Annotated in this window: 47 protein-coding genes (2 of these 47 only partly in view); 30 read left to right on the top strand and 17 right to left on the bottom strand. The window is 36.3% G+C overall.

Going from position 1 to position 57,671, the window contains the following annotated elements:
* The 11 genes from ilvC to argH all read left to right on the top strand — a co-directional run.
* On the top strand, nucleotides 1-441 hold the final stretch of the coding sequence (gene ilvC, locus B5X51_RS03345) for a ketol-acid reductoisomerase (protein WP_079719453.1). The gene continues 1,035 nt to the left of window position 1, outside the view; 441 of the gene's 1,476 nt are visible here — the last part of the coding sequence; its start codon lies beyond the left edge, outside the window; its stop codon occupies nucleotides 439-441.
* A 2-nt stretch (nucleotides 442-443) separates the two neighbouring features.
* The gene (gene ilvA / locus B5X51_RS03340; protein WP_079719452.1) at nucleotides 444-1,718 is read left to right on the top strand and encodes a threonine ammonia-lyase IlvA; all 1,275 of its coding nucleotides are present in this window, start codon (nucleotides 444-446) and stop codon (nucleotides 1,716-1,718) included.
* A gap of 337 nt (nucleotides 1,719-2,055) precedes the next feature.
* Nucleotides 2,056-2,691: a GNAT family N-acetyltransferase gene (locus B5X51_RS03335; protein WP_079719451.1), complete on the top strand. Its 636-nt coding sequence runs from the start codon at nucleotides 2,056-2,058 to the stop codon at nucleotides 2,689-2,691.
* Nucleotides 2,692-2,808: 117 nt separating this feature from the next.
* The gene (locus tag B5X51_RS03330; RefSeq protein ID WP_079719450.1) at nucleotides 2,809-3,996 is read left to right on the top strand and encodes an argininosuccinate synthase; all 1,188 of its coding nucleotides are present in this window, start codon (nucleotides 2,809-2,811) and stop codon (nucleotides 3,994-3,996) included.
* On the top strand, nucleotides 3,993-4,955 hold the full coding sequence (gene argC / locus B5X51_RS03325; RefSeq protein WP_079719449.1) for an N-acetyl-gamma-glutamyl-phosphate reductase: 963 nt from the start codon (nucleotides 3,993-3,995) through the stop codon (nucleotides 4,953-4,955). Before B5X51_RS03330 ends, argC begins: the two co-directional genes overlap by 4 nt.
* 72 nt (nucleotides 4,956-5,027) lie before the next feature.
* The gene (proC, locus tag B5X51_RS03320; protein WP_079719671.1) at nucleotides 5,028-5,822 is read left to right on the top strand and encodes a pyrroline-5-carboxylate reductase; all 795 of its coding nucleotides are present in this window, start codon (nucleotides 5,028-5,030) and stop codon (nucleotides 5,820-5,822) included.
* Nucleotides 5,823-5,824: 2 nt separating this feature from the next.
* On the top strand, nucleotides 5,825-6,952 hold the full coding sequence (locus tag B5X51_RS03315; RefSeq protein ID WP_079719448.1) for an aspartate aminotransferase family protein: 1,128 nt from the start codon (nucleotides 5,825-5,827) through the stop codon (nucleotides 6,950-6,952).
* A gap of 281 nt (nucleotides 6,953-7,233) precedes the next feature.
* On the top strand, nucleotides 7,234-8,208 hold the full coding sequence (locus tag B5X51_RS03310; protein ID WP_079719447.1) for an N-acetylornithine carbamoyltransferase: 975 nt from the start codon (nucleotides 7,234-7,236) through the stop codon (nucleotides 8,206-8,208).
* Nucleotides 8,209-8,245: 37 nt separating this feature from the next.
* A complete protein-coding gene (argB, locus tag B5X51_RS03305; protein ID WP_079719446.1) occupies nucleotides 8,246-9,025 on the top strand; it encodes an acetylglutamate kinase in 780 nt (259 codons plus the stop codon).
* Nucleotides 9,025-10,095 carry a M20 family metallo-hydrolase gene (locus B5X51_RS03300; RefSeq protein ID WP_079719445.1) on the top strand — a complete coding sequence of 357 codons (1,071 nt, stop codon included), beginning with the start codon at nucleotides 9,025-9,027 and terminating at the stop codon, nucleotides 10,093-10,095. Before argB ends, B5X51_RS03300 begins: the two co-directional genes overlap by 1 nt.
* Before the next feature lie 143 nt (nucleotides 10,096-10,238).
* Nucleotides 10,239-11,516 carry an argininosuccinate lyase gene (gene argH / locus B5X51_RS03295; RefSeq protein WP_079719444.1) on the top strand — a complete coding sequence of 426 codons (1,278 nt, stop codon included), beginning with the start codon at nucleotides 10,239-10,241 and terminating at the stop codon, nucleotides 11,514-11,516.
* A gap of 180 nt (nucleotides 11,517-11,696) precedes the next feature.
* Here argH and leuB read toward each other — a convergent pair whose 3' ends face one another.
* The 4 genes from leuB to B5X51_RS03275 all read right to left on the bottom strand — a co-directional run bounded on the left by leuB (nucleotide 11,697) and on the right by B5X51_RS03275 (nucleotide 16,222).
* A complete protein-coding gene (leuB, locus tag B5X51_RS03290; protein WP_079719443.1) occupies nucleotides 11,697-12,812 on the bottom strand; it encodes a 3-isopropylmalate dehydrogenase in 1,116 nt (371 codons plus the stop codon).
* A gap of 151 nt (nucleotides 12,813-12,963) precedes the next feature.
* Nucleotides 12,964-13,578 (bottom strand): 3-isopropylmalate dehydratase small subunit, encoded by a 615-nt coding sequence (leuD, locus tag B5X51_RS03285; RefSeq protein WP_079719442.1) that lies wholly within the window; start codon nucleotides 13,576-13,578, stop codon nucleotides 12,964-12,966.
* Entirely contained in the window at nucleotides 13,579-14,961 is a 1,383-nt protein-coding gene (leuC, locus tag B5X51_RS03280; RefSeq protein ID WP_079719441.1) for a 3-isopropylmalate dehydratase large subunit, read from the bottom strand.
* 88 nt (nucleotides 14,962-15,049) lie between these two features.
* A complete protein-coding gene (locus B5X51_RS03275) occupies nucleotides 15,050-16,222 on the bottom strand; it encodes a 2-isopropylmalate synthase (protein WP_079719440.1) in 1,173 nt (390 codons plus the stop codon).
* A 147-nt stretch (nucleotides 16,223-16,369) separates the two neighbouring features.
* On the opposite strand from B5X51_RS03275, the gene B5X51_RS03270 reads away from it, so the two are divergent.
* A complete protein-coding gene (locus B5X51_RS03270) occupies nucleotides 16,370-17,914 on the top strand; it encodes a hypothetical protein (RefSeq protein WP_079719439.1) in 1,545 nt (514 codons plus the stop codon).
* An 85-nt stretch (nucleotides 17,915-17,999) separates the two neighbouring features.
* Here the strand turns inward: B5X51_RS03270 and B5X51_RS03265 are convergent, their stop codons facing one another.
* From B5X51_RS03265 to B5X51_RS03255, 3 genes are all read right to left on the bottom strand, one after another.
* Complete coding sequence (locus tag B5X51_RS03265; RefSeq protein WP_079719438.1) at nucleotides 18,000-18,698, bottom strand: RluA family pseudouridine synthase; 699 nt, start codon at nucleotides 18,696-18,698, stop codon at nucleotides 18,000-18,002.
* Between the two features lie 61 nt (nucleotides 18,699-18,759).
* Entirely contained in the window at nucleotides 18,760-19,578 is an 819-nt protein-coding gene (gene panB, locus B5X51_RS03260; RefSeq protein ID WP_079719437.1) for a 3-methyl-2-oxobutanoate hydroxymethyltransferase, read from the bottom strand.
* 60 nt (nucleotides 19,579-19,638) lie between these two features.
* Nucleotides 19,639-20,757: a glycoside hydrolase family 18 protein gene (locus B5X51_RS03255; protein ID WP_079719436.1), complete on the bottom strand. Its 1,119-nt coding sequence runs from the start codon at nucleotides 20,755-20,757 to the stop codon at nucleotides 19,639-19,641.
* Nucleotides 20,758-20,820: 63 nt separating this feature from the next.
* On the opposite strand from B5X51_RS03255, the gene B5X51_RS03250 reads away from it, so the two are divergent.
* Nucleotides 20,821-21,276, top strand: a complete 456-nt coding sequence (locus tag B5X51_RS03250) for a 3-methyl-2-oxobutanoate hydroxymethyltransferase (RefSeq protein WP_079719435.1) — start codon at nucleotides 20,821-20,823, stop codon at nucleotides 21,274-21,276.
* A gap of 39 nt (nucleotides 21,277-21,315) precedes the next feature.
* On the opposite strand, the gene B5X51_RS03245 is transcribed toward B5X51_RS03250, so the two are convergent.
* The 3 genes from B5X51_RS03245 to B5X51_RS03235 form a co-directional block, all read right to left on the bottom strand.
* A complete protein-coding gene (locus tag B5X51_RS03245) occupies nucleotides 21,316-22,344 on the bottom strand; it encodes a formylglycine-generating enzyme family protein (protein ID WP_079719670.1) in 1,029 nt (342 codons plus the stop codon).
* A gap of 186 nt (nucleotides 22,345-22,530) precedes the next feature.
* Nucleotides 22,531-23,151, bottom strand: coding sequence for a CPBP family glutamic-type intramembrane protease (locus B5X51_RS03240; protein WP_079719434.1), 621 nt, complete (start codon nucleotides 23,149-23,151; stop codon nucleotides 22,531-22,533).
* A gap of 1,017 nt (nucleotides 23,152-24,168) precedes the next feature.
* Complete coding sequence (locus B5X51_RS03235) at nucleotides 24,169-25,602, bottom strand: L-serine ammonia-lyase (RefSeq protein ID WP_079719433.1); 1,434 nt, start codon at nucleotides 25,600-25,602, stop codon at nucleotides 24,169-24,171.
* Between the two features lie 318 nt (nucleotides 25,603-25,920).
* Here B5X51_RS03235 and dnaK point away from each other — a divergent pair, with 318 nt between their 5' ends.
* A complete protein-coding gene (gene dnaK / locus B5X51_RS03230) occupies nucleotides 25,921-27,852 on the top strand; it encodes a molecular chaperone DnaK (protein WP_079719432.1) in 1,932 nt (643 codons plus the stop codon).
* A gap of 196 nt (nucleotides 27,853-28,048) precedes the next feature.
* Nucleotides 28,049-28,681 carry a hypothetical protein gene (locus B5X51_RS03225; RefSeq protein ID WP_079719431.1) on the top strand — a complete coding sequence of 211 codons (633 nt, stop codon included), beginning with the start codon at nucleotides 28,049-28,051 and terminating at the stop codon, nucleotides 28,679-28,681.
* Nucleotides 28,682-28,723: 42 nt separating this feature from the next.
* Here the strand turns inward: B5X51_RS03225 and B5X51_RS03220 are convergent, their stop codons facing one another.
* Together B5X51_RS03220 and B5X51_RS03215 are read right to left on the bottom strand one after the other, a co-directional pair.
* Nucleotides 28,724-29,992 (bottom strand): NRAMP family divalent metal transporter, encoded by a 1,269-nt coding sequence (locus B5X51_RS03220; RefSeq protein ID WP_079719430.1) that lies wholly within the window; start codon nucleotides 29,990-29,992, stop codon nucleotides 28,724-28,726.
* An 87-nt stretch (nucleotides 29,993-30,079) separates the two neighbouring features.
* Nucleotides 30,080-30,715: an alpha/beta hydrolase gene (locus B5X51_RS03215; RefSeq protein ID WP_079719429.1), complete on the bottom strand. Its 636-nt coding sequence runs from the start codon at nucleotides 30,713-30,715 to the stop codon at nucleotides 30,080-30,082.
* 136 nt (nucleotides 30,716-30,851) lie between these two features.
* On the opposite strand from B5X51_RS03215, the gene B5X51_RS03210 reads away from it, so the two are divergent.
* The 5 genes from B5X51_RS03210 to B5X51_RS03190 all read left to right on the top strand — a co-directional run bounded on the left by B5X51_RS03210 (nucleotide 30,852) and on the right by B5X51_RS03190 (nucleotide 35,897).
* Nucleotides 30,852-31,271 (top strand): PaaI family thioesterase, encoded by a 420-nt coding sequence (locus tag B5X51_RS03210; protein WP_079719669.1) that lies wholly within the window; start codon nucleotides 30,852-30,854, stop codon nucleotides 31,269-31,271.
* 3 nt (nucleotides 31,272-31,274) lie between these two features.
* Nucleotides 31,275-32,420: a chorismate-binding protein gene (locus B5X51_RS03205; protein WP_079719428.1), complete on the top strand. Its 1,146-nt coding sequence runs from the start codon at nucleotides 31,275-31,277 to the stop codon at nucleotides 32,418-32,420.
* Nucleotides 32,421-32,658: 238 nt separating this feature from the next.
* Complete coding sequence (gene menD, locus B5X51_RS03200; RefSeq protein WP_079719427.1) at nucleotides 32,659-34,392, top strand: 2-succinyl-5-enolpyruvyl-6-hydroxy-3-cyclohexene-1-carboxylic-acid synthase; 1,734 nt, start codon at nucleotides 32,659-32,661, stop codon at nucleotides 34,390-34,392.
* 67 nt (nucleotides 34,393-34,459) lie between these two features.
* Nucleotides 34,460-34,804 carry a DUF2853 family protein gene (locus B5X51_RS03195; protein ID WP_079719426.1) on the top strand — a complete coding sequence of 115 codons (345 nt, stop codon included), beginning with the start codon at nucleotides 34,460-34,462 and terminating at the stop codon, nucleotides 34,802-34,804.
* A 256-nt stretch (nucleotides 34,805-35,060) separates the two neighbouring features.
* A complete protein-coding gene (locus B5X51_RS03190; RefSeq protein WP_079719425.1) occupies nucleotides 35,061-35,897 on the top strand; it encodes a CvfB family protein in 837 nt (278 codons plus the stop codon).
* On the opposite strand, the gene B5X51_RS03185 is transcribed toward B5X51_RS03190, so the two are convergent.
* Nucleotides 35,894-36,382 (bottom strand): hypothetical protein, encoded by a 489-nt coding sequence (locus B5X51_RS03185; protein ID WP_079719424.1) that lies wholly within the window; start codon nucleotides 36,380-36,382, stop codon nucleotides 35,894-35,896. The genes B5X51_RS03190 and B5X51_RS03185 overlap by 4 nt on opposite strands.
* Nucleotides 36,383-36,488: 106 nt before the next feature.
* Here B5X51_RS03185 and B5X51_RS03180 point away from each other — a divergent pair, with 106 nt between their 5' ends.
* The 5 genes from B5X51_RS03180 to B5X51_RS03160 all read left to right on the top strand — a co-directional run bounded on the left by B5X51_RS03180 (nucleotide 36,489) and on the right by B5X51_RS03160 (nucleotide 40,885).
* Nucleotides 36,489-37,328 (top strand): 1,4-dihydroxy-2-naphthoyl-CoA synthase, encoded by an 840-nt coding sequence (locus B5X51_RS03180; protein ID WP_079719423.1) that lies wholly within the window; start codon nucleotides 36,489-36,491, stop codon nucleotides 37,326-37,328.
* A complete protein-coding gene (locus B5X51_RS03175) occupies nucleotides 37,316-37,843 on the top strand; it encodes a PH domain-containing protein (protein ID WP_079719422.1) in 528 nt (175 codons plus the stop codon). The genes B5X51_RS03180 and B5X51_RS03175 overlap by 13 nt, the downstream gene beginning before the upstream one ends.
* On the top strand, nucleotides 37,833-39,350 hold the full coding sequence (locus B5X51_RS03170; protein WP_079719421.1) for a PH domain-containing protein: 1,518 nt from the start codon (nucleotides 37,833-37,835) through the stop codon (nucleotides 39,348-39,350). Before B5X51_RS03175 ends, B5X51_RS03170 begins: the two co-directional genes overlap by 11 nt.
* A gap of 412 nt (nucleotides 39,351-39,762) precedes the next feature.
* Nucleotides 39,763-40,203, top strand: a complete 441-nt coding sequence (locus B5X51_RS03165) for a hypothetical protein (RefSeq protein ID WP_079719420.1) — start codon at nucleotides 39,763-39,765, stop codon at nucleotides 40,201-40,203.
* Between the two features lie 133 nt (nucleotides 40,204-40,336).
* The gene (locus B5X51_RS03160; protein WP_139374825.1) at nucleotides 40,337-40,885 is read left to right on the top strand and encodes a hypothetical protein; all 549 of its coding nucleotides are present in this window, start codon (nucleotides 40,337-40,339) and stop codon (nucleotides 40,883-40,885) included.
* A gap of 102 nt (nucleotides 40,886-40,987) precedes the next feature.
* On the opposite strand, the gene B5X51_RS03155 is transcribed toward B5X51_RS03160, so the two are convergent.
* The 4 genes from B5X51_RS03155 to uvrA form a co-directional block, all read right to left on the bottom strand.
* The gene (locus tag B5X51_RS03155) at nucleotides 40,988-43,390 is read right to left on the bottom strand and encodes an alpha-ketoacid dehydrogenase subunit alpha/beta (RefSeq protein WP_079719418.1); all 2,403 of its coding nucleotides are present in this window, start codon (nucleotides 43,388-43,390) and stop codon (nucleotides 40,988-40,990) included.
* Nucleotides 43,391-43,690: 300 nt separating this feature from the next.
* Entirely contained in the window at nucleotides 43,691-46,471 is a 2,781-nt protein-coding gene (locus B5X51_RS03150; protein WP_139374838.1) for a gluzincin family metallopeptidase, read from the bottom strand.
* A 106-nt stretch (nucleotides 46,472-46,577) separates the two neighbouring features.
* Complete coding sequence (locus B5X51_RS03145) at nucleotides 46,578-47,267, bottom strand: LOG family protein (protein ID WP_079719416.1); 690 nt, start codon at nucleotides 47,265-47,267, stop codon at nucleotides 46,578-46,580.
* A gap of 16 nt (nucleotides 47,268-47,283) precedes the next feature.
* Nucleotides 47,284-50,115, bottom strand: a complete 2,832-nt coding sequence (gene uvrA / locus B5X51_RS03140) for an excinuclease ABC subunit UvrA (RefSeq protein WP_079719415.1) — start codon at nucleotides 50,113-50,115, stop codon at nucleotides 47,284-47,286.
* Between the two features lie 496 nt (nucleotides 50,116-50,611).
* Here uvrA and B5X51_RS03135 point away from each other — a divergent pair, with 496 nt between their 5' ends.
* The 5 genes from B5X51_RS03135 to B5X51_RS03115 all read left to right on the top strand — a co-directional run.
* Entirely contained in the window at nucleotides 50,612-51,631 is a 1,020-nt protein-coding gene (locus tag B5X51_RS03135) for a response regulator transcription factor (RefSeq protein ID WP_079719414.1), read from the top strand.
* Between the two features lie 224 nt (nucleotides 51,632-51,855).
* Nucleotides 51,856-53,214, top strand: coding sequence for a hypothetical protein (locus B5X51_RS03130; RefSeq protein WP_079719413.1), 1,359 nt, complete (start codon nucleotides 51,856-51,858; stop codon nucleotides 53,212-53,214).
* A 62-nt stretch (nucleotides 53,215-53,276) separates the two neighbouring features.
* Nucleotides 53,277-54,947, top strand: a complete 1,671-nt coding sequence (locus B5X51_RS03125; RefSeq protein WP_079719412.1) for a hypothetical protein — start codon at nucleotides 53,277-53,279, stop codon at nucleotides 54,945-54,947.
* Between the two features lie 83 nt (nucleotides 54,948-55,030).
* Nucleotides 55,031-56,587 (top strand): thrombospondin type 3 repeat-containing protein, encoded by a 1,557-nt coding sequence (locus B5X51_RS03120; protein WP_079719411.1) that lies wholly within the window; start codon nucleotides 55,031-55,033, stop codon nucleotides 56,585-56,587.
* A gap of 419 nt (nucleotides 56,588-57,006) precedes the next feature.
* Nucleotides 57,007-57,671, top strand: the 5' portion of a protein-coding gene (locus B5X51_RS03115; protein ID WP_079719410.1) for a M12 family metallopeptidase. It continues 358 nt past the right edge of the window; the window shows 665 of its 1,023 coding nt (coding positions 1-665); the start codon lies at nucleotides 57,007-57,009; the stop codon falls past the right edge of the window.

The following is a 57,671-nucleotide window of genomic DNA, read 5'->3' as shown; positions in this document are numbered from 1 at the left end:
TCTGAAGAGATAAAAGAACAGGAATATTTTGATAAAGGAGTATTATTAGTAGCTTTTGTAAAATCTGGTGTAGAATTGGCTTTCGAAACTATGGTGGAAGCAGGAATTATTGAAGATTCTGCTTATTACGAATCTTTGCACGAAACTCCACTTATTGCCAACACTATAGCCAGAAAGAAATTATTTGAAATGAATAGGATTATTTCAGATACGGCAGAATACGGTTGTTATTTATTTGATCATTCAGCAAAACCACTTATTAAAGATTATGTAAATGGTTTACCAAAAGAGGTGATTGGCCATTCTTTTGGAACACAATATACTGGAGTAGATAATCAACAGCTAATTGCTGTTAATGATGAAATTAGACAGCATCCGGTAGAAAAAGTAGGCGGTAGATTACGAAAAGCGATGACCGCAATGAAAAAAATACAAGAATAAATATGGATACTTTGCTGGCAGATAAAAAAATATATAAACCCCAATTAAAAGCTGTAAAAGAAGCGGTAGAACGTATTTCTAAAGTGGTCGTAAAGACACCCTTGATGTCATCTTTTACTTATAGCAATAAGTTTTCAGCAAATGTAATGTTGAAAAGAGAAGATTTGCAACAAGTTAGATCTTATAAAATCCGTGGAGCTTATAATAAGATTTCAAGCCTACCTAAGGAACAGCTTGATAAAGGGGTTATTTGTGCCAGCGCTGGAAATCACGCACAAGGTGTTGCTTTTGCCTGCAATAAATTGCGGGCAAAAGGCGTGATCTATATGCCAATCACCACGCCTAAACAAAAAGTTGATCAAACTAAAATGTTTGGTGGTGAGTGGGTAGAAGTAGTTTTAAAAGGCGATACTTTTGACGATTCGTTTAAAAGCTCAATGAAGCATGCCGAGAAATTTGGTCTCGTTTTTATTCATCCCTTTGATGATGAAAAAGTAATTGAAGGCCAGGCAACTATTGCCCTTGAAATATTGGAACAGGCAAGTGAACCTATAGATTATGTGTTTGCTCCTTTAGGTGGAGGTGGATTATTGGCTGGATTGTCTTCTATGTTTAAAGAAATTTCCCCAAATACTAAAATTATTGGCGTTGAACCTGAGGGTGCAGCTTCTATGAGTACTTCTTTAAGGGAAGGTAAGTTGGTGGAGTTAAAATCTATAGAGCGTTTTGTAGATGGAGCCGCAGTACAAAAAGTGGGTAGCCGTAACTTTGAGATTTGTAAGGAGAATTTGGATAAAATGATTACGGTTCCAGAAGGCAAAATTTGCCAAACCATCCTGGATTTATATAATCAGGATGCTATTGTAGTAGAGCCTGCCGGAGCAATGGCCATAAGTGCATTAGATTTTTTTACCGAAGAAATTAAAGGTAAAAATGTGGTGTGTATAGTTAGTGGAAGCAATAATGACATAACCAGAACCGCAGAAATTAAAGAGCGTGCCTTACTTTATGCCGGCTTAAAACATTATTTTGTAATAAGCTTTCCTCAAAGAGCGGGAGCTTTAAAAGATTTTTTGGAAAAAGTTTTGGGGCCTAAAGATGATATTACCCATTTTGAATACTCAAAAAAGCATCATAGAGAGAATGCTCCAGCCGTAGTTGGAATAGAACTCAATGATCCGTCAGATTTTGAACCCTTGGTTGCCAGGATGAAAGCGAATAATTTTTATGGGGAATATCTTAATGATAAACCTAATTTGTTTCAGTATTTAGTATAAATGTTTTGTTGGTTAAAATAATTATGTACATTTGCGATATGCTTTCAATGAAACAAATAATATTCCCCGTTTTTCGCTTCTTCCCGCGCCGCCGCTGGTAAGAAAAACGCTTATATTTCCTTTTTTTAATATTATTTGATTTTAATTACAACTTGAAAGATTCACAAAATATACCATCCAATTTTAATTTCAGAATTACTTCTGAAACTATAGTTATTCGCCGCCGCTTTCCGCGTCGCACGTTTGTGCGTGTATAATTTATATGGAACTTAGGTGAGTCCGGTTCCCCCTTCGAAAAGACCAAATTAAATTTATTTTCTCACTAATTTCTTAGCAAATGAAGATTATCATTGCTAATAAATCTCACGCTCAATACGCTGAGATTATTTGTACAACTATAGAAGAATCTGCAAAGGTTAGAGGCACAGGTATTGCCCGTAGAACTCCCGAATATATCATTGGTAAAATGGAAAAGGGAAATGCGGTTATTGCTTTAGATGGCGATAAATTTGCAGGCTTCTGCTATATTGAAACCTGGAGCCACGATAGGTATGTGGCAAACTCGGGGCTTATAGTACACCCTGATTTTAGAAACCAGGGTCTGGCCAAAGAGATTAAGGAGGTTGTTTTTAATCACTCCAGAAAATTGTATCCCAATGCAAAAATCTTTGGGATAACTACCGGTTTGGCCGTGATGAAAATAAATTATGAGTTGGGCTACCAACCCGTAACTTTTTCTGAATTAACTGATGATGACTCATTTTGGAAAGGCTGCCAAACCTGCAAAAATTACGATATCCTAACCAGGACAGAGCGTAATATGTGCCTTTGTACAGGAATGATGTACGATCCTGAAAGAAAAAAGGATATCAAAAAAAGCCAGAAAAAAGAAAGTTTAAATGATAAAGCCTTTAAAAGGCTCAAGAATATAAAACAAACCTTGTTTTATAAAAAAGAAAAGAACGAGAATTAAAATTAAACTTAACGTCCTCCTGAATCTGTCACTTCGATCGGAGTCGAGAAGTCAGTGTCTAAGTTTGTTAGATCCTGAAGCAAGTTAAGGATGACTTTAATATAATCTATATATAAAATGAAAAAAGTAGTTATAGCATACAGTGGAGGTTTAGATACCTCTTATTGCGCAAAATATTTATCTAAAGAAGAAAATTTTGAAGTTCATGCAGTGAGTGTGAATACCGGTGGATTTTCAGAAGAAGAAGTAAAAAAGATTGGCGAAAATGCACAAAAAATAGGGGCAAAGACCTATAAGAATATCGATGCAGTTTCCTCATTTTACCAAAAAGTAGTAAAATACTTGATTTTCGGAAATGTCTTGAAAAATAATACCTATCCACTTTCGGTTAGTGCCGAAAGGATTGTACAGGCCATAGAGATTGTGAATTACGCAAAAAGTATTGATGCAAAATATATTGCACACGGCAGTACAGGTGCTGGGAATGATCAGGTAAGATTTGATATGATTTTTCAGATTATTGCTCCAGAAATTGAAATTATTACGCCTATTAGAGATAAACAATTAAGCCGCCAGGAAGAGATTGAATATCTAAAACAAAACGGTGTAGATATGAATTGGGAAAAGTCAAAATATTCTGTAAATAAAGGTCTTTGGGGAACTAGTGTAGGAGGTGAAGAAACATTAACTTCAGAGAAACCTTTACCTGAGACTGCTTATCCTTCCCAACTTCAAGAGAAAGAGGCGTCACAAATTAGTTTGAGTTTTACCAAAGGAGAACTTTCCGCAGTAAACGGAAAAGAAAATTCTCCTGAAAAGAATATTGAAATACTTGAAAATTTAGCGTCTAAATATGCTATAGGAAGAGATATTCACGTAGGCGATACTATTATTGGTATTAAAGGAAGAGTAGGTTTTGAAGCTGCCGCGGCTTTAATAACGGTTAAAGCACATCATTTACTGGAAAAGCATTGCCTTAGCAAATGGCAATTACAGCATAAGGATTATCTCGCCAACTGGTACGGGACACATTTGCACGAAGGTCAATATTTAGATCCTGTTATGCGAGATTTAGAAGCATTTTTAGAAAGTTCACAGAAGCAGGTAACCGGAGAAGTATTTATAACGCTACATCCATATAGATTTACCCTGGACGGAATTAAATCTAAGAACGATTTAATGAATTCAAGTTTTGGGAATTATGGTGAAGAAAATAAAGCCTGGTCTGCAGATGATGCTAAAGGATTTATTAAAATTTTATCTAATGCCGGCAAGATTTATCAACACGTAAAAGGAGAGCAATGATTAAAGCAGGAATAATAGGTGGCGCCGGGTATACGGCAGGAGAACTTATCAGGATTTTGATAAATCACCCAGAGGTTGAACTGGACTTTGTTTACAGTACCTCGCAGCCCGGAAAGCCGGTTGCAGGAGTACACCAGGATTTACTTGGCGAAACAGATCTGCAGTTTAGCGGAGAGATCAATAAAAATACAGATGTGGTTTTTCTATGCCTGGGACACGGAAATTCGGTGAAATTCCTTGCTGAAAATCAGTTTTCAGAAAATACCAAAATCATAGATTTAAGTACCGATTATAGAATGGAAGGCGAACATAACTTTGTTTATGGCTTACCTGAATTCAATAAGGAAAAGATTAAAAAAGCTAATTTCATTGCTAATCCAGGTTGTTTTGCCACGGCCATTAGCTTAGCTGTTTTACCACTTGCAAAAGCCGGGTTGTTGCAAGATGATGTTCATATTAATGCAGTTACCGGGGCAACGGGAGCAGGAACTTCACTTTCTGCCACCACTCACTTTTCCTGGAGGGATAATAATTATTCCAGTTATAAAGCTTTTGAACATCAACATTTAAATGAAATAGGACAGAGTCTAAAAAGGCTTCAGGATAATAAGCTGCCTGAATTAAATTTTATTCCGAATAGGGGAAATTTTTCCAGGGGAATTCACGCTACAGCTTATACAAAGTTTAAAGGAAGTTTAGAAGAAGCAAAAGCAATTTACGCTGAAGCTTATAAAGATTCGGTTTTTACCTTTGTGGTAGAGGAAGCGCTGCATCTAAAACAAGTAGTGAATACCAATAAATGCTTGTTGAAATTGCAGAAATTTGGTGATAAGCTTTTGATTACCAGTATTATTGATAATTTGCTGAAAGGAGCTTCAGGACAGGCAGTTGAGAATATGAATTTGATGTTTGGTTTTGAAGAGACTTCAGGATTAAAATTGAAGGCGAGTTATTTTTAATTGAATGAGACCTCACAGGTTTTAAAAACCGGTGAGGTCTGGTTTAAAATACAACCAACTAAAATCAAAAATATGAAAATAGCCATTATAGGAGCCGGGAATCTGGGGCTTTCCATCGCGAAAGGCCTCATTGTAAATAATGCCTTTACTACTTTATACCTAACTAAAAGAAAAACCGAAGAGATTAAGGATTATGAAGAATATGCGAAGGTTAAAGTGACAGATGATAATAGAGAGGCGGTACAGCATTCAGATATTTTAATTTTTGCGGTGCAGCCTACACAAATGGAGCGAATCCTGGAAGAGATAAAAGATGATCTTACTGATAAACACGTACTTATTTCTACCATAACAGGATTTAAAATTGCTGCTATGGAAGCTGTGCTTGGGGAAGAACATTTTATTGTACGTGCTATGCCCAATACCGCTATTGCCGTTGGTAAGTCTATGACCTGCCTTTGCAGTAACGAAAAAGGAAAGAAACGAATTGCCATTGCAGAAGCAATATTTAATCGATTAGGAACCAGTATTATTATCCCGGAAAACAAAATGCAGGCGGCTACAGTGATTTGTGCCAGCGGAATTGCTTTTTGGATGCGACTTATACGTGCAACCACGCAAGGAGCTGTTCAACTTGGGTTTGATGCTAAAGATGCACAGCAATTAGCGATGCAAACCTGTTTAGGAGCTTCCAGTTTACTAATAGAATCTGGCAAGCATCCCGAAGAGGAAATTGATAAGGTAACCACACCAAGAGGCTGTACAATAGAAGGCTTAAACGAAATGGAACATAATGGCTTGAGCTCTTCATTGATAAAAGGAATTCAGTCTTCATTTAAAAAAATAAATACTATAACAACCAACTAACTATGCAATTATTTGATGTTTATCCGCTTTACGACATCACCCCGGTGAAGGGAAAGGGGGCTTATGTTTTTGATAAGGAAGAAAATAAATATTTGGATCTTTATGGAGGCCACGCGGTAATTTCTATTGGCCATTCCCACCCGGCTTATGTAAATTCTATTTCTAAGCAAGTGGCTCAACTTGGTTTTTATTCCAATTCGATTAAAAATCCTTTACAGAATGAGCTGGCCGATAAGTTAGAAAAAGCTTCAGGCATAAAAGATTACAACTTGTTTTTATGTAATTCTGGTGCCGAAGCCAACGAAAATGCGCTAAAAGTAGCTTCTTTTTATACCGGAAAAGATCGGGTTATTTATTTTGACAATGCTTTCCATGGAAGAACTTCCGGAGTGGTTTCAGTGACAGATAATGAGAATATTAAAGCGCCTTTTAATCAAAATCATAAAGCTACAAAGCTTGCTCCTGAAGATACCGTAGCATTAGAGGAAGAGTTAAAAAAAGGCGATGTTGCAGCCGTTATTTTTGAAGTGATACAGGGAGTTGGTGGCCTGGACGAAGCTTCTTCAGAGTTTTATCAGAAAACAGCTGAATTATGCAAAAAGTACCATTCAGTTTTAATTGCAGACGAAGTACAGTCTGGTTATGGCCGAACCGGAGACTTTTTTGCCTATCAAAAACACGGTATTCGCCCCGATATAATTTCTATTGCCAAAGGAATGGGCAATGGTTTTCCGATTGGTGGGGTTTTAATAGATGAGGCTATTCAAGCAAAACCTGGAATGTTGGGAACAACTTTTGGGGGTAATCACCTGGCTTGTGCCGCTGGAATTTCGGTTCTGGAAGTTATTGAAAAAGAAGATCTCTTAAAAAATGCTACTGAACTATTTGAATATGTAAAAGAAAAAGCTGCCGAAATCCCGCAGATCAAAAAGATTAAAGGAAGAGGCTTGATGATTGGTTTAGAATTCGATTTTGAGATTGCACAGTTAAGAAAAGACTTGTTGTATAAACATCAAATTTTTACCGGGGCTTCAGCAAATAAAAAACTGTTAAGAATTTTACCTCCATTAAACATTCAAAAAGAACATTTCGATGCGCTTTTTAAAGCTTTGAGGACTGCTTTAAAATAAGAGGAGACCACCCAGGTTTTTAAAACCTGGGCGGTCTTAAAAATGAAAATAATTCCTGTATTGATTAAAAAAGCGTTTTGAGCAATAGTCGAGTTTTAATCAATTTAAATATTAAAAGAAGCACTCTCTCAAAAAATCGTCAAGCTGAACTTGTTTCAGTTTCTAATATGTTAGAGCTCCAATCAAAAACCGGGGCAAGCTCTAAAATAATCCCGAAAGCTTTTGGTACAGGATGACAAGGTTGAGAACTTTTTAGATTGCTTCAAAAGAAAACAAACAAAATGAAGAATTACACAGAATTATCAGATATAGAAGATTTACAGCAATTAGTTACTGAAGCGCTGGAACTTAAAAAAGGTACCTCCACTTTAGAAATAGGGAAAGGCAAAACCCTGGGAATGTTATTTTTTAATCCCAGCCTGCGAACTCGCTTAAGTACTGAAAAAGCGGGAAAATTACTGGGTATGGATGTTATGGTAATGAATGCCGGTAGTGATAGCTGGAAGCTGGAGTTTGAAGATGGAGCGGTAATGGATTCTGATAAAGCAGAACATATTAAAGAAGCAGCAGCCGTTTTATCCCAGTATTGTGATATCATTGCGGTGAGGGCGTTTCCCGATTTAAAAGACAAAGAAAAAGATGAGGCCGAGACAGTATTAAATAGTTTTAAAAAATACGCTTCGGTACCTGTTGTAAATCTTGAAAGTGCTACGGGTCACCCGCTTCAGGCACTTGCCGATGCGATTACTATCTCGGAATTAAAGAAGAAAGATAAACCAAAAATTGTACTTAGCTGGGCACCGCATCCTAAAGCTTTGCCGCAAAGTGTACCAAATTCTTTTGCTGAAATTATACAAAATCTTGATGCCGATTTTGTGATCACTAATCCCGAAGGTTATGATCTTAATCCAGAAATTACTAAAAATGTTCCTGTTATTCACGATCAAAACGAGGCTTTAAAAGATGCTGATTTCGTGTATGTCAAGAACTGGAGTAGTTATGACAATTATGGGCAAAAACTAAGTGAAGACCGAAAATGGACTTTTTCTGCAGAAAAATTAAAGCTTACCAATAATGCAAAAGTGATGCATTGCCTGCCCGTGAGAAGAAATATGGTAATTGCCGATGAGGTTTTAGATTCAGAAAATTCTGTAGTAATCCAACAAGCGGGAAATAGAACTTTTGCCGCACAGGCCGTTTTAAAAAGGATTTTAGAAGAAAAAGTAAAAGCAAAAGACTTAGAGGGAAACGCTTAACTAATAGGCGAGCTATAGCTTGCAAAAGTAAAGAGAAATGAAAAGCAAGGTTTTAAAAGTTGTAAAAATTGGAGGAAAGCTTATTGAGAATGAAGCTAAATTCACAGAGTTCTTAAAGGATTTTGTTGCCTTAGAAGGACCAAAAATTCTTGTTCACGGAGGTGGAAACCTGGCTACTGAAATTGCCGGAAAACTTGGATATAAAACCCAAATGTTTGAAGGAAGAAGAATTACCGATGCTGATTCTATTAAAGTGATCACTATGGTTTATGGAGGTCTTATTAATAAAAATATTGTTGCTAAATTACAAGCTCTGGAGAATAACGCAGTAGGACTTTGTGGAGCAGATGGATTGAGTATTGTTTCTGAAAAGCGTCCCGTTAAAGAGGTTGATTTTGGATTTGTTGGTGATGTGAAAAAGGTGAACGCTAATTTTATTGATTCCATTTTAGAACAAAATATAACTCCTGTTTTCTCGGCAATATCCTGTACTGAAGAAGGGGTACTTTTAAATACAAACGGAGATTCTGTTGCCGCTGAAATTACTCAGGCAATGAGCTCAATTTATGAAACCGAACTCTATTTCTGTTTTGAGAAAAAAGGAGTATTAGCCGATGCTCAAAACGACGATTCGGTGATTGAGGAGATTGATCGTGAGAAATACGAGGAATTATTAGCAGAAAAAATAATAAGTGATGGCATGTTACCCAAACTGCATAACTGTTTCCAGGCTTTAGAGCATGGGGTTAAGCAAATATTTTTGGGTGATTTCAAATTATTAAAAAAGGAATCTGTTTATACTAAAATCAGTAATTAATGAAGCTCGAAGAATTACAACAAGAAGCCTTAGGCTTACTAAAAAAACTTATAGAGACACAATCATTTTCAAAGGAAGAAGATAAAACTGCTGAATTGCTGGAAGCTTGGTTTAAGGCTAAAGGGATCACTTATTCCAGGCATTTAAACAATGTTTGGGCAACCAATAAAAATTTTGATTCGGCTAAACCGAGCTTGTTGCTTAATTCTCATCATGATACGGTAAAACCGAATTCAGCCTATACCAGAGATCCATTTGAAGCCAAAATTGAAGACGGAAGATTATATGGTTTGGGTAGTAATGATGCCGGTGGTTGTCTTGTTTCTTTACTTGCAACATTTACCTGGTTTTATGAAGCTCAAGACTTGCAATATAATTTAGTTTTTGCGGGAACAGGGGAAGAGGAAATAAATGGGAAAAACGGTATTGCCTGTATGTTGCCAAAAATCCCTAAAATTGATGTTGCCATTGTTGGGGAGCCTACTTTAATGCAACTTGCCATTGCTGAAAAAGGTCTGGTCGTTTTTGACGCTAAAGTAAAAGGAACTCCATCTCACGCGGCACATCCCAATGGTGATAATTCGATTTATAAAACTGCAGATGTTTTAAAATGGTTTGAGGAATTTAAGTTTCCGAAGCAATCTGAGGCATTGGGGAATGTAAAACTTACGGTAACCCAAATCAATGCCGGCAGCCAGCATAATGTAGTGCCGGGACACGTAGATCTGGTGATAGATGTTCGTGTAAATGATGCATATTCCAATGCAGATGTTCAGGAAATTTTGCAAAATCAGGCACCGGTAGATGAAATTAATGCGCGTTCGCTTAGGTTAAATTCATCATCTATTCCAAAAGATCACGAATTGGTCAAGGCTGGAATTGCTTTGGGAATGGAAACTTACGGTTCGCCAACCCTCTCAGACCAGGCTATGCTTAGCTGCCCTTCTTTAAAATTAGGCCCCGGTGATTCTACCAGATCACATTCGGCAGATGAATTTATCTATGTTAAGGAAATAGAAGAAGGGATTGAGCTGTATATTAAATTGCTGGAAAAGGCATTAAAAAAATAAAGACTATAAGTAGACTGATGGAAAAATTTGCGTCAAGCTGAACTTGTTTCAGCTTCTAATACGTTCCGGGTATATAACAACTTAGATTCTGAAATAAATTCAGAATGACGTTTATAATTAATTTTTAACTTGAAATAAAAACTATGAGACTCTGGGATAAAGGATTGGCAATAGACAAAAAAATAGAAAGGTTTACGGTTGGAAATGATCGGGAGCTGGATATGCATCTTGTTGAATATGATTTAAAGGCTTCAAAAGCCCACGCCAGAATGCTGGGGAAAGTTGGTATTCTGACTTCAGAAGAAGTGGGGGCTATAGAAGTAGAATTAGATAAACTCCAACAGCAATTTGAAAGTGGAACTTTTGAGATTGAAGAAGATTTTGAGGATGTACATTCTAAAATTGAATTTGAACTTACAAAAGCACTGGGAGACACCGGGAAGAAGATTCATACTGCCCGCTCCAGGAACGATCAGGTTTTGGTGGCTATGCAACTGTATTTTAAAGAAAATCTAAATGAAATTTCTGAAAAAACGAAGGAATTGATAGATGTTCTTCTTGACCTTGCCGATAAACATCAGGAAAAACTGCTTCCCGGATATACGCATTTACAGGTGGCAATGCCTTCAAGCTTTGGTTTATGGTTTTCAGCTTACGCAGAATTGCTTATAGACGATCTTTATTTATTGGAAGCCGGATTAAAAGTTGTAGATCAAAATCCGTTAGGTTCTGCGGCGGGTTATGGCTCTTCGTTTCCTATTGACAGGGAGTTTACCACTAAAGAATTAGGTTTTTCAACCTTGAAATATAATGTAGTGGCCGCACAATTAGGACGTGGAAAATGTGAGCGTACCGTGACCGCTAATATTTCATCTGTCGCAAATACTTTAGCTCGTTTCGCGATGGATATTTGCTTATATATGAGTCAGAATTTTGATTTTATCACTTTTCCAGATGAACTTACCACGGGATCCAGTATTATGCCGCACAAGAAGAATCCTGATGTTTTTGAATTGATTCGAGGAAAATGCAATAAACTACAAAGTATTGCCAATGAAATGATCTTAATAACCAATAATCTTCCCAGCGGTTACCATAGAGATTACCAATTGATTAAGGAAAACAGTGTTTATGCAGTTGAAAATATTAAGGAGATTCTTGACGTTTTTATTCATTCTATCGCTTTAATAAAAGTTAAGGATATAGATTTGCAAGATGAAAAATATAAATACCTGTTTACGGTAGATAGCATTAATGATTTGGTGATGCAGGGGAAATCTTTTAGGGAAGCTTACCAGGTAATTGGAGGTCAGGTTCAAGATGGAACTTATAAGGCTGCCGAAGGCAAGAAACATTCACATTTGGGAACTAAGGATAATTTGGCACTGGAAGAGATTAGAAGGAAAAAGGATGATGTTTAAGTTTTCAGATTTTATGTGAGTATAGATTAAAAAGATCCCGACTAAAAAGTCGGGATAGTTCTACAGCACTTTGCAGAAGCTTAATAAAGCTCCTTCAAAGTGGGTATCACTAAAAAACCCCCCGCAAAACCACACGAAATGCGAAGGGTTCAAAACATAAATGAATGAAGAAAAATAATCTTAAATAATTGTCATTTGTCCCAGGTTTAGGTTTTCGTTGTTGATACTAATATTATCAACTTCACTAATAAGCCCTTCCAGGAAATGACCCACTTTTTCTGTGGTATAATGGTTGTCTTTGTTAATGTCTATAGTGCACACATTTAGTTTAATACTAAGTTCTACCGCTTTTCTAACGGCTTCAGCTTCAGTTGTCAATCCAAAATGTTCTAACAGCATTGCTGCCGATAAAATGGAGGCTACAGGATTAGCAATTCCTTTTCCCGTTGCTTGTGGATAAGAACCGTGAATGGGTTCAAACATTGCATTTTCTTTACCTACAGATGCGGAGGCTAACAAGCCAATACTTCCGCCAATAACACTGGCTTCATCAGATAGAATATCGCCAAACATGTTTTCGGTAAGAATTACGTCAAACTGTGTTGGGTTTAGAATCATTTGCATCGCCGCATTGTCTATAAAAAGAAAATCTAAGGCTACATCTGGATATTCTTCACCAATTTTAGTTACCGTTTTTCGCCATAACCTTGAAGTTTCTAATACGTTAGCTTTATCTACCAGTGTTAGTTTTTTAGAGCGTTGTTGAGCAGCTTTAAAAGCCAGGTGTGCCATTCTGGAGATTTCTTCTACAGAATAAGAGCAAACATCTGTGGCGCTTTGTCCATCTTCGGCAGTAAACTTATCTCCAAAATATATTCCACCGGTAAGTTCCCGGTAAATAACCATATTCGCCCCGGCAATACGCTCAGCTTTTAATGGTGATTGTTCAATAAGTTTGTCGTAGGCTTTTACGGGTCTAATATTAGCAAAAAGACCAAGTCCTTTTCTAAGCTGCAAGAGACCCTGTTCTGGTCTTACTTTCGCATCTGGGTTATTATCGTATTTTGGGTGGCCAATAGCCCCAAATAACACCGCATCAGATTTCTTACATAAATCCAATGTAGCTTCAGGTAAAGGATTGTCCAGTAAATCTATTGCTGCTGCACCTACCAGGGCTTCTTCAAATTCAAATTGATGATCAAAACGATCTGCTACTGCTTTTAAAACTTTAACTGATTGTTGTGTTATTTCGGGACCTATTCCATCTCCGGGTAAAACTGCTATTTTTAATTTCATTATTCTTCTTCTTTGTGTGTGGTTATTTTTAATACTTCCTAAAAGATTTTGATTGCGTCATCCTGAATTTATTTCAGGATCTAAGTTCTTTTTGGTTGTTTTATCACGTTAGAAGCTGAAACAAGTTCAGCTTGACGAAAATGATTCCAACTTACAAGGGTTTGGTCGCTTGTAATTTTTGTGATCTTTTCGTTTCAAATTCTTTTATGGCATCTAGTTTACTTACTAAAAAATCTATATCGTCAAAACCATTGATCATACAGGTTTTTTTATAAGGATCTATATCAAAACTTTCTGATATATCTTTCTTTGGAATACTAATTTCCTGTGCTTCCAGGTCTACTTTAATTTCTACGGAAGGATCTTTAGTAATTTCAATGAAAAGAAGTTCTAGAAATTTCGGACTTACCTGCACCGGAAGTAGGCCGTTATTTAGGGCATTTCCTTTAAAAATATCTGCAAAATAACTGGAAACAACTACTTTAAACCCATATGCTTTAATTGCCCAGGCTGCATGTTCACGGCTGGAACCACAACCAAAATTATCTCCTGCAACCAGGATAGCGCCTTTATATTCTGATTTGTTTAAAGCAAATTCAGGATTTGGCTCGTCGTTGCTATCAAAACGCCAGTCGCGAAATAGGTTTTCTCCAAAACCAGATTTGTCTGTTGCTTTAAGAAACCTTGCAGGAATTATCTGGTCGGTATCTACGTTTTCTATTTCTAAAGGAACCGCTGTATCGGTTAATGTGATAAACTTTTCCATTTAATTTAAGTTTTTTGTAAAGTCGGTTAATTTTCCTGAAACTGCTGTTGCAGCAGCTGTTAACGGACTTGCTAATATTGTTCTGGAACCCTGTCCCTGTCTTCCTTCAAAATTTCTATTACTGGTAGAAACACAATATTCACCCGCAGGGATCTTATCATCGTTCATGGCCAGACAAGCAGAACATCCCGGTTGCCTAAGGGTAAACCCTGCGTTCTCAAAAACTTCACGTAAGCCTTCAGCTTCTATTTGTGCTGCTACCTGCCGTGAACCGGGTACAATTAAAGCATTTACATTTTCGGCTTTTTGTTTACCTTTTATATATGCCGCTGCTTCTCTAAAATCTTCAATTCTTGAATTGGTACAACTTCCAATAAAGATCCAGTTAATAGTTTTATCAAGTAAAGATTCCCCTGGTTTAAAACCCATATAAGCCAAAGCTTTGGCATCGCTCTTTCCACCTTCCATTGGGATTGCACCGGTAATTTTAATTCCCATTCCCGGATTTGTTCCGTAGGTGATCATAGGTTCAATATCTTCCGCCTCAAAAGTATATTCCTGATCAAACTCTGCATCCTCATCGGTTTTGAGAGTTTCCCAATATGCTTTTATAGCTTCAAAATCTTCAGCTTTTGGCGCAAATTCTTTGTCTTTTACATATTCAAAAGTAGTTTCATCTGGAGCAATTAGACCACCACGAGCACCCATCTCAATACTCATATTACAAACTGTCATACGGCCTTCCATAGACATTTCTTCAAAAACATTCCCGGCATATTCGCAAAAATACCCGGTACCGGAATTTGTACCTAGTTTGCTAATAATATAAAGAATCACATCTTTTGGCAATACACCTTTTTTCAGCTTTCCGTCTACATTTACCCTAAGCTTTTTAGGTTTCTCTACCAATAGACACTGGCTGGCAAAAACCTGTGATACCTGGCTTGTACCAATCCCAAAAGCTATAGTACCAAAAGCACCATGAGTAGAGGTGTGGCTATCTCCACAAACCATAGTCATACCCGGTTGAGTAATTCCAAGCTCTGGAGCCATTACGTGAACAATCCCGTTATAAGGATGTCCAAGACCATATAGGGTAATATTGTTATCCTCGCAATTTTGGGTTAATTCTTTAAGCTGTTTTCTAGACAATAAATCTTTAACCGGTAGATGTTGATTTTCAGTGGGTGTATTGTGATCTGCCGTAGCTACAATTTGACCTGATCTAAATACCGAAATATCACGCTCTTTAAGTTCGTTAAATGCCTGTGGACTTGTAACTTCGTGAATTAGGTGTTTATCAATATATAAAATATCTGGCCCATCAGGTATAGATTCCACTACATGCGAGTCCCAAATTTTATCGAATAAAGTTTTTTTCATTTGTTTATTATAAATTCAATCCCATTGAAGGGAATTCATTACAGTTTTCTGTTTAACTACTGCAATGTTATTTTTAAAGCTGGTCTATTTAGGCCGTAGCTCTTATTTTTCTTTCTGAAATTTCCATAATTTTATGAATGTCATCATCCTCCACACATCTTCTGGCATCAGCATAATTCAAAAATTCGGAGTAAACTGCATCCAATTGAAGTTTCGTTAAATCATAGCCCATTTTTTTAGCTTTATAAGCTAAAGCTGCTCTACCACTTCTTGCTGTTAGAATAATGGCCGATTCGGTTACTCCAACTTCTGCAGGGTCAATGATTTCGTAAGTTTCACGATTCTTAATCACGCCATCCTGGTGAATTCCAGAGCTATGTGCAAATGCATTTGCACCCACAATAGCTTTATTTGGCTGTACTAACATTCCCATTTCCTGTGAAACCATACAACTAGTATCAAAAAGGAATTTTGGATCTATTAGTGTATTTAAATTTAAAGTAGGGTGTTGTCTTAAAATCATGACTACCTCTTCTAATGCTGTATTTCCTGCGCGCTCGCCAATACCATTTATGGTGCATTCTATTTGGCGTGCACCATTCATAACCCCTGCAATAGCATTTGCTGTAGCAAGACCCAAATCATTATGGCAATGACAGGAAATAATAACTTTATCAATATCCTTTACATTATCTTTTAAATACTTTATTTTTCTTCCATATTCTTCAGGAAGACAATAGCCTGTTGTATCAGGAATATTTAATACCGTAGCTCCGGCTTTAATCATTTCTGTACAAACTCGTGCAAGAAACTCGTTGTCTGTTCTCCCGGCATCTTCAGCATAAAATTCAACATCATCTACAAAATTTTTGGCGTGTTTTACTGCAGCCACACCACGTGTAATAATTTCTTCCCTTGTAGAATTGAATTTAAATTTAATGTGTGAATCTGAAGTGCCAATTCCAGTATGAATACGTGGTCTTTTGGCATATTTTAAAGCTTCTGCAGCAACTTCTATATCTTTTTTTACAGCACGGGTGAGCCCACAAACGGCGGCATTCTTTGCCAGTTTAGAGATTTCGTTAACAGATTGAAAATCGCCGGGACTGGAAACAGGAAAGCCTGCTTCAATAACATCTACTCCCAGCTCATCAAGGCGCGCAGCAATTTTAAGTTTTTGGGCCGTATTTAATTTACAACCTGGAACCTGCTCTCCGTCTCGTAACGTCGTGTCAAAAATTTCTACCTTTTCTGTGCTCATAAGAGATTTATTTTACTTTATCTTTAACTAAAGTATTGCTTATCTATACACTCCAGACCTTATCCAATAAGGTCATTACGATAATTAAATTAAAAATTAAAACATAATAGTGCTGTAAATCAGCACTTTATAAACGATTGTGTTACAATGACTAATGATTTAACCGATAACTTATTTTCCTTGATTAAGTCGCTTTCTCCTTCAGAAAAGCGTCAGTTTTCGTTGTATGTAGGAAGAATTGGTGTTAATACCGATAGTAAATTTCTGAATTTATTTAAGGTGATGACCAAGCTGAAGAAGTATAATGAGAAAGAGATCCTATTAAAAACTAAAATTAGTAAACAGCAGTTATCAAATGTAAAAGCACATTTATATAAACAAATTCTTATTAGTTTAAGACTGAATCCGGCACATCAAAGTATTCCGGTTCAAATTAGGGAACAGTTTGATTTTGCTTATATCCTTTATAGAAAAGGACTTTATAAACAAAGCCTGAAGCTATTGGATAAAATAAAAACGCAGGCACTGGAATATGAAGAAAAAAACCTGGCTTATGAAATCCTGGAGTTAGAGAAAATTATAGAATCCCAATACATTACGCGGAGTATAGAGAATAGAGCTGAGAGCCTAATTCAGCAAACGGAAGATTTGAGTGAACTTAATTTAATTTCCAGTAAGCTTTCCAATTTATCTTTACAATTATATGCTATATTCCTTAAAATGGGATACGCCAGAACTCAAGAAGAAGCAGATAGTATTCGGAATTACTTTTATCAAAACCTACCGGAGTACAAAATCAAAAACATAGGTTTTAGGGAGAAATTATGGCTTTACAAGGCCCATTTATGGTTTAGTTTTATAACACAAGATTTTTTGGCTTGCTATCGTTATTCTATGAAATGGATAGACCTTTTTAATGAGCATAAACATTTGGTACCCATTCATCCTGTTTCTTATTTAAAAGGGAATCATTATTTACTGGAGTCTTTATTTTACTTAAACCACAGCAATTTATTTGAAAAGACCCTTAAAAATCTTGAGGGGATGCTTAAAGATGCCAAAATTCCTGATGATGATAACATTAAGGCATTGGCTTTTCTTTATTTGTATTCCAATAAACTCAATCTAAGATTTATGCAAGGCGCTTTTGCCAACGGCGATGAGTTGGTTGAAAAAATCCAGAAACGTATTAAAAAGTATAAAGATCGTATTGATGAACATCATATCATGGTTTTTTACTACAAAATAGCCTGTCTTTATTTTGGCGATGGAAACAACAAAAAATGTATTGAATTCCTAAATAAAATTATCAATAATAAATCTTTGGAAATGCGGGAAGATTTAATGTGCTTCGCCCGAATTTTAAGTCTTGTAGCTCACTATGAAGCCGGATTGGATTATCATTTAGACCGACTCGTTAAATCAACTTATAAATTTTTGATTAAAATGAACGATCTGCACGAAGTTCAAAAACAAATGATAATTTTCCTAAGAAATTTACCTGAAATATCCCCACTTGAAATAAAAGATGAATTTAAAAAATTACACGCCAAGCTAAAGGAATATGAAAACCATCCCTATGAGCGTAGAGCGTTTCTTTATCTTGATATAATTTCGTGGCTGGAAAGCAAAATACAAAATCGCCCTGTATCTGAAGTGATTGCTGAAAAAGTAGCTCTAGTAAGCAGGTAGTTGTTTTGTGAAAACCAGGGGATTAAAATTGCGGTAATAATTAATTTTAGTTTAAAATTATTTAGATAATAATCTTAGGCCGATGTTAGTTAACACAATTATTCCAAAGCACTTCCACTGGTGGTGGAGCCGTAATATGAACCTCATCTTTTTTTACGGGATGGATAAATTTTAATTCCCTGGCGTGCAGATGGATGCTGGCGTCTTTATTGCTTCGGTCAAATCCATACTTTAAATCTCCCTTGATAGGACTACCAATGGCCGATAGCTGACTTCTAATTTGATGATGCCTGCCGGTATGTAAATCTACTTCCAGTAAGAAATAATTATCCAGTTTTTTCAGCATTCGGTATTCCAGAATAGCTTTTTTACTTTCCGGAACTTCTTTAATATGTGCGTAAGATTTGTTCTGTTTTTGATTTCGCTTTAAAAAATGAATTAAAGTATCTGATTCTTTTGGTGGCCTATTTTTTACAATTGCCCAATAAGTTTTTTGTGCTTCTTTTTGCTGAAAAAGCTTGTTTAGTCTTGGGAGGGCTTTAGAGGTTTTTGAAAAAAGAACAATCCCACTTGTTGGCCTGTCAAGACGATGAACAACTCCCAGGTAAACATTTCCCGGCTTATTATATTTTTCTTTTAAATAAGATTTTACCACTTCACTAAGCGGTTTGTCCCCGGTTTTATCGCCCTGAACAATATCACCGGGACGCTTATTTACCACAATAATGTGATTGTCTTCAAAAAGTACCTGAAGATTGTTTTTATCTGAAATTATTTTTTCCACGCCATAAATTTAAGGAAAGAGAGAATAACTCCTCCCCTTTGGGGGAGGCTGGGAGGGGCTATTAATATTGCTCATCATCAGATGGGAAACTTTTGCTCTTTACATCATCACGGTAGCCTTCAAAAGCTTTAGTCATTTCGGTATGTAAATCTGCGTACCTTCTTAAAAATCTCGGGTTAAATTCGTGGGTCATTCCCAGCATATCATGAACCACCAATACCTGGCCATCTACACCGTTTCCTGCACCAATTCCAATTACTGGAATGCTTATACTTTCGGCTACTTCTTTTGCCAGTTTTGCCGGTACTTTTTCTAAAACTATGGCAAAACAGCCAAGTCTTTCCAGCAGTAGTGCGTCAGATTTCAATTTTTCGGCTTCAGCTTCTTCTTTCGCCCTAACAGTGTAAGTTCCAAATTTATAAATAGATTGTGGGGTTAAACCTAAATGGCCCATTACCGGAATTCCGGCGTGGAGAATACGTTTCAGTGATTCTTTAATCTCTTTTCCGCCTTCAAGTTTTACGGCATGCCCGCCACTTTCTTTCATAATTCTAATGGCAGATCTCAAAGCTTCTTTGGGATCACTTTGGTAACTTCCGAAGGGAAGGTCTACTACAACAAGCGCACGATTTATAGCTCTTACCACGCTGGTTGCATGATAAATCATTTGATCTAAAGTAATAGGAAGCGTAGTTTCGTGTCCAGCCATTACGTTACTAGCAGAATCTCCTACAAGAATTACATCTATTCCGGCGCCATCTACAATTTTAGCCATCGAGTAATCATACGCTGTAAGCATAGCGATATTTTCGCCATTCTTTTTCATATCTACCAATGACTTGGTGGTAACTCTTTTATATTCTTTCTTAGCTACAGACATATTTTAAATTTTGGAAGGTAAAAATACAAAAACACGCGGTTTTAAGGCAAGAAGCTGGTTTTATTGTTTTTTAAGTTCAGTATAAAGCGTTTCTAATAATTCGCCATCATCACCATGGTACTGCCAAAACATGGCGCCGCCTAAATTAAACTCCTTAATAAACTTTACCTTTTGTTTTATAGATTCAGGATCGTCATAGGTGATAAAGGTGCCGGTATCTTCCCGCCATAAATAGGGAGCTTTGGCCGCCTCATCCCAAAACCGATTGTATTTGCCGTCTTTTAAGCTGTCTTTTATCTCGCGGTAATTTATACTGAAAGATTTTCCAAAAGCTTTTTGGTGCAGGCCAGAATTTTTATTTTCTGTTTCGTGCCAACCTCTTCCATAAAAAGCAATCCCAACAACAAGTTTTTCTGAAGGAGCACCAGCTGCCAGATGTTCTTTAACTGCAGTAATAGTACTATTTTTATAGTCTTCTGGATCGGTTTCTGAAACATATAAATTGGTATGATGTGAAGTGGAATCGTTCCAACCTCCCTGGTAATCATAGCTCATAATATTTATAAAGTCCAGGTGAGGATGAATCTTATTTAATTCTACATGCTTTAAATATTCTTCATTTGCCGCGGTTGCTATGGTTAATAGGTAATCTTGCGTATCAATTTTACCAACCGAATCTAATTTTTTTCTAAAAAGCTTAAGTATGGAGGTGAAGTTCTGTTTGTCTTCGGGAGAATGTAGATTTCCTGCTCCCGGTTGTCCCGGATACTCCCAGTCTAGGTCTATCCCGTCTATGTTGTGCTTTTTAAGAAAAGAAATCCCGCTATTTGCAAAACGTACCCTTCTAGCTTTAGTAGATACGGCTTCAGAAAAGCCACCAGACCAGGCCCAACCACCAACGGAGATTAAAATTTTTAAATCGGGATTATCCTGCTTTAAACTATTGATCTTTTTGAATCGTTCTTTATCCTCGGGACTGCCTGCTACAATTTCACCGTCTTTTATATTTGCAAAAGCATAATTTATATGGGTGAGTTTTTTAGCAGTAATTTCATGAAACTTATCATCAACATTGCCGGCTACAATATATCCAACTATCTTTTCTTGTGCTTTTAAGGCTGAGATATTGAAAATAAAACCTAAAAATAAAAGGAGGGAAATAATCGATGCTTTTTTCATAGTATAAGGGATTAGCTTGAAGGTATTAAAATACTAAATTAGTGGTTCTATAAAAATACCCCAATGAATAAGTTTTTCCTAATTAGTTTTTTGTTTCTCTCGCAGTTAGGCTGGAGTCAATATTCAGAAAAAGAAGATGTTCAAAATTTGATTGAAGAATTTTTCTATGCTTTCCACGATCAGGATTCTACAGCATTAAGAGAATTTGCGCATCCTGAAATTAAAATGCATTCTGTGACTATAGATGCCAAAGGGAATACCATGCTGGCTACAAAAGAGTATACTGCTTTTTTGACGGCTATTGCCTCAATCCCGATAACAACTAAATTTGAAGAGAAGCTACATGGATTTAGAATTAATATTAATGGAGTGATCGCAAACGTAAGTACTCCTTATTCATTTTTTGTCAATGACGAGTTAAGTCATTGTGGTGTAAACACCTTTCAATTAATAAAATTTAAAGGCGAATGGAAGATTATTTACCTGGTTGATACACGCAGTAAATTAGGTTGTGAATAAACTATTTATGCGATATAATTTGCGTTTAAATGCTCTTGGTTACTCTATATCTTTTACACATCTAAAACCTACATGTTCTAAACCACTTTCGGGAGTAGAGCTCATTCTGGCGGAATTTCGGTAACCAGTGCAATAAGATTCACTGCATAAGAAAGAACCGCCACGAATTACCTTTTGCTGTTCGGCATTATAATATTCTTTAAAATAACCATCGGTACGTTGCTTCAGTTTTGAGTAGGCATTAGGATAATAGGTATCCAAAACCCATTCCCACGTGTTTCCGGCCATTTCATAAAGGCCAAAGGCATTGGGAGGAAAACTTTTTACCGGCGCTGTTTTTGCGAAATCATCTTTTAATTCATTATCAACAGGAAAATTTCCCTGATGAAAATTAACAAATTCGGTAGCTTTTTCAAAGTCATTTCCCCAATGGTAAATTTCATTTTCTTTTCCGCCACGCGCCAGGTATTCAAATTCGGCTTCGGTTGGTAAACGTTTCCCGGCCCATTTTGCATAGGCCATAGCATCATACCAGGAAACATGTACCACGGGATGGTTTTCTTTACCTTTAATAGAACTTTCTGGCCCTTGTGGATGCTCCCAATTGGCACCTTCTTTAAATTTCCACCAGACTTGTGGGTTAGTTGAATTAAAAATGAGGGCTCCTGGAGGAAAAGTTTCACCTTCTACTTCAAAACTACGTTCGGCGGTGGTGATATATCCCGTACTGTTTACAAACTCTCTAAACTGAGCATTGGTTACCTCAGTTTCGTCTGCCAAAATTGTTGCTATTGTCTCTTTATGCTGCGGAAATTCATCTGGCCTGGCCTGTGCTGAATTTCCACCCATTATATATTCACCGCCTTCAATTTTAAGCATTCCGGAAGTTGAGACAGAATCACGTTCTTTAATTTCCGCAATTTCTTCCATATACTTTTGGTGGTAAGATTTTTCAGTTGCCTGAAGATTAGCTTTGGACGTCTTAGCTTTCTCATTTTCCTGGTTTTTACAACTGAAAAATATACCGACTAAAAAAGTTAGAATAATTGGTTTAAAAGAGAAGCGCATACTTAAAATTTTGGCTAAAGATAAAGAAGTAATTGAAACGCATAAAAACACCGACCTTAAAATTATAGAATAATAAATTAGCTGTGTAGCTTTTGAAATTTCATTTTGGCCGGAAATTGAAGGGAGATATAAAATATTAGTTACTGGCAAACTAGTTCGATTCTAAAAAATGCCTCGACGCAAACATTATAAAATTTTTGGAAGAAGAAAGAAGACTACAATTCCATTGTTCATAGCGTGCATAGCGATTGGCCAGATAAGGTTTCCGTTTTCAACTTTTATTTTTCCGAAGAAATACCCGGCGATAATTCTTGGAAAAATTAACAGGAATAAAATAAGGTCAAATTGCCAGCCTTCAACATAATTCCAGATATGAACCAAACCAAAAAGAGCTGCGGTAAGTAGCCATATTAATCTATAATTTCGGTATAGAATTATACGAAACACTCTAAGAAATCTTGAAGGTGTGAGAGATTGCAAAAAAAGAAAAATGATAATAGCCGATAATATTACCAGGCCATATTTAAGTAAAGAATGCGCTTCCTGCGGAATAAAACCAAGGCCTATAAAGGCAAGTACTGCACAAATAAAAATATAGATTTCGGTAAAAGAAGGTTTTATAAGTGTTCTAAACATACTTTCTTCCAGAATGGGCGCTATAATAACCGCCATAAGAATAAATGCCAGCGGGCTTTCGTCCATTAAATTGAATAACTCGGTTTGCTGATATTTTTCCAGGTCTAAACTAGGTAAAAAGGTATTTAGAAATCCCAATAAAAAGAAAAACAAAAAATAGGTTCCTATCATGAACCAGTAATTGCGAAATAGGTTGCTGATTTTTGGTGGGATTTTTGGGAGCTCCAAAGGCGTAAATTTGATTATTGCTGCAATTTAATACTGTGTGGGAATTAAAGCCACGAATTCACTAATTTTTATTTCTTAAATAATAAAAACTGATAATTAAAAAAATGAAAAATAACCGAAAATCGAGAACAGATCAAAAACAGATTACCACGTCGGCTATCGCCTCCTAATGACATTAGTTTTTCATGAGAAGAAAGAGTAAAGAAAAGAAAACAAAGAGTCAATACTTATAAACAGATAAAAGACCCTCAACCATAAACTACAAACTGAAAATCAACAGCCGATAAGCCCTAACTAAAGAGGGCAGCAAAAGTACAGATTGCCGCATCGCTTCGCTCTTCGCAATAATGATTTTTAGCTGTTGCAACGAATCCACCAATTTTTTCTTTTTGAATTACATTTAACCTAAACGAAAAACTCAAAGCCGAGAACCGATTCAGAACAGATTACCACGTCGGCTATCGCCTCCTCGTAACGACATTTGTTTTTCAGGAGAAGAAGGAGTAAAGAAAGAGAACAAAGAGTCAATACTTATAAACAGATTAAAACCCTCAACCATAAACTACAAACTGAAAATCAACAGCCGATAAGCCCTAACTGCAGAGAGCAGCCAAAGAACAGATTGCCGCATCGCTTCGCTCTTCGTAATGACGATTTTTAGTTGTTGCAAGGAATCCGCCAATTTTTTCTTTTTGAATTACATTTAACCTAAACGAAAAACTCAAAGCCGAGAACCGATTCAGAACAGATTATCACGTCGGCTATCGCCTCCTCGTAACGACATTTGTTTTTCAGGAGAAGAAGGAGTAAAGAAAGAGAACAAAGAGTCAATACTTATAAACAGATTAAAACCCTCAACCATAAACTACAAACTGAAAATCAACAGCCGATAAGCCCTAACTGCAGAGAGCAGCCAAAGAACAGATTGCCGCATCGCTTCGCTCTTCGATGACATTAAGATTAACAATCGCTTAAATTCACTTTAACTGCGAGTCCGCCTTCTGAAGTTTCTTTATATTTAGAGTTCATGTCTTTTGCGGTATCCCACATAGTTTCAATCACTTTATCTAGCGGAACTTTTGCTTTAGTCGCATCGCTTTCCAGGGCAATTTCAGCCGCATTTATTGCTTTTATGGCGCCCATTGCATTTCTTTCAATACAAGGCACTTGTACTAAACCTGCTATAGGATCGCAGGTTAAACCCAGGTGATGTTCCATGGCAATTTCAGCAGCCATAAGCACCTGCTCCGGTGTGCCGCCTAGTAATTCTGTTAATCCACCCGCAGCCATTGCTGAGGAAACACCAATCTCTGCCTGGCAACCACCCATGGCCGCAGAAATTGTGGCACCTTTTTTAAAGAGACTTCCAATCTCACCGGCTACAAGCATAAAGCGTTTCATATCTTCAAAAGTAGCCTCATGATTTTCTATGACCATATAATACATCATTACTGAAGGAACTGTGCCTGCGCTACCATTGGTAGGCGCAGTAACTACACGACCCAGCGATGCGTTTACTTCGTTTACACTAATAGCAAAACAACTTACCCATTTAAGAATCTGTCTAAATTTCACTTCCGTTCTTCTAATCGCGGTAATCCAATTTTCGGGAGAGTCATATTTTTCTTCGCCAATAAGGCGTTGGTGCATTTCAAAAGAGCGACGTTTTACATTGAGTCCGCCTGGTAGCGTACCTTCGGTATGGCAACCTATGTACATAGATTCTAGCATCACATCCCAGATTTGTTTTAAACCAGAATTTATTTCTTCTTCACTTCTAAGTGATTTTTCGTTTTCCAGAACGATTTCAGAAATAGGTTTGTTTTCAGCTTTACAATAGGCGAGTAGTTCTGTAGCCTTTTCTATGGGAAAAGGAAACTCCATAAAACTTTTCATCTTCTTACTGGCATTTTTACGTTCTTTCTTTACCACAAAGCCGCCGCCGATAGAATAAAAGGAAGAAGAGGTTTTTTTACCACTTTTCAGTTTAGCACGAAAAGTCATTCCATTTGGGTGAAAATCAAGGAATTTACGATTAAATTTTACATCGTCAGCAATGCTAAAATCGATCTCTTTTTCCCCATTAATTTGAAGTTTTTTTGATTCCCTGATTTTTTGAATTTCAGCATCAATAATAGAAATATCCATAGTTACAGGATCGTGACCACAAAGACCTAAAATGGTGGCAATATCTGTGGCGTGACCAATTCCGGTAAGGGAAAGAGAGCCATAAAGGTCTATATGAATGTGTTCAACTTCTTCAAAAGTTCCTTTTTTCTGTAACTCTGCAATCCATCTTTGTGCGGCTCGCCAGGGACCTAAGGTATGAGAACTGGAAGGGCCTACACCCACCTTCAACATATCAAAAATACTAATACATTCAATTTTTCGCATTGTGTAACTCCTATTTTGCTGCAAAAGTAAGGATTTGTTAGTATGAAGTAGAAGGAATTGACGAAATATTAAAACGATTTCGTGACTAACAATCTACTTCAAAATAAAGTGTCAAAACATTGATTAGATATAATATTTTCAATTCAAAATACGGATAATCAAGTGGCAATTTATTCTAAACTACGGCCTAAAGCGCAGATTTGGCAAGTGATTTAGTAAGAAAATGACAACCTGTCATAAGTTTTTCGATGGCATAAAGATTGACTTTAACACCTCGAACAATTGAAATCAATAATATCAAATTCAACGTATAAAGTTATGAGTAAAATAATTGGAATTGACTTAGGTACTACCAACTCTTGCGTTTCCGTAATGGAAGGTAACGAACCTACGGTAATACCTAATGCTGAAGGAAAAAGAACTACCCCTTCTGTAATCGCATTTGTGGAAGGTGGCGAAATAAAAGTTGGTGACCCGGCCAAGCGTCAGGCAGTAACTAACCCAACTAAAACTATTTCGTCTATTAAGCGTTTTATGGGGAACAAATATTCTGAATCTTCTAGGGAAGCAGGAAGAGTACCTTATAAAGTGGTAAAAGGTGATAACGATACTCCTCGTGTAGATATAGATGGAAGAAAATATACTCCTCAGGAACTTTCTGCTATGGTACTTCAAAAAATGAAGAAAACCGCAGAGGATTATCTTGGGCAGGATGTAACAGAAGCGGTAATTACCGTACCTGCATATTTTAACGATTCTCAACGTCAGGCTACAAAAGAAGCCGGTGAGATTGCAGGTTTAAAAGTTAGCCGTATTATAAATGAGCCAACAGCAGCAGCATTGGCTTACGGATTGGATAAAAAATCTCAGGATCAAAAGATCGCTGTATATGACCTTGGTGGTGGTACATTTGATATCTCTATCCTTGAATTAGGTGATGGTGTATTTGAGGTATTGTCTACTAATGGTGATACACACCTTGGTGGTGATGATTTTGATGAGGTATTAATAGATTATCTTGCAGATACTTTCCAAAAAGCGGAAGATATTGATCTTAGAAAAGACCCAATGGCACTTCAGCGTTTAAAAGAAGCTGCTGAAAAAGCTAAAATTGAGTTGTCTTCTTCAAGTCAAACAGAAATCAATTTACCTTATGTAACGGCAACTTCAAGCGGTCCAAAACACCTTGTAGAAACTATTAGCCGTTCTAAATTTGAGCAATTAGCTTCAGAATTGGTAACCCGTTCTATGGATCCTGTGAAGAAAGCACTTAGTGATGCAGGTCTTTCAAAAAGTGATATTGATGAGGTAATTCTTGTTGGTGGTTCTACCCGTATGCCTAAAATTCAGGAAGAAGTAGAAGCATTTTTTGGTAAGAAACCTTCTAAAGGTGTAAACCCAGATGAGGTTGTAGCAATTGGTGCTGCGATTCAGGGTGGTGTACTTACTGGAGATGTAAAAGATGTATTGTTGCTTGATGTTACTCCACTTTCTTTAGGTATTGAAACTATGGGAGGAGTTAACACTAAGTTAATTGAATCTAACACAACAATTCCAACTAAAAAATCACAAACATTCTCTACCGCGGCAGATAATCAGCCTTCTGTAGAAATTCACGTGTTGCAGGGTGAGCGTCCAATGGCGGCAGATAATAAAACAATTGGTAGATTCCACTTAGATGGAATTCCACCAGCACCAAGAGGAACTCCTCAAATTGAAGTGACTTTTGATATTGATGCCAATGGTATCATTAAAGTAAGTGCTACCGATAAAGCAACTGGTAAATCTCAGGATATTCGTATCGAGGCTTCTTCAGGATTAACAGAAGAAGAAATCGAGAAAATGAAGCAGGAAGCTGAAGCTAATGCTGATGCAGACAAGCAAGCCAAAGAGAAAGTAGATAAGCTTAACGAAGCTGATGCTATGATCTTCCAAACTGAAAAGCAGTTGAAAGAATTTGGTGATAAGATTTCTGAAGACAAGAAAAAGCCGGTAGAAGAAGCTTTAGAAGAATTGAAGAAAGCTTACGAAACTAAAGAGTTGGATCAAATCACTCCTGCTTTAGACAAATTGAACGAAGCATGGAAAACAGCTTCTGAAGAAATGTATAAAGCACAAGCTGAAGCCCAGGGCGGACAAGGTGGACCACAACAAGGTGCTACCGGAGCTGAAGGCGGACAGCAAGCCGGAGGAGGAAACTCTAAAAGCGGAGACGACGTAGAAGACGTAGATTTTGAAGAAGTGAAGTAAGCAGAGAGCCATTTTTCATAGTGCTTTGCGCTAAAGAAAAATGTGCGAATCGCTTATCCCGAACTTGTTTCGGGATCTCGAAAAATCGAGCTTAAGTAATAGTACCAAAAAGCGCAATCATTAATTTGATTGTGCTTTTTTTATTTTTACACGCAACTATTTGGTAATTTTTGCATCTATTAAGAAATCGACTATTATGAAAATATCAATATTATTTTTTACACTCATTCTTTTTGTTTCCTGTAGTACTGACGACGCTATTTCTACCAAAGGCTTTGAGTCAATTTCTGAGGAATATCCTTTCCATGATCTGGATCCCGGTATAGAAAACAATTATTGGGAGCTTGTTCAAGCTTTTGTAAACGGCCCGAATGATTTTAACGAAAAAATTATAGGTCAAAACGGAGTGCTATGTGTCAGTGAAGAAGACGATATGTGCAAGGAGGAGTTTAACAACTTAAAACCGGAAAACGGTTTTGCCCCAAGTTGTTTACCGGCATCTTGTTTTTATTATTTAAAATACCAGGCGGAAGGTCAAAATAGATTGGTTGGGAATAAGGATGAATTACTGCAATTTTTAGGTGCTATAAATACAAAAGAAGAGGCCTTGCTTTGGATTCGTGCAAACGATTATTATTATCGAATTAATGATATTGAAGGGGGGGCTATAAAAGCTACAAATTCCGGTTTTGAACTTATAGTATTAAAAACTGTTAGTTATTGCACGCCAATTCAAACCAATAGATATCACTTAAAGCTTACAACTAATGGCGACATTCAAGTATTAAAAGAAAAAGTGTTTTCGGTTGATGAAAATTCCTGTGTTTAATTTAAGGTGAATTTAGTGTGCGTGAATCATTTGGTTAAAAAACTAACTCAAAAAATTATAATACAAATACACAAAATTAAATATCACCAAAAGGGCAAAACAAATCAAGCTGAAAACTCTATAGTTTTTTCCTGGTCGATGTTTTTCCGGCATTTGTTTTCCGGTTACCAGTTTGTAATTAAACCAGGCTAGAAAAGGTGCGGAAAGAAATGAAAGTCCGGCGGCGAAATCTACTAAAATGGTAAAAGAACCCGAGAGAAAATATAAAATTGAAAGAGACAAGACGGGGATAATGAAAATAGAAATTCGGTAAATTTTCCATTTCTCTTTTTTGTCTTCAGGTTTATCCTTTTCAGGGTTTTTTAATTCAGAGATTACTCTGGGATAGGCATCAGTAACTGTTAGAACAGTACTAAGCATAGTAACAAAAGCTGCTACCGAGATTAAAGGCTTGCTCCATTCGCCAAGGGTTTTCCCGTAAAGTTCTACCAACTGGCTCGAGAACTCTACGCTGTTGCTGGAAAAAGAAGTTCCGCTGCCAAACATTACTAAAACGCCTAGTAGAAAGAAAAGTGAACCTATAAAAGCAGCCGAAAGATAGCCCACGTTGAAATCGGCAAAAGCGCCTTTTACTGAAATTTTTTGTTTGTTTTGTAAGGCTTTCTCTTTAGTCCAGATGGAATGCCAAACCGAAGCATCTAGCGGAATAGGCATCCAGCCCATAAAAGCGATTATAAAGCCCAAACTGGCGGTAGTCCAAAGCGAAGGCGACTCAGTGGTTACTGCATCATTCACTGTTCCCGCCCCAAAAGCCATAATTACGGCAGCAAGAGTAGCGAGAGTTAATAAGGTAACGATCACCTTCATACTTTTATCTAGGCCGGGATATTTTCCTATTAAAAGGAGAGCGATACATGCACTTAGAATAATCCCACTCCATAAAAAAGGCGACCAGCCAAAATTGAATAATCGCTCTGCTAAACCGGCGGTGACAATAGTCACTGCGGCCTGTATAATAAACATACTTCCTATAGTAATCATAATATAGATCCAATAGGGAAATTTACCGAGTTTTTTATAACCGGTAATTAGATGGTTTCCAGTACCGGCGACAAACCTGGGGCCAAATTCCAGAAAGGGATATTTTGAAATGCAGGCTATAATTAGAACCCAAATTAAGATAAATCCATAATCGGCACCGGCCCGGGTGGCCTGTACCAAATGAGAAACCCCAATAGCTGCTCCCGCCAGTAAAAAGCCTGGACCTATGCTTTTTAAAATAGATGTTTTGGAGGTAGTTTTTTGTTTCATTTACAAATAATCACATTATAGACTTCTCGACTGCGCTCGACGTGACAGTTTCAGGAAGAATGTATAGGGTTTCAGAATTCTCCTAAATTAAGCAAATTCAGCAATTAGTTCGGTATTAACTTCGTGGCCGCCTTTATAAGTTTTTATTTCCAAATTGTTTGGGAATAATTCTCTGAGTCGTTTTTCCTCCACTTTAATAATTCCATTTTTTAGGTATTCATCTTCGGTTCCATAAATAAAGCTAAAGTTGGTGTTTTTTAAAAACTGAAAATCTTCCATTGTTAATTCCGAAGGAACTTTCCCCGAATGCATAATCAATTCATCACATTTAAGTTTGCGTGAGGCTACCCAACGTGTCGCTACTGAAACTCCCTGAGAATATCCTAAAATAATCAGTCTGCGAGCATTTTTAAGATTTTCAGCTTTGTAAACCTCGTCCAGATAAGCAAGTACATTTTCTGTTTCAGCTTCAGTTCGTTCTTTAGTAAGCCAGGAAGCCCCAACGTGTTTGTACTCGTTTTTGAGATAGTATTTAGATTGTGCCTGTGGGGCTACGATATAATTTTCTTCAGTATTTAAATGATAAAAATGCCGCAAAAAATAACGGCTCAAGTAACCAATTCCGTGACAAACCAGCCATACCGTTTTTGTTTTTTCAGTAAAATCGTTTAAAACGCTATAGGTGTTAGTAATCTGATAAGAAAGCTCCTTTTCAATACTCATTTTTTAGGTCGGTTTTGTATTTTTACTCGATAATCGAGACTTAAATGATTCAAAGCTTGCGGCGAATCAAAAAAAAAATTATAAAATGCCTCTTGGTTTACCCGATGTGGCTTACAAAGAAACCAATCTTATTGCTATGACCAAAGAAGAAATTCTGAAGCTTTCTAAAAAAGTGTGTAGAAATACGCTTATGGAAACTCTGGAGATAGAATTTACCGAAATTGGAGACGATTATTTAATCGCTAAAATGCCGGTTACCTCCAAGGTGCATCAGCCAGACGGTGTTTTGCACGGTGGTGCCAGTGTGGCTTTGGCAGAAAGTGTAGGAAGCATGGCAAGCTATGTTTTCCTGGATACTGAAAAATTTTATGTTCGTGGGATTGAAATTTCTGCAAATCACTTAAAAAGTATTTCAGAAGGTTTTGTTTTTGCAAAAGCATCGTTTATTCATAAAGGCCGTACTACCCAACTTTTTGAAATTAGAATTACTGATGAAGACCAGAATCTTATTTCTATCGTAAAACTTACTACCATAGCATTGCCCAAAAAGAAATAGAAAATGAACAGCGAAGATTTTTTTACAAAATTAGAAAGGCAAATCCAAAGTGGAAATCCATTTGTGGCTTATAGAAACCCTAACGACAAAAACGGATTAACCAAAGCTTTGTTACAGGATACGGAGAAAGCTTACAAAACCTCTGGATTTAATGAAAGCGGATTTGTTTTTGCTCCTTTTGAAAATGATAATAATGCGTTTTTTATTCCTTCTGAAAATGCCGAAAGTATTACTACAGAATATTTTGCTGATAAGGATGAAGAAGTAAAAAAAGAAGATCAGGAATTTCCGCCGGTATATACCAATGCTGAAGCTAAAATACAGCACGAAAAACTAGTTCAGCAAGGTATTGAAGCCATTCAAACAGGCGAATTTAAGAAAGTGGTTGTATCGCGAAAAGAGGATGTGCAGACTCAACTAGAAGCGCTTGATATCTTTAAGAATTTGCTTAAAAAATATGAAACTGCCTTTGTTTATTACTGGTTTCATCCCAAAACCGGGATTTGGCTGGGTGCCACGCCAGAAACACTTTTAAAGGTTGAGCGCGATAAATTTAAAACCATGTCTCTTGCCGGGACGCAGTCGTTCCAGGGAACCAGTAATGTGAATTGGGGAGAAAAGGAAATTGAGGAACAGCAAATAGTTACAGATTCTATTTTAGAAAACCTGCAGGATAAAGTTTCCGGTACTATTCATAGATCTGAGCCTTATACTACTAAAGCAGGAAATTTACTGCACTTACAAACAGATATCCAGGGAATATTGGATTCGGAAAAATCTAACCTTAAAAGTTTGATTTTAGCCTTACACCCAACTCCCGCAGTATGCGGACTTCCAAAGAAAAATGCGAAAGAATTCATATTAAAAAATGAAGGTTATAATCGCGAGTTCTATTCAGGATTTTTGGGAGAAATGAATATGAAAAAAGAAATAAAGAGGAATAGTAATCGCAGAAATCAGGAAAACCAGGCTTATGCGAGCATTTTAAAGCAAACTTTTTTATTTGTAAACCTACGTTGCATGAAGCTAGAAGCGGGAAAGGCCAGGCTATTTATTGGAGGTGGAATTACCAAAGATTCTAATCCTGCAGACGAATGGCAGGAAACCGTAAATAAATCGCATACCATAAAATCGGTGCTTGTTAAATAAGGGTAAAACCTGTCCTTAAAATACTTTTGAAATTGTAATTTTGAGTGGAAATAAAACGTGTCATTACGAACGAAGTGAAGTAATCTCTCCATTGGTTATCCATTATTTACAGATTGCTTCTCCCAATAAATATTGGGGTCGCAATGACGAGTAAAAACTATAGACTTGGAAGCAGACCTAACAGATTTTACCTAAATAAATATTATAACTGTGAGGTCTGGTTTGAAAAATAAACTTTGTGAAATACTCTAAAATACCTGTTGCCAGATCTATTGTAGCGCTTTGCGTTGCTAAAAATATAAACCACGTAGTAATTTCTCCAGGCTCAAGAAATGCTCCCTTAACTATTGGTTTTACACATCATCCAGATATTAAGCCTTACAGCATTGTAGATGAGCGCTGCGCAGCTTTTTATGCGTTGGGAATGGCGCAGCAGCTTCAAAAACCGGTAGCCCTGGTTTGTACTTCGGGATCTGCTTTGCTTAATTATTATCCCGCAATTGCTGAAGCTTATTATAGTGATATTCCTTTAGTAATTATCTCGGCAGATCGGCCGGTGGAGCGAATAGACATTGGCGATGGACAAACCATTAGACAGAAAAATGTTTTTGAAAATCATATTTTATATTCGGCAAATTTACATTCAGAGCTGGTTTTAGATGCCGAGGCGACCGATAAAAAACTTCAGCAAAAGCAGTTTGAGTCGCAAAAACATAACGAAAGGGAAGTAAACCTGGCGCTTAATAAAGCGATAGAAGGCAAGGGACCGGTTCATATTAATGTCCCTTTTTATGAGCCATTATATGATTTGGTAGAAAATGTGGACGTTAACCCTTTACAGATCTTACCGGAAATTAAAGAACGCACCTATACAGAAAATCAGTTGCATGGTTACGCCGAGCTTTGGAATAAAGCGAAGCGAAAAATGGTGATTGTAGGTGTGGCACAACCTAATATCGTTGAACAGGAATTTTTAGAAGAATTAGCTAAAGATGAATCGGTTATTGTGCTTACCGAAACCACCTCTAATTTAAATCATCCTGAATTCTTTACGCGAATTGATACCTTAATTGGTCCCATTGAAAAAGATGAAAACTGCGAGGAGTTGTTTAAAAAGCTCCAGCCAGAAATACTACTGACCTTTGGGGGAATGATCGTTTCGAAAAAGATCAAGGCATTTTTAAGAAATCATCAGCCACAGCAACACTGGCATATTGATCCTAAAAAAGCTTACAACACTTTTTTCTGCCTTAATAAACATTTTGAAACTACTGTAAACTCTTTCTTTACCCACTTTTTTCCACTTACTAATAATGTTCAAAGCGATTATGGCACATATTGGAAGGAAGTAAAAAGCAAACGGCAAGTTCGTCACGAAGAATATATGGATAAAATCTCGTATTCTGACTTGAAAGCGATGCAGGAAATTGTTCCGGCTATTCCCGAAAATTATATTGTGCACCTTGGTAACAGTTCTACCATTCGGTATGCGCAATTATTTAAATGGGAAGAAAGCCTTCGTATTTTTTGTAATCGAGGCACCAGCGGAATTGATGGTAGTATTTCTACTTCAATTGGGGCCGCTTGCGTAAAAGGCGAGCCTACGTTGATGATTTCGGGAGACCTTAGTTTTTTCTATGACAGCAATGCCTTATGGAATAATTATATTCCTAAAAATTTCAGGATAATTATTTTAAACAATAATGGTGGAGGGATTTTTAGAATTCTCCCTGGAAATAAGCATACAGAGAATTTTGAAACTTATTTTGAAACCACACATCAACTTCAGGCGAAATCCTTAAGTGAAATGTATGGATTTCAGTATTACTCGGCTAAAACATCAGAAGAGATAGAAACACATTTAGAAGAATTTTTTAACAATTCTGATAAGCCAAAACTTTTGGAAATTTTTACTCCACGAAAAATTAATGATGAGGTACTTTTAGAATATTTTAATTTTATGAAATCTTAAGCTATTAAATTCGGAAAAAAACCACTCATTTAAGTAAATTGTTGGGAAATAAACTAAAAACTTAATTATGAGTACAAAAACCGATGAAAAAGTAGGGAAATACATCCAGGATGTGAAAGATAAAACGGGAGAGGAACCCGATGTAGATCTTTTACGAAAAGTAACAGAATCTTGTGGCCCAAGTATTTTTAGAAGTGATGCCGAAACCGTTTCCAGTTCTTCAGAATCTGAAATGGAAACGGTAAAACGTAACTTTCTTATTAAAAAATTAGGTTTAAAAGATGACGAAAAGCTGGATGTGGGCTTAAATGCTGTGATGGAAAAATACGGAAAATCTAACCGTAATAAATATCGTGCAGTTGTATATTACCTGCTTACCAAACACTTTAAAAAGGAAAGTGTTTTTAAATAAACTTCAGTTTTTAGGGTTGTTTGAATATCTGCAGACAGTAAAATCCTTAAGCGTTACAAAAGTTCTTTAATATGAGAGACCTCACAGGTTTTAAAAACCTGTGAGATCTGATTTAATAAGACTTCCTTAATTTTATGAATAAAACGGATGTACAAGTTAAAATATATAAGAATCCGTTTTTACAATCGTAAAACGGATTTTTTGTTTTATGGAAAAGCCGTAAATATAAAGTATCTTTGCACTCAAAATATAGATTATGCTTAGAATTGGCGAAAATCATACGCTTCATATTGTTAGGGAAACCGAGCCCGGACTTTTTTTAACCGACCAAGAAGGAAATGAAGTTTTACTTCCGAATAAATATATTCCTGAAACTTTTGAAATTGGTGAAGAGATAGATGTTTTTATTTACCTGGATCACGAAGAAAGACCGGTTGCCACTACCTTAGAACCTTTAGTGAAGTTGGATGAATTCGCATTTCTAAAATGTGCAGAAACTACTGAATTTGGGGCTTTTTTGGACTGGGGTCTTGAAAAACACTTATTCGTTCCGTTTAAAGAGCAGGCTTACCCTATGAAAAAGGGAGGTCGTTATCTTATCTTCTGTTATTTGGATGAGGAAACAGATCGTTTGGTGGCTTCAAGTAAAGTACATGCGTTCCTGGATAATTCAGAATTGACTATAGAGCCTTTTGAAGAAGTGGATATCATTATAAGTAATAAAAGCGATTTAGGTTATAATGTAATTATTAATCAGCTGCATTTAGGTTTGATCTATCACGATGATGTTTTTCAGGAAATAAACGTAGGTGATGAAATGCGCGGGTTTATTACTAAAACACGTCCAGACGGCAAGATTGATGTAAGTTTACAAAGACCGGGATATAGAAGTATTGAGCCCAATGCCGAACTAATTCTTAATAAGCTGAAACAAAATGAAGGCTACTTAAATCTTACCGATAAATCCTCTCCAGAAGCAATTCACGGACAGTTGGGGATTAGCAAAAAGAGTTTTAAGCGTGCGGCGGGAAATCTTTATAAGCAAAGGAAAATAGATATTAAAGACGACGGAATTCACCTTAAAGAGGCTTAATAAAATGGGCTGCGAGGGGAATAATAGGAAGAACCGTAATACATTCTGCGTTGGTTTTGCCTGTGTAATGCATTTTGATAAATTCTTTGATTCTGGTAATAGGGGTTAGAGTTAAGCGCATCGTTATACACTTCATCTTTGTCTCTAATCCTGTAATTGTTGGAAATTTCAAAAGCTTTTCGTTTTTGAGAAGTTGTAGGTAAAGGCGTGCCGATATCTACGCTGCGTTTTTTCATATTACGCTGTTGCTCAAGAATCCCAACCATATCTACCGTAGCACGCTTGTTTTCGTCTACATTTAGAAATTCTCCACTGGGAAGATTAAAGTCTCCCTGAAAAAATTGCTGGCCAAAACTTAGGTCGCTCCATGCAGGGTCTATACTGTAATTGCTAATTTCAAAATCGGCCATATCCCAATATTCCTGGGCAGAACAAGGAGTTATACTGAATAAAAATATGCTTAAAAGGAGTAGACGAAATTTCATTATTAGGGCTTTTGTTTTTAATATAGCAAAAACAATGCAAATCTATTTGCGGTACAAAGATATTAAGATAAATTGAAAAGCTTATTTTTGAGTAAAATAAAGACTTATGAGTGAAATTAACTGGAAAACTGTAAAAGAATACGAGGATATTACTTATAAAAAATCTGGAGGTGTGGCGCGAATCGCTTTTAACCGTCCAGATGTTCGCAATGCTTTTAGACCTAAAACCACTTCAGAACTTTTAGATGCCTTTCACGATGCACATGAAGATACCAGCATTGGCTGTGTTTTACTTTCTGCTGAAGGGCCTTCTTCTAAAGATGGAAAATGGGCGTTTTGTAGCGGTGGAGACCAAAAGGCACGTGGCCATCAAGGCTATGTTGGTGAAGATGGCTACCATAGATTAAATATATTGGAAGTTCAGCGTTTAATTAGATTTATGCCTAAAGCTGTAATTTGCGTAGTGCCCGGTTGGGCTGTAGGCGGCGGGCACAGTTTGCACGTTGTTTGTGATCTAACTCTTGCCAGTAAAGAACATGCTATTTTTAAACAAACCGATGCTGATGTAACAAGTTTTGATGCCGGTTATGGCTCGGCTTATTTGGCTAAAATGGTAGGGCAGAAGAAGGCACGTGAAATCTTTTTCCTCGGAAGAAACTATTCAGCACAGGAAGCTTACGAAATGGGAATGGTAAACGCGGTAATTCCACACGATGAGTTAGAAGACACTGCTTATGAATGGGCCCAGGAAATTATGGCTAAATCACCAACTTCTATAAAAATGTTGAAGTACGCCATGAATATGACCGATGACGGTATGGTTGGTCAACAGGTTTTTGCCGGAGAAGTTACCCGCCTCGCTTATATGACCGATGAAGCCAAAGAAGGTCGTGATGCCTTTTTGGAGAAAAGAAAACCCAATTTTGATAAAAAATGGATTCCATAGCCAAAGATTTTAGCAACGAACAGCTTGATTTAGCTTCCTTACCAAAATATGAGTCGGTAGCTTTTTCATCAGTTTCGTCTACATATCTTATAAAAATGAATATTCAGACGGGCATTTTAATGCTCGTCTTGTTTGTTTTGCTTGGTGTTTTATGGTTTTTTCAGCTAAATCAGTGGCAATCAGGTATTATTTTAGGTGTTATTTCTGCAGCTTTTATATTCAGGTTTTGGAATAATTATAAACTGTTACAAAGCCTGGGTTATGCTGTAAGGGATAAAGATGTGGTTTACAAACGAGGTTTCATCTTTAATAAAACAACCATAATTCCATTTAATAGGGTGCAGCACGCTTCAATTTCACGAGGTGTTTGGGATAAGGTTTTAGGTATTTCCAGTCTTAATATTTTTACTGCCGGCGGAAGTGGGAGCGATATCACTATTCCCGGTTTGGATCCAGAAATGGCATTACTATTAAAAGAAGCCATTGCAGTTAAGATCTCTAAAGATGAATTCTAAGGCATACAATACCGCCCAACGGCAATCTATAGCAGGGATTCTACTTATCTTCATTTCCAGTCTCTATAAACTCGTTAAGATATTCTGGGCTATGGGTGCTTATTTGTTGTTAAGCGGTCCCAGTAAAACTACTTTAATCTATACAGCCATAGGTTTGGTTGTTTTAACGGGATTAACCTTAGTTTATAGCTACCTTTACTACCGTAAGTTTATATTTTATATTGATTATGAGCGTGAGGAATTCGTATTGGAAAAGGGAATTTTTTCTACTGAAAATTCAGCGATTCCTTTTGATAAAATTCAGCAGGTTTATTTTAAACGTTCTATCCTTCAGCGGGTAATCAATGTCTATAGCCTGGTTATAGATACCGCCGGAAGTAATCAAAAAGAAGTAGAGATAAAAGCTATTTCAGAAAAAGATGCCAATAAACTTTTAGAAATTCTTTTAAAAGCTAAATCTGAAAAAGTTGAAGAAAATCAAATAGAAGAAGAAAAGTTAGAGCCCGGAAATAAGGAAGTTTGGACGCATAAAGTTGATATTCTTACGCTGTTGAAAATTGGGATAAGCACAAATTACCTACGCGGCTTATCTCTGGTTTTAGCTTTTGTAATGGGGATTTATAATAGGATAAATACTTATTTTAAAGACCAGATTGACGATGTAGAAGTTTATTTCAGTCAATTTTCGGGAATACTCCAGTCTATAGGCTATTTAATACTACTTTTTTTAGTGCTTTTATTGCTAAGTATAAGCATTACCATTATTGAAGTTTTTATAAAGTATTACGGCTTAAAAATTCAGCAGACTAAAGACAAGCTCGAAGTGGAAATGGGTTTAAAGACCAACACCAAGGTTTCGCTTCAACCCAGAAGGCTTCAGTTAATGAGAATTAATACGAATCCTGTTCAGAAGCGTTTTAACCTATACGAAGCTCAAATTTCCTTATCTAGTAGCGAAAATGAACTTCAGAAAAACAAAATAAAGATTCCCGGCTTAGGAAAGGAAATCGTAAAAAAGATAAAGTCTTTTCTGTACAGCGAATCTTCAGGGTCTCAATTTAGAACTACCTTTAGTCCAGATAAATTATTACTCTTCCGAAAAATTTCTCTGGCCATGTTGCCGGCATTGATTTTCGTGGTTCTGTGGTATTTTACAGCTTTAGTAAGCTTACAATTATGGGCGGTTTTGGTGTTGGCAGGGGTATATATTGTTGCTGCAATAGCAATACAAATATTCTCTTTTATGGCTCGAAAATTAATATTTACAGAAGATTTTTTACAAAAGAAAAAAGGCTTGTGGAATAAAACTGAAGAAACCCTGGAGTTATTCAAAATACAATCTATAAGCGTAAAGCAACCAATTTGGTATCGCAGGCGAAATTTAGTGAATATAGTTTTTCATACCGCGGGAGGTGATCTTAAGTTTTACGCGGTTAGTAATGATATTTTGCGATATATAAATTATGTCATGTATAAAGCTGAAGTTAGTAAGCGAAACTGGATGTAGTGATACTAAGATAAATTAAGATTTAAATGAAACATTGCAAAACTAATTAATGAAGAAACAATATCAATTCTCTTTAGTATTACTATTAATATTTTCGGTTAGCTGTCAATCTCCTAGTAGAGAAAATGAAAATTTGAGATTACTGGAAAATTCGGATGAAATTTCATCTTTAGCGGAGTTAATAGATCTTCCTGAATTCAAAAATAAGACACTATATATTAATTAATATAGTTTTTATTGTAAGCATTCGTTAGATGAATTTTCCCATCTTAAAAAGCTTCAAAATCATCTTCAAACTTCAAAGTTTAAAAATGATATAGTTTATATCCATCTTAGTACTCCAAAGTGGGGTTTCGAACCTTTTTGGAAATTCAATGTGGTCAAGTATAAACTTTCTGGTTATCATTTTCTGATGAATGAGAAGTTTTATAATGATTTTTGGTCTTATTTCCCTGAATCAAAAAGGGAAACTCCCTTTTTTGTTGAAGTCACAAAAGATGGGAAGATATCTAAAATAAATAGACCGAGCACTGTACTAACAGATAAGGCATTAAATGAATTTAATCTAAAAACATTTAATTTTATTAGAACGAACTTAGATTCCATTCTCGCAAAACATCCTAAAAAATCTGATCTTTTATTTAGATTCGACCAATCATTAAAACCAAAGATCAGTTTCTTTACTTATTCTAAGAATCAATCAGAAAAATCAAGGGAAGTTAAGGTTTGGAAAGGTTTAAGGAGTTATGTAGTAAATTCTTTTGATTCAATTTCTAATAACACCAACATATCTAAGTATTCATTTGCCATTCCGCTTAAAGCTAGAATTTTAGATTCTATTACATCAATATAACTAAAAAGAATTTTAGGTACTATCCGAACTGATATAGTAAATCGGTGTAAGCGATGAAGAATTATTTATCTCAGATTGACGCAACCAAATATAGTTTTCTGCATCTTATATATAGTCATTCAAAACTGATACTATGAAGATTTCAAACTGTTTTATCTTATTTTTATTTTGCATTACTCTTTTATCTTGCTCGAGCAATGACATCGATAGAGGTGAAATTACCGGCGAAAGTGGCATCAGTTACAGCGATAGTAAAACAATGTGGAAGGAGCTAAAAGCACAGAATGATGAAACCTACAGCTACACCGTGAGTTTTATTTCCTGGTCGGGATTTGGCAGTAGAACTACCATTACTGTAAAAGATGGCCTTGTTAGCAAAAGAGAGTACCTTTATTTTGAACAGGTGCTTAACGAGGAGAGCGAACTGGAAGAAGTAGAAATTGAATCTTACACAGAAACCGGAGAGGAAATCGGTAGTAACTCTGAAGGTTTTGATCCTTTGCTTATAGATGAATTATATGAAACCTGCATTTCAGAATATTTAAGAGTAAATACCGGTGAGAATGATGTTTACTTTAATACCAACGACACCGGAATTATTTCTAATTGCGGTTTTGTTCAAAAAGGCTGTGTAGATGATTGTTTTATTGGCTTTAGAATCAGTGAATTTCAATGGCTCTAAACCTTGATTATTTCAGGATCTATTAGGTTGAATTTGACAAAATAAAAAATCCCCAATCTAAATCTAGATCGGGGATTTATATTTTAAACCATTAAATAAGATTTATCTTATCGCGGGATATTCTTCAGGATTAACCTCGTTAAAAATCGAGTAAACTTTTTCGAAAATATCTTCTGCTGAAGGTTTACTAAAGTAATCACCATCTGTACCATAAGCCGGCCTGTGCTCTTTAGCGGTAAGCGTTTGTGGCTTGCTGTCCAGGTATCTCCAGGCGTTTTGTTCATTTAAAACCTTATCCAGAATAAATGCAGAAGCTCCTCCCGGAACATCTTCATCTATAACCAGGAGACGGTTGGTTTTTTCTACGCTCTTTACGATATCATGATCCAGATCAAATGGAAGTAAAGACTGAACATCAATTACTTCGACATTGATACCGAACTCACTTAATTCCTCTGCAGTTTGTGCGACAATTCTTAAGGTAGATCCATAAGAAACCAGGGTAATATCGCTTCCTTCTCTTACAGTTTCAACCTTTCCTATTGGTGTTCTAAGTTCAGGTAAATTACTTGGTTTTTTCTCTTTTAGACGATAGCCATTTAAACATTCTACTAATAATGCCGGGGTATCCTGTTCTAATAAAGTATTATAAAATCCTGCAGCTTTAGTCATGTTTCTTGGTACAAGCACATACATACCGCGTACCAGGTTTAGGATTCCGCCCATTTGTGAGCCACTATGCCAAATTCCTTCTAAACGGTGACCACGGGTTCTTATAATTAGTGGAGCTTTTTGTTTTCCTTTGGTTCTATACTGTAAGGTAGCAAGATCGTCACTCATTCCCTGTAATGCATACATCACATAATCCAGGTATTGAATCTCGGCAATAGGCCTTAGTCCTCTCATTGCCATTCCAATTCCCTGGCCAAGAATAGTAGCTTCTCGAATACCAACATCTGCTACACGTAGTTTTCCGTATTTATTCTGAAGACCTTCCAATCCCTGGTTTACATCACCAATCTCACCGGCGTCTTCTCCAAAAATTAGGGTTTCAGGTTTATTTTCAAATATTTGATCAAAATTATCACGTAAAATGATTCTTCCATCTACTTCAGTCGAATCATCATCAAATTCTGGTAAAACTTCGGTTTGAAGATTGTTAGATGCTATGTATAAGTGGCTGTTGTAATCTTCAGCCATGGCTTTATTGAATTCATTCAGCCAATCAATAAGTTTAGATTTTTCTTCAGATTTTTCCCTTCTTATTAACCTTAAGGCTTTTCTTGCGACAATAGCAAGATCTTTTTTAAGTGGATCTTTATTAGCGTTTAAGTCTTTAGCCAGTTTAACTACTGCATCTTTTTCATCAGTATTTTTTGTTAATTTAGAAAGTACAGTGAGTAGTTCTTTTTGTTTCTCTTTAGTAGGTTGTATATAATTATCCCAGGCAGTTTTTTTGCCTTCCCTAACTTCACCTTTTATTTGTTTTTCTATTTCCTCAAGCTCTTCATTTGTACTAATATTGTTTTCCAGAATCCATTCTCTAAACTTAACATTACAATCGTATTCACGCTCCCAGGACAAACGTTGTTCATTTTTATAGCGTTCGTGTGATCCAGAAGTAGAGTGCCCTTGTGGTTGTGTGAGTTCTACCACGTGAATAAGAACCGGACAGTGTTCTCTACGAGCTATTTTTTCAGCTTTTTCATAAGCTTCAATCAGCGCGACATAATCCCATCCATTTACAACAATAATTTCGTAACCTTTATTTTCTTCATCTCTCTGGAATCCTTTTACGATTTCAGAAATACTTTCTTTTGTGGTTTGATGTGCTGCGTGAACCGAAATTCCGTATTCATCATCCCAAACACTTAGAACCATAGGCACCTGTAGTACGCCGGCTGCATTAAGGGTTTCCCAGAAATGACCTTCACTTGTGCTGGCATTACCAATGGTTCCCCAGGCGATCTCATTTCCGTCTTCTGAAAATTTTTCAGATGAAATTCCTTCTACGTTTCTGTATATTTTTGACGCTTGTGCGAGTCCTAAAAGTCTTGGCATTTGGCCAGCGGTAGGAGAAATATCTGCACTGGAGTTTTTTTGTTCTATCAGGTTTTTCCAGCTGCCGTCTTCGTTAAGGCTGTGAGTGGTAAAGTGACCTCCCATTTGTCTTCCGCCAGACATTGGTTCATTTTCCAGGTTAGAATCAGCATATAAGCCGGCAAAGAAATGTTCAATACTAAACTGATTTATAGCCATCATAAAGGTTTGATCACGATAGTAACCAGATCTAAAATCGCCATTTTTAAAAGCTTTGGCCATTGCTAGCTGCGGCACTTCTTTCCCATCGCCAAAAATTCCGAATTTAGCTTTTCCAGTAAGTACTTCGCGTCTTCCCAAAAGGCTACATTCCCGGCTGGTAACGGCTATTTTATAATCTGCCATTACCTGAGCTTTGAAATCCTCAAATGAAATTGAATCTTTAGTTTGTGTTTCGCTTTGCATGAACGTTATTTTGAAGCCCTCAGTGAGGGTTTAGTTCTCCGAGGTTTACCTCGAATTTTAAATGTATTTTTCAAATTCGTAACCTTGGAGGCTTAGCCTAAGGTTCTTGATTAAGAACAAATGTAACGAAAACTTAGATTGTACACAATTCATTAAAATCTAAATATTTTAAGAAAAGTGTATTTTAAATTATTTTTATTGTGTTTAATTAAATTAAATAGGTAAAATAATACGAAATATTAATTTTCCTGTAATTGAGGTAAGGAAAGCTAAGAATTAGTTAAGCTAATTAAAAATTTGTTAATACCAACGGCGGGTAAAAAGTTTGATTAAGGTGTTAAGATCCAGAGAAACAATAAACCGAATTTTTTGATCATAATTTTCCTGGGCAACTTCCCAACCTAAATTGGAATAAACGGGAAAGAATAATTCAAAGTAATCGTCTACCAGGCTTAGCCTAATTCCAGAGTCATATAAAAACCGCGCATTTTGATGCTGGTTTTTTACCAATCCTACATCACCATAAATAAAAAACCACTTATAAAGATTGGTGCTGGCATTTAAAGTACTTAACCATTGGTTGGCATATTCTGGTTGCAACTGCGATTTAAAACCACCTTCAGCAACAATAATCTGTTGACTAAATAAACCAGAACCCTGACTTCTTCCGTAATAATTATAATCAAAAAGATAATCTGTAGGCCTATCTAAAGCAAAGCTAAAGTAATTTGTTTCCATAGCATCACTGTATAGAAATGTTCCCGTAAAAAAGCGTAGGTTGATTTGACGGTTATTTCTAAACAATTTTCTATACTCCAGGCTCATAGATATTTTACTAAACTTTTCTGCCAGTTGAAAATCGAAAGAAGCCGAATAATAATCTACTAAATGAGGTTTGCTATAGCGATAATTTATATTAAATACATTATAATTTGGTTGTTCCAAATCCCGGGTAGGGTCTATATCCCGCCTCACGTTTACGTTTCTAATTAGGAGATTTTGCCGCTCGTTATCGCGTAAATATTTATTTCTGAAAGAAAAATTTATAAAAGGCGTGTATTTTTCATAGAACAAGTTATAACCGTAAGAATAGCGGGTTCCTCCAATCCCATAAGTAATAGCATAAAGTTCTTTATTAGCAAACTGATGCTTATTGGTAACAGAAGCCGAACCCACTATGGTTTTACTATTAAAACCATATTTTGGAGAAATGCTGAAATTAAAAGTTTTGGATAAAACTGTTTTGTTATACAATTTAGGCCCGATAGAAATCCCGTCGTATAGGTTGTAATTAAACTCGGGCATAAAAAATAACTGAGAATATTTTGGATCTTCAATATCCTGGAATAACCTAATTTGAAGTGGTTTGTTAAAAAATTTGGTTACAGCTTTATAATTATCACGCTGATTAAATTCCGGTATTTTTTGTTCATAATTTAGCGCAAGCCTATCTACGCCTTGCCTGGCAATTTCTATAGTTTTGGTTTTATCTATATTTTCAATCCATTTTTTAAAGACTATTTCCCCATCTTTTAAACCATATAATGAAATAGGGAAATCATTTTTCTCCTTATTTTTTATGGTAACCCTAAGGGAGTCGCGGGTTTTAAATAAGTTTTCTATAGTGAAGTCTATCTTTTTGTTTGAGCCTACATAGTCTTTAAAAAACCAGGAAAGATCTTTTGTAGCATCTTTCTGCAAGATTTGCTGAAAATCTTCAGCTGAAGTTGGCTGCATTTTATGCTGTGTATAAAAATCTTTAACAGCTTTTTTTACCGTTTCATTCCCCAGGTAATCTTCTACATATTTTAGTCCTACACCGGCTTTATATGAATTTGCGATATTTTTATTGAATTTCACGAGAGAATCCTGGGCTAAACTTAATGGCTGATCTAAATTCATTCGTGCCATATTCATATAAAGAAATTGATATTGGTCGTTAAATTCCAGATCTGCCGCATGGAACCATCTTACCCCAATAATATCGCTTAGATTGCCCAAGAGCTTCATGTGAGGGTAATATTCATTCACATAATCTATCATTAAGGAAACCAGAATAGCATCATGTATCCACTGTTCTTTTCTGGGATTTATGTGTACTGAATTTTTTAGTAAATAATTGGTGATGGTTTTAAATTGCTTAATATCATATTGAAAGCCATCTGGAAAAGGGCGAATAAAACCCGGTAATTGGTTTAAGCCATAGATAGGACTGTTCAAGTAGTCATCACGGGTAACAAAAATCTTTTCATGTGGATATTCCCCTAATTTTTCCTTGTAATATTTTAGGATACGATCCAGTAAGATACTTTTTATTTCCGGCTGAAGCTCGTCGTCATCTACATTGGTAATTACTTCATGAGTATTGGTAGATAAGGATTCAAAAATAAAAGAATTAGTAAGATAAAGTTTACTATCCAATTGATTCTTACCAGAAAGCTTAACCGTTTTTTTACCATTATGGGTATTTACACTTTTAAAATCTAAAGCAGAGCCTACATAATATTGTGGTGGGGTTGTAAGTTCTATTTGAACATCATGAAGTGTATTATACTGGTCTCCCAAATTTTTATGGCTGTACACTTGCCATTTTCCATTTTTATAAACTCCAGGGGTTATGTACCAATACCTAAGTTTATAATTGTTATCTGAATCTACCCCAAAGCGTGTAAATTTATCTATAGGAATTTTAACCTGGTAATCAAGATTTATGATAAAATTCTGGCCTGGAAGTAAAGGTTGGTGAAGTTTTATTCTAATAAGATCTTGAGCAGCTTCAGGCCTGTCCCATATCAAGCTATCATGTATAGAACTCCTTATACTTTTAATATAAGTAGCACCACGTTCTTGGGCTTTGGCAAATCTAAAGCGTCTTGCAAATTCTTCGGCAAAGCGTTTTGCCAGAGGGGTATTTTTTGCGCTAAAGGCATTTGCCCAATCATTAAGATAAAGTTGGGTAAGCGTATCATTACTGGAGTTGGTGTAGACCAATTCCTGTTCTATAGTAAAGGTGTGTGTACTATCGTTTAAGTGAGCGTTTAAAGAGATGGAGTTTTGAGCAAAACCCCATCCAATTCCCACAAAAAATAATACGTAAAATAGACAAAATCTCAAGGGGAATATATTTAATGTAATACAGAATTTGAGTTAAATATACTCAAAGTTTTCATCCCTCCTAAAGAATTGATTAAAAGTTAGGACTAAGGTTATACTCTCCGTAGAATTCGTTTAGAATCTCTATAACTTCATCTTCAGTATCCACTACCTGAACCAAATCCATATCTGGTGCGCTAATATTTTGAAAATCATCTAAAAGAGTTTTTTGAACCCAATCTACCAATCCGCTCCAAAAATCCCTTCCCACTAATATGATGGGGAATTTATCGATTTTATGGGTTTGAATAAGAGTAATGGCTTCAAAAAGTTCATCTAAGGTTCCAAAACCACCTGGCATAACTACAAAACCTTGAGAATATTTAACGAACATTACTTTTCTAACAAAGAAATAATCAAAATCCAGGCTTTTGTCGTTATCTATATAAGGATTATCATGTTGCTCAAAAGGCAAATCTATATTAAGACCTACAGAAGTTCCACCACCAAGGTGAGCTCCTTTATTTCCTGCTTCCATAATTCCGGGGCCTCCACCGGTAATTACTCCATAACCGTTTTCCACGATCTTTTTAGAAATCTTTTCGGCTAGTTTGTAATATTTTTGATCTGGTTTGGTTCTCGCTGAACCAAATATAGAAACACATGGACCAATTTGACTTAGCTTTTCATAGCCATTTACAAATTCGCCCATTATTTTAAAGATCGCCCAGGAATCGTTTGTTTTGATTTCGTTCCAGGCTTTATTTTTAAGATTATTGTTCATATAATAATTAGTATAGTTAGTGTAATTCTTTCTTAAGGAATTCGGCTGTGTAACTTTTCTTTGATTTAGCTACTTCCTCGGGTGTGCCTTTGGCAATTACTTTTCCACCATTTTTTCCACCTTCAGGGCCAATATCGAATATATAATCGGCCATTTTTATAACATCCATATTATGTTCAATAATAAGGACGGTATTTCCTTTATTGGTCAATTCATTTAAAACATCCATTAAAACCCGAATATCTTCAAAGTGTAAACCGGTAGTTGGTTCGTCTAAGATATAAAAAGTATTCCCGGTATCGCGCTTAGAAAGTTCTGTAGCGAGTTTAATACGCTGTGCTTCCCCACCAGAAAGCGTTGTACTTTGTTGTCCTAAAGTAACATAGCCCAGGCCAACATCTTTAATAGTTTTTAATTTTCTATATATCTTCGGAATTGGCTCAAAGAAGGTAGTTGCTTCATTAATGGTCATTTCCAAAACATCGGCAATAGATTTTCCTTTATACCTAATTTCTAAAGTTTCCCTGTTAAAACGTTTTCCCTGGCAGGTTTCACATTCTACATACACATCGGGAAGGAAATTCATCTCTATAACTCTAAGTCCGCCACCTCTGCAAGTTTCACATCTTCCGCCTTTAACATTGAAACTAAATCTACCCGGTTTATATCCTCTAATAAGGGCTTCGGGTGTTTTTGCAAACAAGCTCCTAATTTCAGAAAATACGCCGGTATAAGTAGCCGGGTTAGATCTTGGAGTTCTACCAATTGGCGTCTGGTTAATGTCTATCACCTTATCGGCATTATCCAGTCCCTTAATTGTTTTATAAGGTTTTGGTTCTTTTACCCCATTAAAATAATGCGCATTCATAATAGGGTAGAGGGTCTCATTTATTAAAGTAGATTTTCCACTTCCTGAAACGCCGGTAACCGCGATCATTTTTCCTAATGGAATTTTAATAGAAACATTTTTAAGGTTATTTCCTGTAGCTCCTTTCAGCTCAATATTTTTCCCGTTTCCTTTTCTTCTTTCCTTCGGAATTTCAATTTCTTTCTTCCCGTTTAAATAGGATGCGGTAAGGGTATCGTGTTTTTTTAATTCTGAAGGAGGCCCTTCACTAATAATTTCTCCGCCGTGTTTTCCTGCTCTAGGGCCAATATCTATCACATAATCGGCACGTTCTATCATATCTTTATCGTGTTCAACCACAATAACAGAATTACCAATGTCGCGAAGAGAAATTAAGGAATTAATAAGTTTTTCGTTGTCCCGCTGATGCAAACCAATACTAGGTTCATCTAAAATATAAAGAACACCTACTAGTTGCGAACCAATTTGTGTAGCCAACCTTATTCGTTGTGCTTCCCCACCGGAAAGAGATTTTGAACCACGGTTAAGCGAAAGGTAAGTGAGTCCTACATCTACCAGGAAACCAATTCTTGTTCTAATTTCTTTAATAACTTCAGCAGCAATCTGATTTTGTTTTTCGCTAAGTTTTTTTTCTAAGCCTACAAACCATTTAGCCAAATCTTCAATATCCATTGAAGAAAGTTCGGCTATATTTTTGTCGTAAATTTTAAAATAAAGCGATTCTTTCCTGAGTCGAGTACCCTCACAATCTGGGCAATCAACCTTGTCCATATATTCTTTGGCCCAACGCCTCAGGGAAGTGGAGTCGTTATTATTAAAAGTGGTTTCAATAAAAGTAGCTACACCTTCAAAATTGATCTTAAACTCCCGGTTTACGCCAAGGCTTTTAGACTCTTTAGTAAAGGTTTCCTTTCCTCCGTGCAGAATAAACTTCATTGCGGCATCTGGAATTTTAGAAACAGGATCTGTTAATTTAAAATTCCATCTTTCTGCAATTAATTCCAGTTGAGAAAACACCCAGTTTTTCTTCTGAGGACCGTGAGGGGCCAAAGCACCATTTTTAATTGATTTAGAATAATCTGGAATAATTTTATCAATATTCACCTGGTATAATGTGCCAATGCCATTACAGCTGGGGCAGGCTCCCTTAGGTGAATTAAATGAGAATGTATTAGGCTCTGGGTTTGGATAGGAAATTCCGGTAGTAGGGCACATTAGGTTCCTGCTAAAGTAACGTACTTTCTCGGTTTCCTGCTCCAAGATCATAAGCGTATCATTGCCGTGGTACATCGCAGTTTTTATGCTCTCGTCCAGGCGTTTTTGCGCATCTGTTTTATCATCTATTTTTAACCTATCTATTACAATTTCAATATCGTGTGTTTTGTAACGATCTAATTTCATTCCTTTTACCAGGTCACGAACTTCACCATCTACTCGAGCTTTTAAAAACCCCTGCTTGGCTATTTGTTCAAACAATTCCCGATAATGCCCTTTTCTAGATTTAATAACTGGAGCGAGCACGCTCACTTTTTTTCCTTTAAAATCTTTTAAAATAAGATTTTTTATCTGGCTATCGGTATAGCTCACCATCTTCTCGCCGGTCTCGTAACTATAAGCATCTCCTGCCCGGGCAAAAAGAAGACGAAGGAAATCGTAAATCTCGGTAATAGTCCCAACCGTACTTCTAGGATTTTTACTGGTGGTTTTTTGCTCTATAGCAATAACTGGGGAGAGACCTTCAATTTTATCGACATCGGGACGTTCCAGGCCACCTAGAAATTGCCTGGCATAAGCTGAGAAAGTTTCAATATAGCGGCGTTGTCCTTCAGCATAAATGGTATCGAAAGCCAGGGAAGATTTTCCAGAGCCTGAAAGGCCGGTAATCACTACCAGTTTTTCTCTGGGAATATTAACATCTATATTTTTAAGATTATGGACGCGAGCCCCTAATACTTCTATATTTTCTTCGGTTTTAGCCATATTTTCTATCAAGTTGGCAAAGGTACTTAAAGTGTTGCTAACTAAAAAGAAAGGAAGATTAGGCAGGTGTTAATTATGATTTAAAGTTTCTGGTAGTTTTATCAATATAAATAGGGGATTTAAGGAAAAGTTTACATCTTAAAATTAGACTATCTTGTTTTAGGCTAATGGATTTATCGGTTTAGTATCAACTTTTGTCGTTACTTTATCTTGTTGATTGTCAGTATTATATTACGATATTTTTTTGCAATAATTAAGGATATTCCCCTATATTTGAAATACCAAATCTTCATAATTTAAATTTTCCACCCCCCGGAAGCTTAAAGTTTACCTACAGATTTTTGTCCCTATATAAGTTGCCCCTATTATTTTTTACTAGCTAATTAAGATTTAAAGCAATTGGTTTTAAACCGAACTGTTTTGACTTTTTCAACTAAATGTCCTGGATCCTAACCCCAGGTTTTAACTAACCGGCTAACAGCCAAAAAAAATTAATATGATAACGGATAAAAAGCAACTATTGCTTATTACCAATAAGCAAAGTATGGTAGACTGCGTACAAGAGGGGGTGAGTATGCATTTTGAATTAACCCACGCTAATTCTCTACATACCGGTTTTACTATTGCTCTTCATTTATTGCCCGATGTGATTCTTTTAGATTACTCTTCTTTTAGATCGGGTAGAAATTTTAAAAACATAGCCAATTTTAAATCCAACCATTTTCTCACAAAAGCCTGGCTTGTAGTGTATGCCGAAGATTGTTTTAGAGCTGAAGCCGAAAGTAGGTTTAGAAAAGTGGTAGATGAGTTTGTATATTCTCCTACTATAGAAGCTCTTTGTGGTAAGATTATAAAAATGGTGTATACTAATCGTTCGCTATCCAATTTTTGGAAAGATGCATTTATGGGTATGTTTAATCTTATTTCTAAACCTGTTTTATTGCTTGATCAAAATGAAATAATAGCTATGAATGATGCTTTTAAGCAAAGTTTTAGAGTAAAAAATAGCAAAGGATTAAAGCTTACCGATTTTGTGAAATGTGAAAACGTACAAAAAGTAAAAGATAGTTTGAGGAATTTTGCGCGCGGCAAGCATATTAAAGCTGCTACAAAGACTACCTTATTATTAAGGAACGATAAGCTAAGAAACGCACGTATTAATTTCTCAAAGTTGAATAAGAATTTTGGACACCAGTTTGTAATGTTCATTGACTTTGTTGAGCAAAATGAAGAAATTAATATTAGTATTGGTAGCGCTTCTGAAGAAGTAGAAAATTGTTTCAAGCAGAATAGTCAATTAACCGAATTTAAATTTACCAATAGGGAGAAAGAGATTATTCAACTTTTAATAAAAGGATACAAAACAAAAGATATTTCTGAAGCTTTATTTATTTCTCCAAAAACTATAGAGAAACATCGTTCCAATATCATAAAACGTACTAATTCTGATACCATCCTTGAAAGTATCATTTATGCAATTAGTCATGATCTTATAGATTATCAAAAAGTACAGTAACTTCTATATAAGGTTAAAAATAGAAGAAATCCCCCATAGCTTGGTAGGAAAGAATTAACCTACATTTATACTAGAAATTTTACATAAAAGTAGTCACCCCACCTCTCTACTTTTTTAAGCCCCCAAACTTATGCATTCTTGAATACAATCGTTCTAGAGATAGAACTGTGTATATATATTATTAACCATTCTTAAATATTTATTAACTAAAAAACTTTAGAGTTATGAAAAATTTTAAAAATTACTTTACGAGTATTGTTATAGTAGCAATGCTTTTTGCTTCCTGTAGTAAGGATGAAACTGCTGGAGAACCCAAGGTGGGTGATGAGATGGCAACTATCTCATTGGGAGCAATACTAAATGATTTTATTAAAAATCAGGATGCTTTAAAACAAAGCATACCTGAATGTTCCGAAGATGCACCTATGTATGCAAGGGTAGTGCTTACCCATGATCTTGGGGAAGAAGATGTAGTAGTTCCTATCAATTTTGATGGTACCACCTATTTTACCGATTATGATGAGGATTTAGCAATTCCAATTCCCGCGGGAGAGACCACTACTGCTGTTAGTCTAACCGATTTTTGGGTGTATGCAGAAGAGCCTGATGATATGACGATGCCAATTTGGGTTTCTCCCAAAGCCGGCAGTGACTATGAAAACTTTGTGAATAATGCTTTGCCACTAAATTTTGATTTGCGTGCAGGTTCTAAAAAGTATGTAGATGTTGAAGTATTATGTTTTGATGATAGGGAAGTAAACCTTTACGGTTATCAATTCTTTGATTTGGTTCCTATTCCATTAATTAAGTTCTGCCTTTTCGGTAATTTTTGTCCATCTGAAGACGGAAGACACTTTGTTGCCGGTTATACCGTAAATGTATGGGAAGGTTCTGATTCATCTGGAGAACCACTTTATACAGAAGTTTCTAATGCGGTAGTAGAAGATGAGATTACCGGAGATTACTATGCAGACCCATTATGTTTCTGGCTACCTGATACAGCTGAAACTGATACGTATTACTTTGAAATTACTTTAAATAATACAGATGAGTATGATTCAGAGGATGCAGGCGAAGTAATTCTTTCAGGACCAATTACAGATGAGGAAATTAGAATGTTCTACAGTGAAGAAGATGATACAACAATGGATTACTATCACTTTAACTACGGATGTGGTAACGATAACCCTCCACCATTTGATGATCCAAGAGTGGAAGCCAAACGTTACAAAGCTTGTTTAAAGAATTTAGGAGATGCTAATGCTGTTGGTTTTGCTTACCTAAAATTAGAAGGAAATATGTTGACGGCCACTACAGCGGCTACTGAGTTAACTACTGGAGATGTACCACAGCACATTCACGAAAATGCTTCTTGTGATGACTACGGAAATCCAATCTGGGCACTTGACTATGCCGGAGGAGTATGGCCAGAAGCTGATGCTATGGGTAATATGTTTTATACCAGAACATTTTCTTTAACCAATGCTGAAGTAAGTGCGTTAGGAGATCCTGAAGCCAGAACAGCAGTACTTCACGAAGCTGACTTTACGCCAGTTGCTTGTGGTGAGTTTGAAGAGTACTAAAAATATTTTAAGAGATGTCCCCAAAAGGGGCATCTCTCATTTTAATTCTTAAAATTTAAATGATGAAAAAAATAACGAAATATTTATTGACTTCCTTAACTCTCATGTTATTTGTTTTTACTTCCTGTACTCAAGATGAAGCTGTAGGAACGGAAAAAGGAGATGAAAAAATGGCAGTGATTGAATTAGGGCCAATATTAAATGATTTTCTAAACCGGCAAGCTGAAGGAGATATTCCTGCTTGTTCTGATGAAGTACCCGCCTATGCTCAAATAATGTTAACCCATGAAATGGGGGATGTAGATGTTGTGGTACCTATATTAGTAGATGAATCTGGCTTATTTACCGATTATGATGAGGAACTTGCTATTCCAATTCCAGACGGGGAAACCACAACGGAAGTTAGCCTAACCGATTTTATGGTTTATGCAGAAGAACCGGGAGAAGGCGTAATGCCAATATGGGTAGCTCCTAAAGAAGGTAGTGATTACGAAAATTTTGTTAATGACCCTTTACCTATTGTATTTGATCTTCGTGCTGGCTCTAAAAAATATGTGCCAGTTGAAGTACTTTGCTTTGATGACAGAGAAGTAAACTTATATGGCTATCAATTCTTTGATCTGGTGCCGGTACAACTTTATGAATTCTGTGTTTTTGCGAACTATTGTACAGATGAAGGTAGACATTATACAGCAAATTACGATTTAGACATTGATTACCTATTAGGAGAAGAAGTAATTAACCTTTATTCCGGAGAATCTCCTGTTACGGGAAATACTGAAGATGATGATTCAGGAGACTGGTATGCAGATCCACTGTGTTTAGCTATTCCTGCTCCTATGTATGATGAGGCAGATTCAGACATTTATTTACGGGTTACTGTAAGTTTAACTGCCTGGGACGATAATTACGGCGATCCGGCTGAGGAGTACTCTGAGGTTATTGAGTTAAGTTGGAATGACGTTCAGGAATACTTTAATGATGATGATACCATAGACTTTGAGCATATTTTCTTTAACTGTGACGATGATCCAGTAATAGGTGATTGTCCAATTACCGAGGAAGATACAGATGGAGATTGTGTACCAGATGTTGAAGATGAATGTCCTGGTTATGATGACAGAGAGGATATGGATGATGATGGAGTTCCGGATGGATGTGATAATTGTCCAGAAGATTTTGGAGATCCATTAGATGGTGGTTGCCCAATAGATGATTGTATTGGTGATGCTGATAGCGACGGATTAAATGATTGTATTGATCAATGTCCTTATCAGGCTGGTCCAGAATCTAATGATGGTTGTCCATTACCGGGCGGTGATACTTGTGAAACTGCCTATATGGAAGGAGATACAGCCTTAAATACCCTTGCAAATTCTAATCGTTGGGGTTGGGCTGAACACTTCCAAACAGATGATGACGGAGCTAGTAAAACCTTTGATATTTGGGCCGGTGCAGGCCAAAATGATACTTCTAAAGGAGAGCATGTAGGTACGGCTGAAATCTCTATTGATGAGGATGATATTACATTGGAAATCACCCTCGATCCTGGAGTAAGTTTAAACGAACTTCATATTAATTTAAGTGAAATTGCGCCGTCAGGAAATAATGTGTTTGCACCCGGCCAGTATAACCTTAATAATATGATTGATGCGGGTACCCTTACTTATACCTGGGAAAGAGACTATAGCGATGATTTCTATATTATCATACACGCTGTAGCTTGTTATTGAAAAAGATCTTAATTACCGGGAGTTAACAACTCCTGGTAATTTTAAATTAACCATTCTAAATATTTAATCCAAAAACTTTAATTATGAAAATACTAAAAAGATATATGGCATTTATAGCTGTATTCTCACTCTTATTATCCTCCTGTACCAAAGAGGACAATACTATAACAGATGATCCCACAAATGATAATTTTGCTGAAATTAGTTTAGGTGCAACTTTAAATGATTTTGTAAATAAAGCTGAGATAAAACAAAGTATCCCAGAGTGTTCAGAAGATGCACCAGCTTATGCGCATGTTGAACTTACCCATAATATGGGTACTCCATTAGAAGGGACAATAGAAATAAACGTTCCGATAATGGAGGATGATGGAGCTTTTTATACCGCTTACGATGAAGGTCTTAAAATACCAATAGCAGGTGGTGAGGAAACGGCTAGTGTTTCCCTAACGACCTTTCTTGTTTACGATGGTGATCCAGATGACGATAGTTCTTCAGTAATTTGGGCTGCTCCTGCTTCTACCAGCGATTACGGAAACTTTGTAAATCAAGGTTTGCCCTTTGATTTTATGATAAGAGCAGGTTCAAAAAAATATGTAGACGTTGAAGTGCTATGTTTTGATGATCGAGAGGTTATTTTATATGGGTATCAATTCTTTGATTTAAAACCGGAGATACTGCACGAAGTATGCATATTTGCAAATTACTGTGATGAAAACGGACGTCACTTTACGGCAAATTACAGCCTGGAAGTTATCTATACCGGTGGAAGTGAAGATAAAGTGCTCTATGAGAGTATGCCTTTACCTGAAGACCATTATGGTTATGACGATGATTCAGAGGACTATTATGCAGATCCTTTTTGTTTCGCAGTACCTGCACCTATGGAAGGCGAAATGATGGGAGAGGAGTATATTCGAATTATTGCCACGTTGTCTAATTGGGATGACAATTATCCAGAACCAGCTGATAAGGAAATTATCCGCGATCTTACCTGGACACAAATAACCGAAAAGGTTCAAAATGATGGGACTCTAGATTACTTCCACTTATTCTTTAACTGTGAAGAGGGAGATTCAGGAAATGGAAACGGAGAGGAATGCGATCCTCAGGATGCCAATGACGACTGTGATAATGATGGTGTTCCTAATGGTGAAGATGTATGTAATGGATTTGATGATAACCTAGATCTAGATAAAGATGGTGTTCCAGATGGTTGTGATTCAGATATTGACGGAGATGGAATTCCCAATGATGATGAAAATGTAGGCTGTGTAAGAAACCCTGATCCGGAATGTGGTGAAACTGTTATAGACCCATGTTTACCGCAAGCACAAGATGGTTGTGAGGCTACAGATGTTCTAAACATTAATCTTGAAACTGCGGGACCTCTCGTAACTAATGAGTCTTACGGAGACTGGACAATACAAATAGTGAATGGTGAATTGTTTGTTGGTCTTACTCCTATAATTCCATTTGAAATTTCTGATATAGAAGTTACGGTACTTCAAAGTGCAACTTGCGAAGTAGTTAGCGCTCCAGATGAAGGTGGATCTGTAACAATATCTGGTATAACAGAAGATGATTTACCACTCTCCATAGATCTTAGAGCAAATATTTGCGATGTTTCAGGAGAATAATAATCTCAGCTAATTTTTACCGGGGGGTGACTAAGTAGCTGAGTAGTTTTTACTTCTCTCTATCTTTGAGAGATGTAAAAAGAGGCTGTACGGATTTTCCGTACAGCTTTTTTTGTTAAAAAGATTAATCGGTTGAATTAAAGTCTTTATGTTCGGATCTTAATTTTAAAAATCTACACATTATTTTTCTTATAAAAAATATGAGATTCCACTAATAATAAGGTTTTCAAGTAATATCAAAGAATTATTATTCATTATTATAATTCTCTGAATTTCTTGTGTGAGTTAATATGATTTTTATTTGTAGGAATCTGACTGTTAAATTGTTATAGGAGTTATGGAGTGGTTTTTTGGAATGACCTTTGTAAATCAAAATCAAAATTTCAATTATTTAATTTAATAAAAAGAGTACCCTACTTATGAAAAAAAGCAAATTTTTGTTACTACCTGTTCTAGCGATTTTGGCTTGTAGTAAAGATCCTATTTTAGAAGATGAAAAATCAGAAACGCAATTAAAGCCTGAAGAAATTAATGATCAACTTACCGAGGTAGCCTATCCCAATGAACAAGGGCCGGTTCTAGAGATTTATTACGGAGGTCAACAGATGCCCGTGGAGTCACAAAATGGTGACTATGTCTATCAGGGGGATATTTTAATCCCAGTAAATCAAACTAGTAAATCTCCGCAAAGCCTTATTTTAGGTAAGGATGAAACTCCACAAAAAAGTACTGGAAGAACAAGGGGTATGTGGCCTGATAACACTGTTTATTATGCTATAGATAGTAATTTATCAGATAAAAACCGTGTTTACGATGCTATAAAGCATTGGGAAGCCAATACATCCCTTGAATTTGTTCAAAGGTCTGGCCAATCAAATTATATTTATTTCACCCCTGGTTCGGGTTGTTCCTCTTATGTAGGAATGGTCGGTGGTCGCCAAAATATTACTCTGGCAAGTGCTTGTTCTACAGGTAATACCATTCACGAGATTGGTCATGCTGTTGGACTTTGGCATGAGCAAAGTAGAGTGGACCGTGATAGTTATATTGATGTGAATTTTGAAAATATTCGAAGTGGTGCCGA

The sequence above is a fragment of the Salegentibacter holothuriorum genome, assembly GCF_900168045.1.
Lineage (GTDB): Bacteria > Bacteroidota > Bacteroidia > Flavobacteriales > Flavobacteriaceae > Salegentibacter > Salegentibacter holothuriorum.
This window is presented reverse-complemented; position numbering and strand designations above follow the sequence as displayed.

Coding starts and splice junctions, on each gene's coding strand:
- B5X51_RS03125 (WP_079719412.1), top strand. CDS start 53,277: ATGAAAAAAATAACGAAATATTTATTGACTTCCTTAACTCTCATGTTA.
- B5X51_RS03250 (WP_079719435.1), top strand. CDS start 20,821: ATGAATAAGTTTTTCCTAATTAGTTTTTTGTTTCTCTCGCAGTTAGGC.
- leuD (WP_079719442.1), bottom strand. CDS start 13,578: ATGGAAAAGTTTATCACATTAACCGATACAGCGGTTCCTTTAGAAATA.
- B5X51_RS03300 (WP_079719445.1), top strand. CDS start 9,025: ATGAAGCTCGAAGAATTACAACAAGAAGCCTTAGGCTTACTAAAAAAA.
- panB (WP_079719437.1), bottom strand. CDS start 19,578: ATGTCTGTAGCTAAGAAAGAATATAAAAGAGTTACCACCAAGTCATTG.
- B5X51_RS03330 (WP_079719450.1), top strand. CDS start 2,809: ATGAAAAAAGTAGTTATAGCATACAGTGGAGGTTTAGATACCTCTTAT.
- B5X51_RS03210 (WP_079719669.1), top strand. CDS start 30,852: ATGACCAAAGAAGAAATTCTGAAGCTTTCTAAAAAAGTGTGTAGAAAT.
- B5X51_RS03270 (WP_079719439.1), top strand. CDS start 16,370: ATGACTAATGATTTAACCGATAACTTATTTTCCTTGATTAAGTCGCTT.
- B5X51_RS03315 (WP_079719448.1), top strand. CDS start 5,825: ATGCAATTATTTGATGTTTATCCGCTTTACGACATCACCCCGGTGAAG.
- B5X51_RS03155 (WP_079719418.1), bottom strand. CDS start 43,390: ATGCAAAGCGAAACACAAACTAAAGATTCAATTTCATTTGAGGATTTC.
- proC (WP_079719671.1), top strand. CDS start 5,028: ATGAAAATAGCCATTATAGGAGCCGGGAATCTGGGGCTTTCCATCGCG.
- dnaK (WP_079719432.1), top strand. CDS start 25,921: ATGAGTAAAATAATTGGAATTGACTTAGGTACTACCAACTCTTGCGTT.
- B5X51_RS03165 (WP_079719420.1), top strand. CDS start 39,763: ATGAATGAGAAGTTTTATAATGATTTTTGGTCTTATTTCCCTGAATCA.
- B5X51_RS03190 (WP_079719425.1), top strand. CDS start 35,061: ATGCTTAGAATTGGCGAAAATCATACGCTTCATATTGTTAGGGAAACC.
- B5X51_RS03130 (WP_079719413.1), top strand. CDS start 51,856: ATGAAAAATTTTAAAAATTACTTTACGAGTATTGTTATAGTAGCAATG.
- B5X51_RS03335 (WP_079719451.1), top strand. CDS start 2,056: ATGAAGATTATCATTGCTAATAAATCTCACGCTCAATACGCTGAGATT.
- B5X51_RS03175 (WP_079719422.1), top strand. CDS start 37,316: ATGGATTCCATAGCCAAAGATTTTAGCAACGAACAGCTTGATTTAGCT.
- argB (WP_079719446.1), top strand. CDS start 8,246: ATGAAAAGCAAGGTTTTAAAAGTTGTAAAAATTGGAGGAAAGCTTATT.
- B5X51_RS03160 (WP_139374825.1), top strand. CDS start 40,337: ATGAAGATTTCAAACTGTTTTATCTTATTTTTATTTTGCATTACTCTT.
- B5X51_RS03170 (WP_079719421.1), top strand. CDS start 37,833: ATGAATTCTAAGGCATACAATACCGCCCAACGGCAATCTATAGCAGGG.
- argH (WP_079719444.1), top strand. CDS start 10,239: ATGAGACTCTGGGATAAAGGATTGGCAATAGACAAAAAAATAGAAAGG.
- ilvA (WP_079719452.1), top strand. CDS start 444: ATGGATACTTTGCTGGCAGATAAAAAAATATATAAACCCCAATTAAAA.
- B5X51_RS03245 (WP_079719670.1), bottom strand. CDS start 22,344: ATGCGCTTCTCTTTTAAACCAATTATTCTAACTTTTTTAGTCGGTATA.
- B5X51_RS03195 (WP_079719426.1), top strand. CDS start 34,460: ATGAGTACAAAAACCGATGAAAAAGTAGGGAAATACATCCAGGATGTG.
- B5X51_RS03185 (WP_079719424.1), bottom strand. CDS start 36,382: ATGAAATTTCGTCTACTCCTTTTAAGCATATTTTTATTCAGTATAACT.
- B5X51_RS03275 (WP_079719440.1), bottom strand. CDS start 16,222: ATGAGCACAGAAAAGGTAGAAATTTTTGACACGACGTTACGAGACGGA.
- B5X51_RS03220 (WP_079719430.1), bottom strand. CDS start 29,992: ATGAAACAAAAAACTACCTCCAAAACATCTATTTTAAAAAGCATAGGT.
- B5X51_RS03120 (WP_079719411.1), top strand. CDS start 55,031: ATGAAAATACTAAAAAGATATATGGCATTTATAGCTGTATTCTCACTC.
- B5X51_RS03180 (WP_079719423.1), top strand. CDS start 36,489: ATGAGTGAAATTAACTGGAAAACTGTAAAAGAATACGAGGATATTACT.
- B5X51_RS03225 (WP_079719431.1), top strand. CDS start 28,049: ATGAAAATATCAATATTATTTTTTACACTCATTCTTTTTGTTTCCTGT.
- B5X51_RS03205 (WP_079719428.1), top strand. CDS start 31,275: ATGAACAGCGAAGATTTTTTTACAAAATTAGAAAGGCAAATCCAAAGT.
- uvrA (WP_079719415.1), bottom strand. CDS start 50,115: ATGGCTAAAACCGAAGAAAATATAGAAGTATTAGGGGCTCGCGTCCAT.
- B5X51_RS03255 (WP_079719436.1), bottom strand. CDS start 20,757: ATGAAAAAAGCATCGATTATTTCCCTCCTTTTATTTTTAGGTTTTATT.
- leuC (WP_079719441.1), bottom strand. CDS start 14,961: ATGAAAAAAACTTTATTCGATAAAATTTGGGACTCGCATGTAGTGGAA.
- B5X51_RS03235 (WP_079719433.1), bottom strand. CDS start 25,602: ATGCGAAAAATTGAATGTATTAGTATTTTTGATATGTTGAAGGTGGGT.
- B5X51_RS03310 (WP_079719447.1), top strand. CDS start 7,234: ATGAAGAATTACACAGAATTATCAGATATAGAAGATTTACAGCAATTA.
- B5X51_RS03215 (WP_079719429.1), bottom strand. CDS start 30,715: ATGAGTATTGAAAAGGAGCTTTCTTATCAGATTACTAACACCTATAGC.
- B5X51_RS03240 (WP_079719434.1), bottom strand. CDS start 23,151: ATGATAGGAACCTATTTTTTGTTTTTCTTTTTATTGGGATTTCTAAAT.
- leuB (WP_079719443.1), bottom strand. CDS start 12,812: ATGAAATTAAAAATAGCAGTTTTACCCGGAGATGGAATAGGTCCCGAA.
- B5X51_RS03135 (WP_079719414.1), top strand. CDS start 50,612: ATGATAACGGATAAAAAGCAACTATTGCTTATTACCAATAAGCAAAGT.
- B5X51_RS03145 (WP_079719416.1), bottom strand. CDS start 47,267: ATGAACAATAATCTTAAAAATAAAGCCTGGAACGAAATCAAAACAAAC.
- argC (WP_079719449.1), top strand. CDS start 3,993: ATGATTAAAGCAGGAATAATAGGTGGCGCCGGGTATACGGCAGGAGAA.